The organism is Maribacter luteus, assembly GCF_009674825.1.
GTDB lineage: Bacteria > Bacteroidota > Bacteroidia > Flavobacteriales > Flavobacteriaceae > Maribacter_A > Maribacter_A luteus.
The window spans coordinates 57,672-115,342 of the sequence record NZ_WKJH01000002.1 but is presented as its reverse complement, the minus strand read 5'-3'; the positions used below and the strand labels follow the sequence as shown (position 1 = coordinate 115,342).

The window sequence follows — 57,671 nt, the reverse complement described above, 5'->3', positions numbered from 1 at the left end:
GGAACTGCCCCGACAAAGGCCTTGAACATATCAGGGTTTTCGTTAACTGCCATTCCCGCGGTAATGCCCCCGGCACTGGAACACCACACCCCCAATCTGTCTTTGTCGACATAACCTTGGTCCTTTAAATATTGGGAGCACCACAAGAGATCCTTCCAAGAATTGGATTTTTTTTCCTTGATTCCGTCTTTATACCATTTCAGTCCTTTTTCCGCCCCGCCCCTTACATGGGCAACAGCGAAAACGTTTCCCTTGGAAACGAAATCCAAAAGGGGCATTTCGTAAAAAGGTTCCACTGAGAAACCATAAGCCCCATAGGCATAAACGACCCCCTTACCTTTGCTGTCCTGTTTTTTCCCCCTGTTTCTGACTATGGTCATCGGGACCATAGTACCGTCATGGGATTCTACCTCTATGATCTCCGTAATGATATCGTTAAAGGATTCAGGGGTTTGCCTGGTTAGGTTATCAAGGGGCTTTATCTCCAATGAATCGTTGATACTTAAAAAGGAAAGGTCGTATTTCCAATCGTTCTTAATTATTGTTATTTCATTTGACGTGGTGGATGTATGGTAAAATTGAATATCGGAAATAGGGTAATCCAGTTCTATTATTTCAGATTTCCCTTGGTTATCTACATAATATAAAGTCTCATCCGACCCGTTTTTCGAAGTAATGGCATAAACATTTTTTTCGGAAACCGCATAATCGGTAATGGTCATCTCTTCTTTTTCCGGTTTGAATAGAACCACGTCCTTGGTGGGGTCGCCCATTGATTCCAATGTTGATCTCACCAATGTTTTTTTTCCTCCCTTATATCTAAGGAAATACATATTGTCACCCCTTTGTTTTGGCCAATATAATATGCTGTCTTTTTGGCCATATATATATTCCCAGGTATAATCCGATTCTATATTGGAAATATCCGCGCTATATCCCGTAAAATGTTCGCTTGCGGTAATGACGAACGCCTGTAGTTTGTTCGATCCGACGGATATGTCCGGGCGTAAAAAATCCTCGGGATCATAATCTTTGACCTGACCCCCGTCGAATATGACCTTTATGGCCCCGGTACGGATATCGGCCATGGCTATATAGGAATTCCGTGTATCTTCAGTGTGCGGCCATCCGGTATATACGATATGGTCCGTCGAGGCCCATACGGCCCAAGAGGCCTGCTGCATGTTCATGTCCTTGTCCGTTTGGAATAATGTATCGCCGCTTTCGGTGGAGATCACCTTTAAAAAATCCCCCTTTTCATCACTGATGAAAAGTATGAATTTTGAACCGTCGGGGTGGGGGGAATAAAAATGGACGGTATTGTCCATTGAGGTGGAAAAAACCGGTATTTCACCCTTACCTGAAGAATCACTTTTAAATAGCACCTGTGTGCTATCGTTGTCCAACCAATAAAAATTATGCTCTTTGTATGCTTCGTACCAGTAACGATTGTAATCATCCCCTACATATAGATCGCTAAAATAATTGAAGGCGCTCTCTCTATCCACAGATTTATAATAATCGGCCGTAAGACTGTCTTGTTTCAGGAACCAATTTTGGTTAACCTCTTTTTTGATGTCTTCTAAATTGGAGTAGTCGTTATTATATTTGATACCGAATTCTTCAACATCTGTTCTACTGTTATCTATCTTAGGATAGTTTATTGTTTTAGAAATTTCTTGTTTACAGGACAATAATAAACAGAAAGAAAATAAGGAAAATAAAAATCTATTCATAAGTTAATTTTCAAATTTTATATTCTTCTCGTGTGGGGCTAAAAACATCCATTAGTTTACAAGGTGTCAATGCCTTGCCGCTATGGGGTACATTCGGGGCAATGATTACCAAATCTCCTGGAATATACACATCGGTAACTCCATCTAAAGTAAATTCAAAGGTACCCTCGATAACATGCATGATCTGTTCGTTCATATGGGAATGCTCGGGTACTTCCGCATCTTTTTCCACTTCCCAAAAGGCGATGGACATGTTTTCGGAGTGCACCAATTTACCATGGTAACCGGGCATTATTTCTTTGGAAGGGATATTGGATAGGTTCATATTGATTTTTCTTTTCTACTTTAAAGGCTAAATCTAAAAGTATTAGTAGATTAATTCATATTCACTTGCCTTTCGATTTTGCGCTAGAGTCTTCATTAAGTTTACGTATTGCTGTAAACAGTTAATTCAATTTTTTAATTGATTTGTCAATAAATGCAATAGTTCCTTGTGAATTAATATATGTGCCTATTACTTGATATTTATATGATTTCTGGCTGTCAGTAAATAATAGTGTTAAATTAGAAGTATCTCCATTTTTTTTAGCGATATAACTAGCGTCTATTCTTTTTCCGGTTAGTAAAAGACTGTCTTTAGGAAATACCCATTGGTTGTTTAAATTATTATTTTCAATATAGCCTTCGAAGGTTATAGGTTTTCCATTATTGATGATGCTAAGTCCGTGAATATGGAAATCAATTTCAAGTTTTGGTGCTTCTAGTTCATCTTTTGTCAAGATATTTACCAACCGTTTAGCTCTAAATTCATTTATATTTGATATTAATGTATCTAAATTGTTCTTTGATATTTTTGACCGAACTAATTTATTTTGAGCAAACGTACTATAGAAAACATTGTCTAATGTACTAGTCGTAAATGTGTCTAATTTTTTTGGTAATTTACTTAAATAGTACACTTCATCTACTATTGAGTCAACTCGTCTAAAGGACTTTGAAGGACTTTTGTTCTGGTTGATAATAAGATAAAAAGGAGGATTCAATTTATTCAATTTTTCCTTAAGAACTAATATTTTTTCTTGTTTGGATTTTTTGCTTTTATAATCTCTGTAATAGAATTTACCATAGGTAATTAATAAATAGGTGGAAATCGAAAGAAAGATTAAAATTGGAAAGGAAAAAGTATAAATTGGGTAATTGGTTTTTTTAATTCTACTTTCTATTTTGTATTTAACAGAGTTGATATCATATAGTTTTCCGTCCTTTTTTCTTAATGTCCATATCTTTCCAATTGGAAAAATCGGAATGTACATAAAATGAAAATACTCAATTCGTTTTTCAACTTGAAGAACTTTTATATCCGATTTTTTACTATTCCATAAATCAAGACCAGTAAATGGTATGTTGAATTCATCTGTATTCTCAAGTAGAAAGTCAAACAGTTCAATTTCATATTTTTTCTTAAAAACGCTTCTAAATCCAATTCTTAGTCTAGACAATTTTCTGTGAGGTTTATTTGTATTTATTCACTAACGAAGATATAAAGAATACCGAAAGAAATAAAAAAGCCCCAAGCCATATATGACTTGGGGCAAAATCCGGGGTGAATGTTATCTTATTGTTTTATTCCAGGACTCGGCAATTGGGATGCGTTATTCCCATTTGACCACTATGAGTTCACACCTTCTGTTCCATTCATGATCTTCTTCAGAACAGCTTTCCTCGGTTTCACATTTTACGATAGGTTGTGATTCCCCATATCCTTTTGCGATGACACGTTCTTTCGCAATTCCGTTTTTGACCATGAATTCCTTGGCAGAGTCGGCCCGTTTCTGCGAAAGATCACGATTGTATTCCGCATTGCCTCGAATATCGGTATGTGTGCCTATTTCTATGACCATGCCAGGGTTTTGTTTCATTATGGTAATGACTTTCGCCAATCGCTCCCGCGATTCGCGCCGTAAATACCAAAGGCTATAATCGAAATGGATTTCTTCTGTTTTGATGACAATCCGTTCTTTATCCTTAACAATGGCATCTTCTTTGGCAATTATGGCATCAATCTTTTTGAGGCGCTCACGCTCCTTTTGTGCTTGTTCGGCCTTTTGTTTAATGGTATTTTCTTTCTCTTTTTGAAGGCGTGCCAATTCGGCGACTTTCTCTTGTTCTTCCAGTCTTTTTTTCTCTGTCAATGCCTCTTTTTCCGCCGCCTCTTTTTGGGCTTCCCGTTTTTGAATGGAATAGAGCGCTAATGAGCCGTCTTTTGTCGCATCCCTTTCGGTATCGGTGATAATAGTCTTTGAATTGTCTTCATAACCTTCCTTAAAAGCTTTTAATTGATATTCAGAGGTACACGATACTTCGAATTTGAAAGAAGCATTAGTAGTGGTAGTTATCTTTTCAATTAGATTTCCATCAGCATCCTTAAGTTCTATGGTTGCATTGGCTAATGGAATTTTTGTTGTTTTGTCGGTAATGATTCCGGCAATGAACTGTTTGCAATCTTCGATGATGAGCGGTTTGGTTTCCGAGAAGGAATAAATGTCATCACTACCTTTTCCACCGGGGCGATTAGATGAGAAATATCCGGTATTCGAATTAGGATCCAGTGACAATGAAAAATCATCATAACCGCTATTCACCGGTAATCCTAGGTTATCGGGTTTCTTAAAGTTTCCATTTTTGGATTTAGATAAGAAAACATCCAACAATCCAAAACCTGGGTGGCCGTTAGAGGCAAAATATAGATTGCCGTTTTCATCAATAAATGGGAATTGCTCTTTTTTATCGGTATTGATTTTCTTACCTAGATTTTGCGGGGTTCCGAAGAAACCATCCTTTTGAATACTTACGACATAAAGATCAAAAGACCCGAAACCTCCTTTACGATCCGATGCGAAATAGAGTTTTGTTCCGTCAGGACTCAAAGCAGGGTGTTCCGTGGAGAAATCATCACCGTTAAAAGGTAAAGGGGTAACATTTTTCCAAGCCCCCTCAATAAATTCCGCACGATAGATCTTAAGGTTGCTTATCTTATCGTCCTCGGTTTTTTGCTTGCTGTTTCTGGTAAAATAGATTGTTTTACGGTCTTTGGTAATCGCATAGGTACCCTCGTGCAATTTTGAATTGATGGTACTGCTCAATGAAACGCTAAGACTATCCCCCATGGTTAGTTTGTCTATGGGATGACTGTAAATATCAAGGTATTTTTCGTTGTTCCAGCGATATAATTTCGGTAGACCTATTGCGTGTTTTCGGGATGCACTATACACCAAGTTGGCATCTATGCGTGCCGCACCGAATTCCGATGTAGACGTATTTATGTTGAGATTTTCTATGTTGAATCGTTCCCCGATGGCACGTACGTTTTCAATATAGTTGAAGTCTTCCTGCGAAGTAAGAACCTTGTCAGGCTTACCTTTTACCGTATAAAAATCGATGAGCGTATTGTTTGCTTTTTCGTATTCACCTATTGCCTTGAGGGATTGGTTCAGTTTAAAATAATAGCTTTCATCAATACTCTCACCATAATTGGAAGTTAGATAGCCGTACCATCGGGCCGCTGCCTTCATGTTGAACGTATGGTAATAACAATCCGCCAGGTTTTTTATGAGTTTTGAGCTTTTGTTTCTCGGGAGCAATTGCTCATAAAGTGGAATGGCATCGCTATAATAAGCGCGTTCAAAATAAGTGTTTGCCCGTTTAAGTTCTTGTTGGCCATAGGTTTGCACCGTAAGACCCAGAATAAACAATATGAAGAGTGTTTTTTTCATGTTTAGTAGAATCTTGGTGATTTGTCGTATCCTTTGCCTAGGCCAAGTAAATCGAGGTTAAAAAGAACAAATATTTCGTGGGAACCGGAACTGTACGTACTCAGGTTCGATAGTGTGTAATCATAAGCATAGCCTATTCGTAATCCCGGTGTGGCCGCAATATTGAACATGGCACTTACCGAATCTTCCAAACGATAGGATAATCCGCCTTCAAAACGGTCCAAGAAAAGAGCGTTGAGTGAAACATCGAAAGTCAATGGAGAACCTTGTACCATTTTAGCGAGTACCGAAGTTTTTATTTTCACGTCCGTATTCAATTCATAAACATAACCAGAGGTCATAAAAACATGGATGTTCTCTGAACCAATACGATTAATGCCGTTTTTGTTCTCTAGATGTTTTGTGGTTAGCAGGTTGGGGGCGGAGATTCCTGCATAAAAATGCTCACGATGGTAAAAAGCACCGATACCAATATTCGGGAAAGTGCTGTTCATGTTTTCATTGAAAGCGGGGTCATCCTGAAATTCAGGAAGCATAAAACCGTTGAAATTGGTCTCAAAAGTGGTAATACCACCTTTAAGGCCCAATGAGAGATTACTTTTTTCATCCAATTTCAATATATAAGCAAAATCAGCATAGATGTTGTTTTCCTTTAGGGCACCATCACCGATATCGTCAGTAATGAAAGAAAGGCCCATTTCAATTTTATCGTTCATAGGGGCATGTGCGAAAAATGTAAGTGTTTTGGGACTGCCCACGGCATTTTTCCATTGTGATCGGTATAGTGCACCTAAATTGAGCATACCCACTTCATTGGTGGTATAGGCTGGGTTTACAACGCTCATGTTGTACATGTACTGTGTGTATTGAGGGTCTTGTTGCCCATAGCCCATGGCACACACTAATATCAGGAAAATAAAATAATGGTGTATTTTTTTCATGGTTTAGCGGTTGAGGTACAATCTGCCCTGAACTGGGGTGTGACCTTCTTTGTTATAGTCAATAATGTAGAAATACACGCCGTTCGGGGCGGTGTTGTTTCCGTTTTTCCCGTTCCAAGCGGGTTTGTTCCTATCTCCTTTGAACAAGGATGTGCCATAGCGGTTTAGTATTTCCAAGGTGAATTCGGGAAAGATGACTTCGATGTTTGGTACGAAAAAAGTATCATTGCGGCCATCTCCGTTTGGTGAAAATCCGTCAGGGATGAAAAAACCGTAATCCTCGGGTTCACAGTTCGTAAGGTCAATGGTAATGGCCATTCGTTCAGGGTTCATACAACCCGTATCCGGATTGTAGCTTTCCGCATAATACGTAGTACCTGTAGTCAATAAAGTGCTATCGTCCAAAGGAGTGCCATTTTCGGGTGTATTATACCAAAGCACGGTATAAGAAGAATCGCTCTCGGCTTCACGTAAATCTGTAATCGTAGGATCGTCCAATCCGCAAAGCGGCAATGTGGAAAATTCCAAAGTGGCCGCTTCAAGTTCATATACAGTGGGTATGATCTCTATTCTCTCCGAACTTTGGCAAAGCCCGTTAATTTCTGTTGCGGCATAGTAACTTTTTCCATTGGTAAGGGCGGTGTCATTGCTCAGTGCTGTTCCGCCGTTGGCGGATTCGTACCATACAATTTCCCCGCTGCTGGATACGCTGGTAATCAAATCGGTCACTGTCGGATTTTCAGAACCACAAAAAGTAGGGTTTCCAACCAGTAAGGTGGGCGATTCCGGGTCAGAAAGGTTAACGGTAACTTGAATTCTGTCAGAACCTTCACAGTTGTTGTTCGGGTCTATGTTCGATATAAAATAATCTTCACCATCGACAAGTTCGGTATCCAACGGAAGAATATCCATATCGGTAGCAGTGTCATAAAATAACATTTCACCATTGGCGCTTACTATGATATCCTGTAGGGTTGGTAATCCTGGTGAATATTCGGCCAAACAAAATGTTTGTACAGCTTCGGCTTCAGGTAAGGCCGGCACACCTTCAACGGCAAATTTTTCACTTATCTCAAAATCAAATTCCGTTCTACATGGAGTGGTATCGTTCTGCGTGCTCTTTACGGTTACCGTATAATTGCCCTGTTCAAGGGTGGTAACATCAATTTCATAGTCCGCGGTACCACCATTAAAATTTATCGAGTTATTAATAAGTACGGTATTTGTCTCTTGGGAGATTACTTCGTAGGTCACTTCATATGCACCGTCATCCAGAGTAGGGGCACTGACCATTACATCTATACTGGTAGCATTGCAAGAATTATCGACCAGAAGATTCAAATCAATTGCTTCGGGTATGGCCGTGATCATTGCCGAATCGGTTATTTCACAATCCAATGGAAAACCGTTTTCCACCTCAAAATTAAAAGTGTGTTCCCCAGTTTCCAGAATTTGGGTAGCAGGAACGGTGAAGTTCGCACGACCAGAACTAAAAGCGATGGCATTCGCTTGGTGCACGGTTTCAGTGCCACTTGGTGCGGTTATCGTATAATTGACATCATAGGTGCCATTGGCCAAATTGTATGACGGGTCAAAGATATCGCTCAAGATAACTGAAACGGAATTTGCTTCACAAGCATCGGTTACATCTACCATGGGGTCCGTTTCAATGAACTGTATGGGCGATACCTGAATGTCCGGACAAACATCCTCTCCTAAAGATATAATGGAAAGGGTAGTGGTCTCGTTCGTCTGTACAAGAATGGCATCAATTTGAAATGAGCCGGTTTTGTCATTGTTCAGTATCAAGGCAGTGGTTTCCGAATTTGTTCCACTTGCGGAACTTAATCCGTAAGTGACGGAATAGGTGCCATTGCCGATCAAGGTATCGTCATAATCGGTGATATCTATTCGATATTTAGTGTCGCCCGAACAGAAATTGGATGCGTTCATTGTTGCGATCAATGTAGGCAGTATCGTTATTTCTACTTGGGTTCTATGAATGTCGCATACCGCATGTGAAGGGTAAACGGTGTAAGTGAAAGTGAAAGTGCCATAAGTATGGCGATCCCTAATCGCTTGTATGTCTATATTTTGGTCGGTAAGGTCGGATAATTGATCCGTATTTGGTCCTTCGGACCAAGTCCCGTTTATATCTTCGTCTTCAAGCAGGCCATTTAAATTAAAATCCGTATAACCTGATAGGTCATCTGTTGTACAGACCGTTAGATTTGAACCGATACCTGAATTGGCAGGTCTTTGTACTTCTAAAATTAATCGTGCCTGACGGCTAGGACAAGGACCAACAGCGGGTACGGTATGCGTAAATTCGTATATACCAGGACCAGCCGATGCCGCATCGAAAAAGTTGAGTGATAAATAAGGGGCCGCTTCTGGTGTCACGGCATCCCACGTACCATTGAAATCTTGGAATTTACCTTCTGTTTCATCACCAATATAACCGTGTAGATTTACTCTGGGGTCGTCACCACATGCATCTGCTGAACCATCGATATTGTCTTCCCCGGGGTATCCGCCCAAATTGATCGTAATGGTTGCGGATTCCACGCTTCCACTACAATCATTCGTATAAGTGAACTCATGTTGGCCAGAATTTTTAACATCCCAAAGATTTAGGATACCGGTGTTTCGGTCTAACGCATAAAAATTAGCGGGATCGTTCGTAGACCATGTGCCTCCGGTAGTGGGACTACCTCCTAATTGGGTAAAAAGGTCAAATGTTTTGTTGGTCTCATCGGCATCTTTTGTGCATATGGTCACCGTGTTGTCGGTACCTGCGCATTGTGCCATGGTTTTTGTTGAGAAGAGCAATATGCAAAGCACGAAAGCTAATTGCAATATGGTCCTCATAAAATTTAAATTGGTCATTCTATGTTGTTAATGGTAAAATGGATTTTACCCAAGAACAAATGTATATCGGTGATTAAGTGTGGTCTAATAAATGTTGTAAACGAATGCATATGAAGGGTGAATCTTACAAAAACAGTAGCTAGATTTTTTAAAATTTGTGTATTTCATCGAAAAAAGGTCGGTTTTGGGGGTAATTTGAATAGATGTACAGGAGTAGGTTTTGAGGTTTTTTTTCGGGACGGCAATGCCTATCTTTGCCTCATAATTAGATTTTCATGCAAATACATTTTATCGCCATAGGAGGTAGTGCCATGCACAATCTTGCCTTAGCGCTTCACCATAAAGGATATATCATTTCAGGAAGTGATGATATCATTTTTGAACCTTCAAAAACCAGGTTGGCCGAAAAAAATCTACTCCCGAAGGAGTTTGGTTGGTTTCCTGATAAAATACATACGGGATTGGATGCCGTTATTCTTGGGATGCATGCCAAACCGGATAACCCTGAGTTATTAAAGGCACAGGAATTAGGTGTTACCATTTATTCCTATCCTGAATTCCTATATGAGCAATCAAAGAACAAAACCCGTGTGGTCATTGGGGGCAGTCATGGGAAGACGACCATTACCTCGATGATCTTACATGTATTGAATTATCATGGTATCGAAGTCGATTATATGGTCGGTGCCCAATTGGATGGGTTTGACCGTATGGTACATTTGACCGAGGAGAACGATTTCATTGTTTTGGAAGGGGATGAGTACCTTTCCTCACCAATAGACAGAAGGCCTAAATTCCATCTTTACAAACCTAATATCGTTTTGTTGAGTGGTATTGCTTGGGACCATATTAACGTGTTTCCTACTTTTGAGAACTACGTGGAACAATTTCAGATTTTCGTTGATAGTATCGTTAAGGGAGGAAGTGTTACATATAATGAGGAGGATCCTGAAGTGAAAAAGGTAGTCGAAGCCTCAGAAAATACAATCAGAAAGTTACCTTACCGTACTCCGGAGTATTCCGTAGAAGATGGGCAAACACTGCTTGAAACACCGGAAGGTCCTATGCCTATAGAGGTATTCGGGAAGCATAACCTGAGTAATTTGGCCGGTGCTAAGTGGATCTGTCAGAACATGGGGGTCGATGAGGATGATTTTTATGAGGCCATCGGTACGTTTTCAGGGGCATCTAAACGTTTGGAAAAAATTGCCGAATCAAATACAGCGGTTGTGTATAAGGATTTTGCACACTCACCTAGTAAGGTGATGGCCACTACCAATGCGGTAAAGGAGCAGTATCCGGATAGAAAGGTAATCGCTTGTCTGGAACTGCATACCTATAGTAGCTTCAATGCCGGTTTTCTAAAGGAATATAAAGGAGCGTTGGATGCTGCCGATGAAGCGGTTGTTTTCTTTTTACCGGAATCGGTAAAGATCAAAAAACTGAAAGAAGTTACTCCGGAACAAATTTCAGAAGCTTTTGATCGGGATGATTTAAAAATCTTCACCGAATCCGAGGCCTTTAAAGATTTCGTGTTTGGTCAGGATTATGATAATTCCGTTTTATTATTGATGAGTTCGGGTAATTATGGTGGGCTGGATCTCTCATCGGTAAAAGCATTGGTTCAAGGTCATTAAATATCTTTTTACAGGTATTTTCGTATCGAAATTATTTGTTGACTATCTTTAACAAATGCAAGACAAGCCAACTTCCTTTTCCATAAAGCACTGGTCAGATGATGATAAGCCAAGGGAAAAATTGGTTCAAAAGGGTAAATCCGTTTTATCCGATGCTGAACTGATCGCTATTTTGATCGGGTCGGGTAGTAGGGATGAAAGTGCAGTTGAGCTTTCAAAACGAATATTGGCTTCTGTGAACAATAACCTTAATGAATTGGGGAAACTCTCCATTAAACAGTTGATGCAATTCAAGGGAATTGGGGAAGCTAAAGCCGTTACCATTGCCGCCGCTTTGGAAATAGGCCGAAGACGAAGAGGGGAAGATGCCCAGAAAATCACAAAAATATCCAGTAGTAAGGATGCTTTTGAACTTTTACAACCCCATTTGGGCGAATTGCCCCATGAGGAATTTTGGATCGTGTACCTGAACAATTCCAATAAAGTAATTCACATGGCACAATTGAGCAAAGGGGGTATTACGGGAACATTGGTAGATGTTCGCTTGGTCATGAAACAGGCATTGGAGTTAGGGGCTGTCGGACTTATTTTGGCACATAACCACCCATCTGGGGGGTTAAAACCGAGTAATGCCGATAAACAATTGACACAAAAACTTAAGAATGCCGCCTTGGCCTTGGATATAAAAATATTGGACCATTTGATCATTACCCAAAAGGATTACTTTAGTTTTGCCGATCAATCTATTTTATAAATACTTAGGACATAAATGTTACTGATCTATACGCATAAAATTACACCACGGTTTAGTTACGTTATGCGCCAGGTATTTACCAGGATACTTGGGATAAAGGTATCCTATACCACAAAGGTCGAAGACTTTATCAAGCATTCAGGGGCTAAGATCACCTATACCAAACAACCTTTGCAAAACGAGTTCTTTGTGAGGAGCAACGATCTTCTTTTTGAACAAGGTATCAATGATATCCAAATCAATGTTTCCGATTGGGAAGGTGTTCCCTGTTTTTTTTCTACGGGTGAGAACAGTGCCCTGCCTTTCGACATATTTTCTGCCAGTTTCTATTTGCTGTCAAGGTATGAGGAGTACTTGCCCCATGTAAAGGATATGCATGGTAGGTTTTCCCCAAAGGATAGTTTAGCGTACCAAAATAATTTCCTTACCCTTCCTGTTGTAGATATTTGGGCGAATAAATTATTGGATAGGTTACTCGAGCGTTTTCCTGATATGGAAGTCAAAAAACCAACCTATAAATACACTTCGATCATCGATGTTACCACTTCCCATTGCTATGCGCACCGTGGATTTACCCGCAGTCTTGCAGGTTTTTTACTCGATTTGGCCAATTTTAGGCTAAAACGTTTATATGAAAGGGTCGTGGTCTGGTTCAATCCTAAGAAAGATCCTTATGATAATTTTGATTTCCTTATTCAAAAAAGAAAGGAATACGATCTTAACTGTAAGTTCTTTTTTCAGTTCGCTTCATATTCCACCTATGACAAGAACGTTTCCCCCAATAATAACAATTTTCGCTTTTTGATAAAATCAATAGCCGATTATTGTAAGGTTTCGTTGGCTGCAAGCTATAGTTCGTTCAATGATGTTGAATTATTGAGGAAAGAGAAAAAGGACCTTTCGAACGTAATCAATAGGCAGGTTGATTATGTGAGGATGCGATATAATAGGGTAGATGTGCCACAGACCTATAGAAATTTGGTCGATGCTGAGTTCACTGACGATTTTACCATGGGATATACCCATGAAATAGGCTTTAGGGCCGGTACTTCATTTCCTTTTTATCTGTATGATATCAATATGGAATTACAACAGCCTATTAGGGTACATTCTTTTGCATTTCAGGATTACGCCCTTCAGGATGAAGCGTCTTTACATAGTATTTTAGAGAAGGTAAAGGCATTGTACCAAGAAGTGAAAAAAGTAAATGGAGCATTGATTACGGTATTTTCTAACGAGATTTTAGGTGATGAACACCATATAGATTGGAAAGAAACCTATGAGGAAATAATAAAGAACTACCATGTATAACGAAAAGGTTTCAGATGTTTTTTTTGACTTGGATCATACCCTGTGGGACTTTGAAAAGAATTCGGCACTTACTTTTGAGCGAATCTTGAAAGCCAATCAGGTCGATGTTGACCTTAATGACTTTCTTGAGATATATATCCCCATAAACCTTGCTTATTGGAAACTCTATAGGGATGAAAAAGTCACCAAATCAGAATTGCGATACCAACGATTGAAAAAAGTATTCGATAAATTGAAATATGGGGTGTCAGATGATACGATCGATCAACTGGCAATAGATTATATAGAAAACCTCTCGACTTTCAACCATCTTTTTCCCAATGCGATCGAGGTGCTCGAGTATTTGAAGCCAAAATACAAATTGCATATTATTACGAACGGGTTTCATGAAGTACAGGAAAGGAAGCTGAAGAACGCCCATATCCGTGATTTTTTCGATCAGGTAGTGAACTCGGAAATGGCCGGAGTTAAAAAACCGAATCCATTGATTTTTGAACTGGCATTGGAAAAGGCAAAAACCACCTCAGAAAAGGCCGTGATGATCGGTGATAGTTTAGAGGCCGATATCCTTGGGGCCAAGGCGGTAGGGCTCCAAACCTTACACTTTAACGCACATAACGAGCCAGACCACGAAATTTGTCAAATGATTCATGATTTGGGTGAAATAAAAAGTTATTTGTAGAGTTATACATAGTATAACATTATATGCTTTTTGTCGATAAAAGGTTATGAACAATGAAAAAGTCAGGTAGGTATTTATATGTTGTTCTTGCTGCAATGCTACTTTTTTCCTGTGTTGAGGAACAAGATTTCAATCAATATGATGATCTTAGTGTAACCCCGACCTATGAGGCCAGTGTGCTTTATTTAGAGGTTCCGGAAAGTGCGATAAATCTTCTGCCTTCAGGTTATTCGTATTCACAAGATTTTAATTTCGATGCTTTCAGCGAGGATATTTTCGCAGATAGGGTATTGGAAGGTGTTCTAACGTATTATGTTGAGAACACTACCAGCAAACCTTTGGAAATAGAAATAGAATTTTTAGATGAAGCAGGTACGGTCTTGGACACCGAGCAGTTTGTTTTAGGTCCTGAGCCCACGGCTGTTTTACAAAGGGAAATAGCCTATGGCCCTTCTGGCCGTAGCTTAAATATAATCCGAAATACTTCGAGTATTTCTGTGACCGCTACCAATAATGGGGATAATGTAAGCACTTCTTCGCAAGACGATCCCATGGTAACCTTAAAGAGTAGCGGTAAATTCACTGTTCGCATTAAAGGATGATAATAAAGAGATTTTTAGTCATAACCCTGTTTTTGGCCGGTATAAGTATGCATGCCCAAAACAAACAGTTGTTATATGATTTTAACGAGGTTCCCCAGGCTTTGATGATCAATCCCGGAATGGAAACCGATTTTTCTTGGTATGCAGGTATCCCGGCCTTATCCGGTATTTCTTTTCAAGCTGGATCCAGTGGAATTTCTGTCAATGATATTTTTGCCGATGATGGACTCGATATCAATGATAAGGTTCGTGACCGGGCCATTTACGGTATGTCCGTTCGGGATGAGTTGAGCGGTACCTATCAATTGGAAATATTCAGTGGCGGGTTTCGCGGTAAAGACCCCAGTGTATTTTATTCTTTCGGGTTATATAATGAAGGGGATGCCATAGGGTATTGGTTTCGTGATTATGCCATTTTAGGTTATGACGGTAACGCGGACCGACTTAATGAACGTTTTGATCTGAGTCATTTGAAAACAAGGGGTGAAATGCTCAATGTATTTCATTTTGGTGTCAATAAACAGATGAGCAAGGATTTGATCCTTGGGGCTAGGGGGAAATTATATTCCAGTATTTTTGATTTCAACTCAGTACATAATGATGGGTATTTTGTAACCACCGAAGGTGAAAACAATATTTATGCCAGTACTTTGAATGCCGATATGGAATTACGTACATCTGGGGTAAATGCCATCGACCATGCATTGGATGATGACAATGTTGCCGCAACGATTATAGAAAGAGGTTTGTTCGGGGGTAATCTCGGCTTAGGTGTCGATTTGGGTTTTACCTATTATTTAAATGCCCAAACGGTCGTTACCGGTAGTTTGTTGGATCTTGGATTTATATACCATGCCAATGATGTTGAGAATTTTACTTTGCAAGGTGAGGCGACTATTGAAGGTATGGAGATCATATTGCCCGATGCCCTGGTTGATCCAAATCAGGATTTTTGGCAAAATTTAGTAGATGATGTAGAGGAATTCATTCCTTTTGAAAAAGAGTATAGCTCTTATGTTACTTTTAGGCCAACAAAACTATATGGCTCCATTAGGTATAATTTTGGGGAACCCATGCAAGGGGCCGCATCATGCGATTGTGATTACCGAACAGGTGGTAAAAGTCGTAACATTATCAAATACAGGAATAGCATCGGAGGTCAGCTTTATATGATCAATAGGCCAAGGGGTCCCCAAAGTGCGATTACAGCTTTTTATCAAAGAAGATTCGGCAACTTTATGACCATAAAAGCGACTTATACCGCCGATAAATTCACATTTACCAATGTTGGGCTAGGGGCAAGCATCCAAGCTGGTCCTGTTAATTTCTATCTAATGGCAGATAATTTACTCGCTTATAGTAATATAGCAGATAGTAATTATACATCTTTTCAATTCGGATTAAATATCATATCTTGGGGTAAGAAATGATAGAACGGATTTCATGAAAAAACTTATCGTATTGCTTGTTGTTTTTGGTATATCCTATGGGTATTCCCAAGAAAATTTAAACGCCTATAAATATGTCATCGTACCCAAAAAGTTCGATGCTTTTAAAAAGGAGAACCAATATAAAACCAGTACCTTGGTTAAGTATCTCTTCACCCAGAATGGCTTCGATGCTGTTTATGATGATGCCATGCCTCCTGATCTGGAGCGTAATCGCTGTTTGGGATTGCAGGTTTTTATAAATGATGAGTCCTCGATGTTCACCACAAAAACATCGATTACTTTGAAAGACTGTGCTTCGAAAGAGGTGCTTACGACCATTATGGGAACTAGCAAGGAGAAACAATATGAGAGTTCCTATAGGGAAGCATTGACAGAAGCTTTTTCAACTATTAAAGACTCTAATTATAAGTATTCCCCGTCGGGAACGGAGATGGTTTCCGCAATGGTTGTTCCTGCTGAGGTAGGGGATAAACCGGTTGTGCCGAAGAACAAGCCGAATGTTACGGTTGTTCAGCAGGTTGCCACCCCCGAAAATCAATCGTACAAAAGCAAGGAGCCTGTAACGTCGACTATTAAAAAATCAGAGCCTGTTGAATCGGTGGTTATGGCTGAAAAGGAAGATTATTCCGGTATACTTTACGCTCAGGAAATAGAAAACGGTTATCAGCTTGTAGATAGCACCCCTAAAATACGTTTAAAAATATATCGGACTTCCATGCCCGATGTTTTTTCAGTTGCCAATGAAAATGGGGCCAATGGTATGGTGTTCAAAAAAGATGGTAAATGGTATTTGGAGTATAATACAAACGGTAAGATGACAACTGAGGAATTGAATATAAAATTCTAAAGGTCATATTTGCCTTTCCATCGTTTTTTCAAAAACTCATCGATGGCGTTTTCACGTGGGTTTTTACCGGGTTTGTAGAAACTGGTTCCGGTTAGTTCTTCTGGTAAAAACTCCTCATCCACGAAATTGTTTTCATATTCATGGGCATATTTGTAGTCTTTGCCATACCCTAAATCTTTCATTAATTTTGTCGGGGCATTACGTAAGGCAAGCGGAACCGATAGATTGCCTGTCTGTTTAACGGTCTGTTGAGCCGTATTGATAGCCATATAGCTGGCATTGCTTTTTGCCGAAGTGGCAAGATAAATGGCACATTGGCTTAAGATAATCCGAGCTTCCGGATAGCCGATTGTCGTAACCGCCTGAAAAGTATTGTTGGCAATGACCAATGCCGTAGGGTTTGCCAATCCTATATCCTCCGATGCGGAAATCAACATTCTACGGGCTATGAACTTTAGGTCTTCCCCGCCTTCGATCATTCGTGCCAACCAATATACCGCACCATTGGGGTCACTACCGCGTATCGATTTGATAAAGGCCGAGATAATGTCATAATGCTGTTCCCCGGTTTTGTCATAAAGAACGGTGTTGCTTTGTACTTTGCCCAAAACCAACTCGTTCGTGATTGTAATACTGTCGGATTGTTCCGAATTTACGACCAATTCAAAGATGTTCAATAGTTTACGCCCATCACCACCCGATAAACGTAGTAAAGCCTCTGTTTCTTGAAGTATTATTTTTTTTGATTTTAATACAGCATCCTGCTGCATGGCCCTTGATAGAAGCGCTTCAAGATCTTCTTTGCCAAAGGCATTCAAGACATAGACTTGGCAACGTGACAATAAAGCCGGAATTACTTCAAAGCTGGGATTTTCGGTAGTGGCCCCGATCAAAGTCACCCATCCTTTTTCAACAGCGCCTAATAAGGAATCTTGCTGCGATTTACTGAACCTATGTATTTCATCAATAAATAAAATGGGGTTTTTAGAAGTAAAGAGTCCACCACTTTGTTTGGCCTTGTCAATGACTTCACGAATATCCTTTACCCCGCTGTTTATGGCACTAAGGGTATAAAAGGGTCTTTTGCTCTCTTGGGCTATGATATTGGCCAGTGTGGTCTTTCCTGTTCCTGGTGGTCCCCAAAGAATCAACGACGGAATAATCCCTTTTTTTATCTGATGGGTCAATGAACCCTGCTCCCCAACCAAATGGTTTTGACTAATATACTCATCTAAGGTTTTAGGGCGTACCCTTTCTGCCAATGGTTCATTCATGGGGTAAATTTAAAACAAAGTTACGATTGATCCGTTTCTTACCATATAGTATTGTAAACAATTGAAGGTGACAATAGGGAATAAATGACAATTTATCATGTTTATCGATTACGGTAGGTTTTTTGTTTATAATAGAATTATTTTAGGATAATGTCTGAAAACAACTATTTTAAGTTCACCAATTCGGTAGTGGTTGCCCCTTTGATAGGGGTAATATTGATATGGGCCGTTTTTTGGTTGGAGCTGCAGTTGCATACCAATTTTAACCATTTTGGGGTATACCCCAGATCATTGAAAGGATTGAGAGGGGTTTTATTCAGCCCGTTTATCCATGGTTCTGTTGAACATTTGTATAACAACACCATACCATTGGCCATATTAACCGCCTCCCTGTTTTATTTTTACAAAGATATCGCCATAAAAGTATTGGTATATGGCTTGTTGTTCTCCGGGCTGTTTACTTGGGCTGTAGGAAGGCCTTCTTACCATATTGGGGTAAGTGGAATTATCTATGTATTGGCCAGTTTTATATTTTTCAAGGGTATTTTTTCAAAATATTATCGGTTGGTTGCATTGTCATTGGTAGTGGTTTTTATTTACGGAAGCCTTCTTTGGTATGTTTTTCCCATCAAGGATGGTATTTCCTGGGAAGGACATTTGGGAGGTTTTCTAGCTGGACTTCTACTTGCCTTTTTCGTAAAAGCGAATACCCCATCATCCAAAAAGTTCGATTGGGAACATGAAGATTATAATGAGGATGCCGACGAATTCTTAAGGCATTTTGATGAAGACGGTAATTTTATTGAAAGAAAACCGGAAGAAATCCATCAAGAAGATGAACCCGTTCGGATAACCTATCACTACAAGACGAAAGATGGAGGGAATGCGGCAAAGGATTGATCAATCCATTCTTTGGCGAACAACCTCGTAAAGAAAAACTCCACATGCGACCGAAACGTTCAAAGATTCTATCTCACCCAATAACGGTAGTTTTGCTGTATGATCCGCCGCTTTAATGACTGAAGGTGAAACACCTTTATCTTCAGATCCCATAACAATGGCAGAAGGTTTCTTAAAGGAAACATCATATATGGTGTCATTGGTTTTTTCTGTTGCTACCGTAACTGATATTCCGGAAGCTTGGAGGTAATAGACCGCGTCTTTAATATGGTCCACTTTCGCAATAGGCACTTTAAAGGCAGCACCGGCAGAAGTTTTGATGGTGTCCGCGGTTACGGGTGCCGCACCTTTCTTTTGGATGATTATGCCATCAACACCTGTACATTCAGCCGTTCTGATAATGGCCCCGAAATTTCGCACATCGGAAAGTTGGTCGAGCAACAGGAACAAAGGGGCCTCTTTGTTTTCTATTACCTTTTCGACAAGGGTTTCAAGCTCGTAAAAGGTAATCGGTGAAATATTCGCGATAACCCCTTGGTGGTTGTTCTTGGTGAGTTTATATAGCTTCTCTGGTGGAACGTACGATGCATTTATCCCGTTCTTACGGATTAGGCCTTCCAATTCTTTTGATAAATCACCTTTAAGCCCTTTTTGTATAAAGATCTTATCAATGGCCTCACCTGCATTGATCGCTTCGATGATGGCCCTAATGCCGTAAATTTGAGTGGGTTTTTGCATGTGGCAAAGGTAAATAAAAAAACCACCTCGATTGAGGTGGTTTTGTTTAATATTAATAGGGAAGAATGTTAGTTTATGTCCCAGAATAATTTGGTGTCGTATTCATTACCTCCAATAGCTGAACTTGCTTGGTCATAATTTTCACCGTTAACTAGTGGTTCGTCTAAAGGATATACCAATCTTACTGGTACGGGTAATGGTGTTCCGGCAGCTTGATTCAATACTGGATAATCCAAAGCTCTCCATGAAGACCAAGCTTCGAAACCTCTATTGTAAAGTGCCAAATATTTTTGAGTGCCAATAGATTCTTTCCAGTTGGCGGCATCATATGCTACATCTCCATTTAAGAGATATGCATCGGCCTCATCGGAAAGGTCCCAGAAATCAAAAGAGGCCCTAATTGCATTTTCGTAATGAACAGTAGCATCAGAAGAGGTTGAGTAGCCTCTAGCTGCTGCTTCGGCCAAAAGGAACTCTACCTCGCTATAATCCATGATTACTCCTGGAAGTTCTGGGTCTAAGAATAGCGTACCTATATGGGAGACAGTTCCATAATCTAAAACCAATCCATACTCGCCACCAACGTATTCTCCATCTAAATCAGTGAAATATACGGTTCTACGCGGATCATCTAAATCATTCATAATATCAACAATGGTGTTTGCTGGTGCGTAATCATCACGTCCACTTTCAACCAAGTCTTCCCATAATGGATTGGTGTTTGGTGAAGCAGATTCATACGTAATGGTGGCGTTGTCATCATTAGAGGTCATTACTCCATCGGTTATGGCTGCTTCGGCCATGGATTTGGATATTGCAGGGTCCACATCCGCTAGCCTAATCGCCATTCTAAGTTTAAGGCTATTGGCGAATTTAATCCATTTGGCGATATCACCACTATAAATAAGGTCCCCTCCATAAATACCGTTTGCAGAATCAAATTTTCCTAAGGCTTCATCTATTTGAGAAAGCAAACTCGAATAAATAGTAGCGGCATCGTCATAAATAGGTGTGACATTTTCTGAATCCAAAGCTTCAGAGAAAGGTATATTGCCAAAAGTGTCAACTAAGACTTGATAGGAATATACTTTTAAGGTCATGGCCATAGCAATTTGATTTTGTCTTGCGGCTTCATCTTGATCACCTGCTTGTACACCTTCTTCTTCGAGGGTTAAAATCGAAGAGTTTAAATTTCCTAAGGCCCTGGCGTAAAGACGGTTCCAATGGTTTCCCATAACATCCCTATCACTGAATTGATAGTTGGCTTCTTGCGTATACTGTACTTCTGTCCATTGCTGCGAAAGAAGCCTAAATGGATTTAGGTTCGTATTGGTGTTTACCATTTGATCGAACAACTCTTTTGTGCCATAGGTAAAGGTGTACTCACCAGGCACCTCAGCAGGGTTTTTTTGGTCGACATTCACATCGGTAATATCATCTGTACAGGAAAATGCTCCTGTAAAAATCATTAATAAGATAAATATTTTTTTCATGTTATTTTTTTTAAAAATCAATTTTTAGATTGAAACCATATTCCTTAACCGAAGGATATGCTCCGGATTGATATGCTTGTACATTTCCTGAGCTTAAAGCGTCTTCTGGATCGGCCATAGGTAGGTTTTTATGGATAATCCATAAATTACGACCAATAAGACTACATGATACATCAAGTTTTTTAAATAACTTTTCAGGGAATTTATAGGTTAGTGTCGCTTCTCTTAATTTAACATAGGAGGCATCGTAAACATACTCCTCGTTAGGGAAGTAACCTTGGTAATAGCCATAAATAAAACTAGTTGCACCGTCACCGGTATCCAATCTAATGTCATTTGCGGTTCCATCAGGTTTAACACCTGGTAAAATAACCCCTCCTCCATTTTCCAATGAAGCTCTTTGTGGGTTTCCAAGGTCATTCAAACCTGCGGTATTAGGGTATAATCCCGATCCTTGACCATACCATTGATCTAATGAAAATACGTCTCCACCTTGTTTTATGTCGATTAAGAAAGAAAAAGAAACGTTCTTGTAGGTAAATTGGTTGGTGATTCCTCCCATCCAATCGGCATTGGCATCACCGATAACTTGATTATCCACGAGTTGGTATCCTCCAGTTTCCGTATCGATTAATTTGTTACCATCTTCGTCCCTGTCGTAAGCAGAACCTCTTATAGTACCGTATGGTTGCCCTACTGTCGCATTAATGGATACACCTCCCTGAAGACTTGCAATAACCAAGTTGGAGTTGTCCTCAAATAAACTGTTTACGGTATTATCATTTGTTGACCAGTTCAAGATCATATCCCATTTAAAATTCTCGGTTTGAATAGGAACTAGATTAGCTGAGATTTCAAAACCTTCGTTGGTGATTTTACCGGTGTTGAAATATTTATAATAACCACCAGAGGCAGTAGAAATGGAAACAGGTACGATTAAGTCGTCACTTTCCGTGTTATAGTAAGAAAAGTCAAAACCAACCCTATTCTGTAAAAATCGCATTTCTAAACCTGCTTCGTAAGAGCGCGTCCTTTCTGGTTTTAAATCTGCATTGTTATAAGTGGTAGGGTTTCTGAATAAAGAAGAAGAGTTAAACGGAGCTTCTGCGATATATACATTTTGAAGGCTTAATGTTGGTGCGCTGGACCCTACTTCTGCATAGTTTAAACGTAATTTTCCGAGGCTCATCCAATCTTTGTCAACTAATTTAGAGAATAAAAAACTAGTTGATACAGAAGGGTAGAAATATGAATTGTCCCCATCAGGTAAAGTTGAAGATACATCGTTCCTTGCGCTAACATCTAAATATAACATGTCTTTATAACCTAACGAGGCATTCGCGAAAATCCCATAGACTTTTTCAGTGGTTTGCGTTTCGTCAGGAGATTCGATTAGGTTCACAGAATTTGATAGGGCATAGACATTAGGGATTACGAGCCCACCATTTGTTATTGCCCTTATGCTATTGATTTTAGTCTGTCTGTAGTTGGCACCCAATAATCCTGTTATATTAAAATTATCTCCTAAATGCTTATTAGCTGTTGCTAGGAAATCGTAGTTGAATTCAGAAAAATTGTAGTTAAATCTTTCGTATGCAGGTATGTCATGACTGCCTACGGCGACGAATTCTTCTTGGATTGAAGCATAGGTGTCTACAGAAGCTCTAGCGGTTAGGTTTAGCCAATCATAAGCATCGTAACTTAATGCACCACTTCCAATGAATCGATTTCTTGTGTCTTTGGAGGCATTCTCATATCTTGTCCAATATGGGTTATCCCAATAAGCGGGAGTTAAATCCATTTCGCCAGTAACTGCATCATAACCATTAAGGTTCCAGGTGATATTATCACCAGTTGAGAAATAGGCATTTTTAAGATCTTTTAAATCTACGTTGGTAGCCCACCATTGTCTAAAGTTACCCATGAGGTTATTGTCATTATAACCTGTACCATAACGACCAGTACCATCTGTTTTAATGAAGTTACCCCTAAAGGAAGCTTTTAACTTGTCTGATAAATCGAAATCCGAATTCAAGAACATAGAGTTCCTTCTGATTAAACTATTGGGTAATATGCCTTCTTGTTGTAAATTTCCGAAGCCTCCTCTGAAGCTGTATCCTTCACCACCACCGGACACCGCAATGTTGTTTTCATACGTAGCGGAATTTTGGAAAAAATAAGAAGGGTCATGGTCTGCATATTTATACTCGGATAAAGTTTGGTAAGTACTTAATTGAGGGTAATAGGCATCCCATTGGTAAATTTGTTGACCATTGAATACTTCACCTATACTGGCATCATGCCCTGTGTAGGTTGTGTCGTCAGATATGCCGTCACCATCAACATCAACTTGACGGAAGTTGTTTTCACGACCCAGGTATTTGGTAAAATAATTACCATAATAACCCTGGCCGTATTCTTTTTGATATTCAGCGAAAGTTGATTTGTCGTATTTACCAATTGTTATGGAAGAATTGATTGATACACCTATCTTGTCACCTCTTTTGCCTTTTTTTGTAGTAATGACAATGGCCCCTGTACTTGCTCTTGAACCGTAAAGTGCAGTTGCGGCAGCACCTTTAAGAACTGTGACCGATTCAATATCTGAAGGGTTGATGTCTGCAGCAGCATTACCAAAATCATATCCACCTGCACCGGTCCTTTGATCGGATGTGTTAGTGTTCTCGTTGGAAATAGGTACCCCATCAACTACAAATAGAGCTTGGTTGCTACCTGTTAATGAAGTTGAACCTCGAATGATAATATTCGAAGATCCTCCCATGTTGTTACTTTTCCTAATACTCAATCCGGAAACCTTACCGGAAAGGTTGTTGATGAAGTTTGCATCAGAAGAAGACTGAACTTCTGAATTGTCCAATTCTTGAGTGGCATATCCGAGTGATTTTTTCTCTCTTGAAATACCTAAAGCCGTAACTACGACTTCATCTAAAGCTTGGGCATCTTCTTGCATTTGAACACTAATTGTGTTTGCGCTACCGACAGTTTGGTTTTGGTCCTTATAGCCAATGTATGAGAAAACCAATGTTTGTCCTACGTTGGCCTTAATGACGTAATTACCATCAAAGTCGGTTTGCGTACCATGTGTGGTACTTTTAACTAAAATGTTGACTCCAGGTAAAGGTAGGCCGTCTTGGTCTGTAACATTACCGGAAATCGTTTTTTCTTGTGCAAACGAAATGTGCACAACTAACGCCAATAATAGCGTGAAGATTCCACTTAAATTTGTTTTCATTTCTCTATAATTATTTGATTTAGCAAAGGCAAAATTCACAAATCAACGTTAATATTCCTATAAATGTTAGTTAAACATTAAGTAATTGTTATGATAATTATAGCATTATTAGTTTAAAGTGTTTAAGAATGCGAAATAATTAAAAAATATCAATTTGAATGAAAAAACTATAAAAAAATACGCTATATGTTATGAATATACATAAATAATTGATTAACAAGGCATTATAGTTGAGAATATAATAATTTATAAAATAATTATAAAACAATAAATTAACACAAAAATTAAACAAAAAAAAATAATAAGTATGAATCGGGTTGTTATGTATGATCATATTCCATTAATAATGAAAATATACAGAAATGTCGGGTGTTCGTTCGGGTGATTTGTAAATTATGTTCTTGGTATTTTGTTCCTGCTTAACATTGATTTGATCCAAGTTATAGATGATCTTCCGTTGAAATTTAAATGGCCTTTTTTGGAGAAATTATTTAATAGGTAGTTGGGGTTTTTGTTTTTGTAAATCGTTGCTTAAAAATTTTCTTTTGATTACAATTTTGAATTGGGCATCATGTTTAAATTGGTTGGTTTTTGTTGTAAGTGAATAATGGCTGATGTATTGGTTATAGCATTTGGAAAAAGTAATACAAGGGACTTGTTAATTATTTCAATTTTTGTTTAATAGAGATTACTTGTGTGTCTATCAATTTTTTTTGATGTTAAATCTTCAAAGAAGAACAAGGTTATTCCAGAATTTAGTTAAACAAAAAAATCTTATCGGTAAGTTTGTAGTTAGGGTGTAAGGATGATTTTAATCATCATATACAAATATGGGTAATGTTCAAAAAGTGTATACTATAATTTAATTATCTTATTTATTGAGATAATAATCTTTTGTGGATTTAGTACATCGTTCATTGATGGCTTGGGATCAAAATAGTGAGCTTGTATCAGCTTTATGGTTTATCTATTATCAATTTAATTTATTAATCGGAAAATTTCATGATCTGGATTGTATTTTAACATAACTCTGGATATTTTATCCTATTTTTAAAATTCACTTTTAATTATTATAAAATATGTATAAAAAATACTTGCTGTCCATTGTTTTGGTTCTATGGATGTATGTAATCAATTTTAGCATTTTCGCGCAGCCAAATGGAGGAGGTGGTTCACAAGCAGTTGCTAAACAACAGGGTTTTAACCGAGGATTGGAAAGCCTTTATAGGACTTTAGAAGACAAGAATAAGAGGAATACCGGATTGTTGGACCTTAATAATGATATAGAGGGTTCTCCATTTTTTGATGAAAACTTTATCAAAGGTTCGGTCTATTTCAAGAATGATTATATGGGTGAATCATATTTACGCTACAATGCATATTCTGAAGAAATACAAATTAAGAAAACACAATTAGAAGAAGAGGAGTTCGGTGCCTTGTTAAAAGATCCGGACTTGTATTGTATTATTGATAGCAAAAAATTAAAGTTTCTGGAATATAAAGATGCAGATGGAAATCTTAAGAGGGGATATTTTACTACTTTGGTTAGTAGTGGGAAGTATTTTCTTTTTGTTAAAAGGGTTAAATTGTTTAAAAAAGGAAAATCGGCGCCTACATCATTAACTGCGGCCATATCACCTAAATTTATTGATAAAATTGATTATTATTTTATGAAGGAAGATTCAGGAAAACTTTACAAAGTAGTGCATAATAAAAATAAATTTGTTTCATTATTTGGCAAAGATTATAAAAATAGAATCAAATCCTTTATGCGTAAGAATAAAATTGATTTAAAAAAAGAAAGCGATTTGTTAACTCTTTTTTATTATATAAATACCTTGACTTAAAATGGGTATAAAAAAGTGTCTTTTTTTGATTAGACAAGGTTTCTAACTGGTTAGTTTAGTCTGATAGGTTTATTAGATTTAGTAATTTGACTCCAGGGTGGTCTATGGGGTATGTGTATCCTCTCCAGAACAGTTTATTTCCTTCGAACTTCCAAACTACTTCCCCTTCGTTGGTTACTTCCCAATAACCATATCTTCCTTCTGTGATGAGAGTATTTCCATTAGGTAATCTTACTGCGCCGCTTACGAGAGGTGAGTATAGTTCTGAATCTGTAAACTCCCACAGTATTGAGGGTTCGTTATTTGTGTCTGGTTTTAAGGTAAATTCGTCAGGCATATCTAGTTCGTATATTCTTGATTGCTCGGAACCATCATTCCCATTCATGTAAATCAGTATATTTCCTGCTCCAATTTCATTGTTTTTCAGAATATTTGGAAAATGATTATTGAAAAACAATCGATTTCCTTTGTTATTTTTATAGGCAGTTGGGTTGCCAAAGCGATAAATTAGGGAGCCACCTTTATTGTAGTTTCCACCGGTTTCTAACGCGGCCTCTGTCTTAGTCGTACTATGGTCTAATACCCAAACTTCACTATAAAAGTTCACGCTAAGAAAAATCAGGTCCCTGTTAGGGTCGTAATCTAAGCCATTTGCATGCATTAGGTCTCCTCTTTCATCATCGTAATAATTTATGTCTATTTTCTGTGGATTGTCTGATATTGACCCATAGTTGCTTTTTGTTGAATCAATATCTTGAATAAGATGGTCCCAGGCATGCCATTCCCATTCAATTTGGTCGGTTTCCGGATTAATCTCAATAATGCTTTCCGGTAAAAGTATTTCATTATCTGGGCTGCCGTCATAACCAGCTAGTAAAGCCTCTTGTTTGGTTTTTTTTTGCCATGCTAGAAAAAGTATATTGCCATCGGGTAACATTTCAACATCATGGTGAGAAATACTTTCCTGAGAAGAATATAGATAATCCCAAGCAACAGATCTGTCAGGGTTTATTAATTGAATTCGACCAGCATACCCTCCTATATCATAAAAAACATTCTCGGCGTTTAGTGAGACTAAAAGACGTCCATCATCCATTAGTTCTGCGTCATTTCCGATTCCGGCGGGAAGATTCCATTCGTAAACAACCTTAGCTTCTTTGGTCATTAGATAAACCCTATTGTCACTCGCGTCATTTACAAGTACGTAACCGTTATCAATTTTATTGTTTTTGTAAACCCATACATTACCTGTGGGGCCTTCGTAAATTGGTTGGCTAACACTAGGTAGAGAAGGTAATTCTATGATAGGCTCCTCGATTGTTTCTTTAGGTATTGTCGTTTGCTCTTCTTTGGCACATGAAGAGGCAGATAGAAATATACTGGTAAGTGTGAAAAAAGTAATATTCTTTATTTTGGATATTATAAATATTTGAAAATCTGTTGAATAATTCACCATATAAACGTTAAGTTCTTGTAATAAAGGTAATCATCCTTGATGAGAAATAATGTTCTGGTATAAAAAAACCACCTATTCGAGTTTTCGATAGGTGGTTTTGAGTTTAAAGATCAAATATTTTAAAATACCTGAAATTTATTGTTTTTGAGCCTCAAAGCCATAAGAACCAAAGCTTCCTAGGTCAACGGTATACTGTAATACAGCAGCTATAGTTCCTGAGCAGGAGAAAAAGAAGCTTGGTGTGCCCGTGGTATTTATATTACCTCCAGAATAACCATAATAACTGGCGGCCATTGGAGTTCTACTGATACTTCCAATTCCAGTGTTAGGATTAACTTCCATGATCATCGAAAAACCGGGTTCAATTAAATCACTGATGATTACTGAATTGGCATCTGGTCCTGCTGTAACTTCAAAGGTATCCACTGCGAGTCCAAATTCATCTACTGTGGTTGAATAAGTCCCGATTGCATCTGCCTGATTAAACGGACACGACAAATAGGTGTTAAATGAAAAAGCGTTAAATTGGCCTGGACCAGATGCATCGCCATTTAGGTTTTCAAAAGCGGCTACTTGTCCATTAGTTCCGATTGCAGTTCCGATAAAGTCGAATCTATCTCCGGCAACCAAATCACTTGAACTTAGTCCAAAAGCGGTGGCAAGATCAGATGAAAGTATGTTGAATTCTGCTGGAAATGAACTAGCTGACGAAAGCAAAACCGTATCCGAAACAACACCTCCAGAGGTTCTCGTTACCTCTAAATCATAGCTCGCTACATTATTAGATGGTGAATTAACTGTAAAAGAAAATGCAGAAGCTGGATCTGTAAAGTCTATTACAATGGTTTCTTTGGCAACGGTAAGGAAAATACCATCGTTGGCACTATCCTCATGAATAACCCATGGATCCTTGTCCTTGTCCTCACAAGAGGTAAAGAGTAATGCCCCTGAGCAAATTACTGTTAATATAAAAAATATTTTTTTCATAATGTTTTTGTTTAATGATATGAATTAGTCAATAAAATCACCAGGGTTATTGTCCCAAAATACTTGAACAGAGATTGGTTTTTGGCTTACACTTGAATTTTGGTCAACCAAATTTGCAGGATATGGGAAAGTCCTCATGAAAATACCAGGATTTGGTAAAACGGTCGGTTGCATATCAGGAAATCCTGTTCTTCTATAAGTGTTATAAGCTTCTACGCCATTCCCAAAGAGTGCTGTGAAATATTGCTCAACAATCACTTCTAGTTTGCCTTCATTGTCAGCACCATCAAATTCAGCCAATACTTCGTCTACAAAAGTATCAATGTTATCCTGTGTAGGCATGAATATAGGGGAAGCAGATGCTAGGCTTTCTCCAAAATTCATCACTTTGTCGATTGACTCACGAATACCGGTTTCCAAATAAACCCTTGCATCACCTGTGGTTCCTAAAGTAAGTGCGGATTCTGCTAACATAAAGTCTACATAGGAAGACATCATGATAGGGGATATACCGGCTCCTTGAAGACCAAAAGTCCTATTCAATGCGGGATCTCCAGAGTTATCGTCAAAGGGCCCTCCTACAGGGTATACTCCATGTAAGGTAACAAAAGCATCATCAGGTGGGATACCATCATCATCTCCGTGATCACGTCCCCAATATCCATCTGCAACGGTGCAAAAGACATCAGATGTGTCAAAATGGGAAGGAGCTGATTCATTTACGCATTCCTTGGTTTGATTGTCTGCTTCTGAAAAATCAAGTTCTTGACGATAGAAATAATATCTAATTCGTGGATCCGGAACAGATTTATCTAAGTATAAGAAATTCATAAACCAATTACTTTGGTAATCTGTTTTGCCAGCATCAAAATTATCGGTAAATATAGGGTGGCGGCTATCAGGATTGGCATCAACAGAGGAATATTGAAAAAAGAAATCATCCTCAGAGCTTTCAATTAAATTACCCTCAGCAATAAGTGCATTGATTTTACTTGAAACGCTACTATCAACAAGTCTAGTCTGAATATATAATTTTAATTTCAATGTATTGGCCAATTTTATCCATTTGGATTCATCACCGTCATAAAATATATCATTGGCGGGGCTTGCTAATTCCGTTTTGTTTAGATTAACAATAGCTGTATTAAGCAATTCTTCTACCGCTGCGTAAATTTCTGCACCTGAATCTACGGCAGGGTTCAAATTTTCAGCACCTTGTAAAGCTGTAAAGTATGGTACGTCTCCAAAGAAATCAACTAGGGTCATAGTTACATAAGCTTCTAGTATCTGTGCATAGGCAATATGGGTCCATAACTCTTGTTCTTCAGCTAGCGGAATCATTGTGTGAACGTCGATTAGTACATCTGAATATGCATCTTCCCAAACTTCGTTCATACTTTCAGGGACATAGGCGTTTACATATTGATTTCCCGCGGTCATAGCAAGCAATCGGCTTACTTTTGCTCCCATTTCACTTACTCCATTGAAATTGTCAGTATTGTCAGATTCGAAGAAATATACTGTTCCTAACTGAATATTATTTAGGAAAAGATCGATATCTGCTTGTTCAGGAGTTAGAGCATTAGGGTCATTCAGTATTTCCAATTGGGTGGACTCACATCCACTGAAGGCAATTAGAGCTCCAAATAAGACCGCGGTCTTTTTGAAATACGTTTGTATAAATTTAAATGTTATTTTCATCTTTATTTTTTTTTATTTTATTAGAACGTGACTTTGACACTAAACCCATATCTTTTTAAGCTAGGACCTGTGATGAAGTCTATCCCCAATCCGTTACCAACACCTGTACTCAGTTGGTTGGTGTCGAAGTTTATATTATCGGGGAAGTTAACCGCTTTATACCACATGTTAAAACCAGATGCGGTAAAAGTGATGCTTCCAAAAGGAGTTTTATCTAAAAATCTAGAGGGTAAACTATAACCGATAGATACTTCGTTTAATCGAATTGTAGAGCCGTCAAAAACCCAAAATTCATTTGCCGCGGAAATACCATAGACATCAAAGCCCATGTTAGTGGCTGTAATTTGAATATCATTTACGGAGCCATCTGACTTTACTCCTGGAAGCACGTACAATGCCTCGCGATCAAGAGGGTTGTCAAGATCTACTACACCACGTCCTGTCAATGCCCCAACTGAGGTCGAGAAAATATCTCCACCGTGTCGGTACTGCCAGTCCATCATAAGAGACCATCCTTTATACTTGAAGGTACTGTTTAGGGAGGTGGTCCAATCTGGATTTGGGTCACCTATTTCTACCAAAGTTTCATCAGTTAGGTAAACTCCGTCATTTCCAACAACCCGATCACCATTGTCATTACGTTGTACTGTACTTCCTAAAAAGGTGCCATATGGTCTGCCTTCTACAGCATAATTTGCTGCATAGCCAATAACTGCGTTGGTAAGCAATATTTGGTCAACACCATCAGGTAATTTTGTTACTGTTGATTCATCGGCATAGAAGTTACCGCCAACGTTCCAACTAAAGCCATTGTCGAAGGATTTTACCAAGTCTATGTCATAATCCACTTCAAGTCCTTTAACTTCTAATTCACCTGCATTTATTCTTGTTACATTAAATCCGGTGGCATCATCCAAACCTTGGTCCGTGATTAAATCTGTTGTAGTTTTTTTGAAAACACTCACGTTAAGGTTCATTCTGTTGAATAATCGAGAGTCAACACCTAATTCAAATTCTTCAACTTTTTCAGGCTTTAAGTTTGGATTTCCTAAACGTCCAGAAACGGAATTTCCAGAGATAACCCCGGCCTCACCCAGATTAAAAGCTCTAGAGGTCAAATCTAAGGTGTTACGAGTACTGTATGCTGGAGGGAAACCTGCGGATGAACCGAATCCTAAACGTAATTTAAGGTAGTTGAGCCCTTTGTCAGAAGTTAATCCGTCAAAGGCAGATGTCGGTACAAATGAAAGGCTTGCTCCTGGATAGAATAAAGAAAAATTGTCAGTTTCTAAAGTAGAGGTCCAATCATTACGTGCTGCAACATTAAGGTATAGGAAGTCTTGATACCCCAATACTGCCTCACCATAAATCCCCAACGTGTTTCTTTCACTTTGGAATCCAATATTGCTATTGGAGAAACTGTTCACGGTTGTATGGTTCACAAAGTTGTAATGCTCTAAAACTCCGAAAGCCAACTGTTGGGTGCTTTCAACTCCTTCTCTATTGAATAATTCACGTCTGGATGTTGCTCCTAGGTTAAGGCCTAGGTTAAACTTTTCATTCAAATCCTTATTTGCGGTTAACAAAATAGTATGGTCCCAAATAGTGTTATTGACATCTGAGGTTCTGAAGATCCCTGTTATTTCGCCATCTACACCTCCACGGTTCTGACCATAAGAGTTTGTCTCTGTATAGGTGTCTAGACCTAATCTATAGGTTGCTGTTAGCCAGTCATTGAGTTGATATATGGCACTCATACTACCGAACACCCTTTTGACTTCTTGCTCTGTTTTAGCGTTTTCAACTGTCCATCTTGGGTTTTGAATGTCATTTCCTGAACGGTAATAGATACTTCTTCCATCAGCTGCCTGATATGGTAGCCCAAATAGATTAACACTTCTCGGGGTGTACATTAAGTCACCAAAGGCAGATGCTCCGTCGAAACCTGTTCCAGATCCAAAACTAGGGGCTACTGGTGGTGATTTGTAACCGGTTAAGGCATAGTTCAAGGTGCTTTGGAATTTAAATTTATTTGAAAGCTGGGCACTTCCGCCAATTCCAAAGTTGTTTCTAATCAACTTGTTTCCTGGTGTAATTCCGTTATCTTCCATATGGGTGTAGTTCAGGTTATATGATGTGTTTTCTGAACTGCCGCTTACCCCAATAGAGGTTGTTGTTGTCGTTCCTGTTCTAAAGAATTCGTCAACACTGTCATAGGGTTGGTAGCGATATGGTTCTTGAGCAAGTTCTTCAAAACCGGCAACAAGTGTCTGATCGGCTATTCCAAGTAAGGGGCCATTAACTAAGGTTGTGCCATCAGTGTCTATACCCCTGAAATTTGGGTTTTCCCTTAAATCTGCATCAAATCCTGGTCCCCAGTTACTGAAAAAGAATCCGTAGTCCTGATGGAATCCCCCGCCATAATTATCTTGGTAGTCTGGAAGTACTGCGGAACTGAAAAAAGTCGATTGGGTAACACTCACTTCAAACTTTTTATTAGCTTGTTTTGATGATCCACCTTTAGTTGTAATTAAGATTACACCGTTTCGACCTGCTTCACCATATAAAACAGTTGCACTCAATCCCTTAAGAACGTTAACATTTTCTATGGAGTTAGGGTCCAAATCTAAAAATCGACTGGATTCTGTTGCTCCGTCTAAAAAGTTCGTCTGACTGTTGGTGCCACCGTCAAAAGGAACTCCGTCAACAACAAAAAGAGGTTGGTTACTTCCGCTAATAGAGGTGTAGCCACGAATAATTATGTTGGTTCCAGATCCCGAAACACCGTTAGTAGCAGTAATGTTCACCCCAGCCGCTTTACCGGAAAGTATACGGCCTAAATCAGGTTGTGCATTTTGTTCTATATCTTCACCATCAACTTTACTAACGGAATAACCCAATGAACGCTCTTCTCTTTGAAGACCTTGTGCAGTTACCACAACTTCTTCAAGGGCTTGTGCATCATCTTCCATTTGAACATTTATGGTATTACTGGCATCAATTACTTTTCTAACGTCTTTTTGACCTACATAAGTAAATAGAAGTGTTTGTCCTTCTGACGCATTGATAGAATAAAGTCCATCAAAATCGGACTGTGTTCCTGTTGTTGTGCCAAGTACAACAACATTGACCCCCGGAAGCGGCAGACCATCTTGGTCTGTAATCGTACCGGAAATCGTTTTTTCCTGTGCAAACGAAATGTGCACAACAAACGCCAAGAGTAGCGTTAAGATTCCACTTAAATTTGTTTTCATTTTTATAATATTTGAATTAGTTGGTGGCTAAAATCTTAATATAAAGTTAATAATGCAAGTTTATTTTAATAATATTTTAGGTTTCGTTGTAAATAATGCAACTAATATAGTTCGAATTGTTATAAAATAAGGATAGTTCAAAAAAATTCAACCAAACTGATGAAATGATAAAAAATATTGTGAAGTACGAAATAAAGTGAAGTGAATGGGTTTGAGTTTTACATTAAATGTAGTGCGTGGTTAAGGATATTTTCGGAAGTATATGAATCTTTGAAAAATGAATCTAGTTTGGATTTGATTGAAGTAATTTGGACTGGTTTGGGGATAGGGTGGAATTCTTTGAGCGTGCCGCTCGAGTTCTGGCTGGTAAAAGTCTTTTGGCCAATTAAATAATATCTATGGGTTTGTGATGAGGGTGATTGAAAACTTATAGGTTAGCTATTAAATTTTAATCATATCATTATAAAACCAAAAAGTCATAAAAAAAAGAGGTCGTCCAAGATGTTAATGGATGACCTCTTTAATTAAAAAATTAAAATAGATTAGTTTTCAGCATCAACCTCTGCAATAGGTATTTGGTATATCATTTTTGCATCTAAAGCGGGAATAACTAAATCTGCCCCGGGCATTACTAGGTTTTCCCTGCCATCTTGCCTGTTCAGTCCAGTACCCAATCTTGCCATATCAAAAGAAGCTACGCCATCTCCCCATAATTCAATACGTCTATACATTAAAATTTCATCAATTAAATCTTGACCTGTTTTAGTGGATAACGTATAGTTTTCATCTCTTACAGAATTTAGGTCAAAAAGAACTTGCTGAGCATCGGTATCTTTATTTTGTCTCGCTAAGGCTTCTGCTTTAGTTAGGTAAAATTCTGTATTTCTTAAATAAATATAATCACCAATAAAAACTCCAGGACCTGGTTCTGCAATAAATTTTAAGCTAGTATACTTTGGGGTTATGTTATAGTGCCCCCAAGTACCTGGTACTATAATTACACCAGGGTCATACTCTTGGTCTGCAAACCATCCTTTTCTAACATCAGTATCCGGTATCATGTTATAAAGGTTAGAGTTGACGGTTTTAAAGTGATTCCAACCACTATACCCATCGTTTATTTGACTTGTGTGAGAAAAGAAAGATGCGTATACTTCACTTGTTGCTTCCGTAACTTCGGCACCCCAGATGACTTCAGATAATGAAAGTTCGTCAAAACCGTGCATTACATCACTTTCTATACTGCCTACAGACATTGCTATATCTGCATATTTTTCTGCTTCAGTCCAGTTTTCATATGTTAAATAATAACGTGCTAGATAGGCAGCAACTACACTAGCGTCAACTTCTTGTTTTGATGCTCTTGCGTGGTTTTCTAAGCCGTTATAGGCTAGAGATAAATCTTCTAAAATAAGTTGCTTTACTTCGCCTACAGTAGATTTAGGCTGGCCAACAAAATCACCAAAATCAATAGGAATAGCTTCTGTAGAATCATCTGCTCTTGTGTGTTGGTAAATTCTTAATAGGTAGAAATATGCTATTGCCCTATAGGCATGCGATTTATATTTGAAAATTAAAGTTTCTTCAGGGGAATCTTCCGGAATTGTATTAATAATACCGTTAGCATTGTTTATTACCTTGTAGAAGAACTCCCAGATGAATTCATTGTCGTTAGAAGTGAGAATAATATTATCATAATTATTATAAGCACCAAACCAGGTGTTTGTACTCATGTCCATATCATTACTCCTTAAATCCATTCCTAAGTCAACGGCTTTAATTCCAAATTCATCAGTTGAACTTTCTCCATCTCTTAGGTACGATAATATTGCGCCGTCAAGTGCTTGCAAACCAACGGTACCACCAGCGGCGTTGTTTTCTTCAGCATGTGAGGAAGTGTAGTATCTTTCCTCTTCAAAATCTCTATCAAAATCTGCACACGAAATAAAAAGTGTTATGGTGATGAAGAGAGCAAAGTATTTGCTAAAATTCATTTTTGTAAGTTTATTTTTTTTCATCTTTTTCATTTTTTTTAATTAAGATTTATGTTGACACCAAAAGCAATAGTTCTGTTGGCTCCATACTCAGCCGAAGAAGATCCTACTGAGTTAAGACGTGGGTCATAACCTTGTCTATCTCTGTATAACAAAAATGCGTTGTTGATTGTTCCATATAGTCTTATATTCTCTATGTGATATTTTTTTAGGGCTTCTGTTTGAAGTGTATAACCCAAGTTTATGTTATTCAAACTTAAGTAACTAAGATCTACAAGCCACATGTCGGATAATCTATATTGATCAGGACTTAGTGGGTCAACTCTTGGTAAGCTAGCGGTTGGGTTGTCCACGGTCCAGGTTTTGTTATAGTCGGCAAAGTTTGTTACGTTTTGTGTAGCACCTAACAAGCTATAATACTCATTGTCTATACCGTATCCGCCTATTTGGTAAGCAAATTGTAATCCAAGGGAAAAGTTGCCTAATGCTATGTTAGCGCCAAAACCACCTGTAATGTCCGGTATAGCGGTTTTATCTAAAAATGCTCTTCCATTGCTTGCGGCATCTGCATAATCTTCAGTTATTATTCTTTCATTGGTAGTCTCGTCAGTAGTGTAATACTGAGCGTTACCATTATCTGGGTTTACACCAGCCGATTGTACCATGAAATAATCGTAAATACTTTTTCCTACCACTCTACGGAAGTTGCCAGATTGGATAGAATCCCTTGGTAATTCAGTGATTTCATTTTTAAGTGTAGAAACGTTAGCATTGAAAGAAACATTGAATTTTTCTTTTTTAACAGCGTTCCATGCAACCTCAGCTTCAAAACCGCTATTGACCATAGAGCCAAAGTTTTCTGGTCTAGAAGCCTGTCCTGTAGATAATTGTAATGGGTTGTTGAATAATAAGTCTTCTGATTTTTTTCTATAGTATCCTAATGATAAATTGAGGCTATTGAATAAACTCATTTCATAGGCAATGTCAAGACTCCCTGCTTTTTCCCAAGTAATGTCTTTACTTCCTAGGCTATAAAGAGTTTGGGTAAGCTGTCCATTGTTTTCATCAATTGCATATTGATTTTCATAGGCAACCAAGTTTCTTGTAGCGGTACCTTCGTAAAATATTCTATCGTTTCCAGTTGTCCCGTAGTTTAAGGCTAATTTAGCATAATTGATAGTTGAAGAATCACTTAAGAAATCCTCATTGCTAATCATCCAAGAAGCGCCAGCAGACCAAAATGTACCCCAACGTGCATCTGGATGGAAAACTGATGAGGCATCATGTCTTGCTGTTAGGTTTACGTAGTAAGTATTATCTAAACCATAAATAAATCTTGAGAAGTAACCTTCAGTAATGTAATTTGTATTGTAGTTGCTGGCTGAAGCATATACGGACGTGTTATCTAAAACAGGACTAAAGTCTCCAATTATATTTCTTTTAGATAGTGAAAGTGTAGTGAATTTTTCTTCGTAAGTTTCATGGCCCAAAAGCACATCAAAACTATGTGCTCCAAATTCTTTGTTCCAAGTCAATAATTGCTGATTGGTAAAAGCAGAAAAATCATCTCTGTTATTTGTTAATAAACCATTATTGGCAGCTGCAAAAGCCCCTGCTCCTGGTTTGGTGAAATCTATACCTTTATCAACTTCGGTTAAGTAGTTCATTACATATTGAAATTTAAAACCGAAAGGTAAGTCTACTTGAGCTCTTAAGGCTGCATTAAAGTTATCTCTATCGTTTGTGTCTATTGAGTTTTCAATTACAGCAAGAGGGTGCTCTCCTGGAGCATAGTTTCTTGGGCCTCTAGTTGTGCCGTCAGCAAAGATTTGTGGCTGACCAAAATCATAAGCATAACCATTAGGGTTATTTGGGTTTAATATGTGATTCCAGTTTTCATCATATTGATAAACAGGATAAATTGGTGCAATTCTTCTATTCCAGAAAAATGCATTTGCAAAGTTTGTAGTTGGTACACCTGCTGCATCAACAGTACTTGGTACAGCTTGACTTTTGGATTTTGCATAAGCAACGTCACCTGTTAAAGTGAAAATATCAGCTATATTAGTTGCGTTTACTTTTAATCTAGCGGTGTGTCTTTTAAAATTGCTTCTTACGGTGTAGCCGTTATTTTCTTCAGTTCCCAAAGAGAAATAATAGTCAATATTTTCTGATCCTCCGGATATATTCAAATTGGTAGAGCTAAAAGAAGCATTGTTTCTAAATAACGCATCCTCCCATTTATCATCAACCAATAAATTAGCAGAAGAGTTGAGTTTACCAGTTGTGGGGTCAATTAAAACATTATCAGCAACATCATATAAATTATAACCTAATCTATCAATTAAATTATCTGAAGCAAATTGTCTTGCTTGTTCTATAGTTATTGGGGTGCCTGCTACATTTTGACTATAAAACTCCGAGTTGGTTAATACACTGTGATATGCTTCATAAAACTCTTGAGGTGTTTCGGTAATGTTATATTCTTTAGTAGCCCTTTGGGTCAAACCATATCTAGTATCTATACTGATTTTTGGTTTTCTATTCTTTTTACCGCTTTTTGTAGTAATTAATAAAACACCATTGGATGCTTTATTACCGTATAATGATGTCGAAGATGCATCTTTTAAAACCGTTGTAGATTCAATGTCTTGCGGATTTATACTACTTAGGCTTCCAGAATACGGAACCCCATCAAGTACAATAAGAGGAGAGCTATCAGCATTAATGGATCCAAAACCTCTAATTCTAATCAATGGGTCTGATCCTGGTTGTCCATTTGCTTGAATAACTCTTAGTCCTGATACTAAACCTTCTAAACTTTTAACGGGGTTAGAGAATGTAGCATTTTCAATTTGATCTGATTTGATGACGCTAACTGAACCTGTAATAGATTCTCTTTTTTGTGTACCATAAGCTACAACTATAACCTCGTCCAGTGCTTGTGCATCATCTTCCATTTGAATGTTTAGTGAATTGCCCGAACCGATTACTTTTCTTATGTCTTTCTGACCTACATAAGTAAAGAGAAGCGTTTGTCCTTCTGCTGCACTGATAGAATATAGTCCGTCAAAATCAGACTGTGTTCCAGTTGTGGTACCAAGTACAACAATATTGACCCCTGGCAACGGCAGACCATCTTGGTCTGTAATCGTACCGGAAATCATTTTCTCCTGCGCGAACGAAATGTTCATTACAAACGCTAATAGCAGCGTTAAGATTCCACTTAAATTTGTTTTCATTTTTATGATATTTGAATTAGTTGGCGGCTAAAATCTTAATATAAAGTTAATAACGCAAGTTTATTTAAATGATATTTTGGGTTTCTTGTAAATAATACAACTAATACAATGATTATTGTTATAAAATAGAGATAGTTCAAAATATTCCAAACAAACTGATGAAATGATAAAAAACATTGAAAAACACAACAAAAAGTACGCTAAAGTGCAATAAAATATGCATTTAATGTAGCGTGTGATTTTGCGTTAATAGTAAGGAAGGCAAGGTTGTTCTGAAAACGGGCCAAGGCCAATTGAAGAACGTGGTCAAAAAAAACTTCAAAATTAATCCATATGTATTTGAATTATAATGAAATATTACTACATTTGCCAGCCCTTAAACGAAGGGTAAAATATTTATACATTATATATAGTATGCCAACAATTTCACAATTAGTACGAAAAGGAAGGGCCTCGATTACCAAGAAGAGTAAATCGGCTGCTTTGGATTCGTGTCCTCAAAGGAGAGGTGTATGTACTAGGGTATATACAACTACTCCCAAGAAGCCAAACTCTGCAATGCGTAAAGTTGCAAGGGTAAGGTTGACCAATGGAAAGGAAGTGAACGCTTACATTCCAGGTGAAGGACACAACTTGCAAGAGCACTCGATAGTATTGGTAAGAGGCGGAAGAGTAAAAGATTTGCCAGGTGTTAGATATCATATTGTCCGAGGTGCCTTGGATACTGCTGGTGTTGCTGGAAGAACCCAGCGTAGGTCTAAGTATGGGGCAAAAAGACCTAAGAAGTAATCTAAACTTTTTTAAAAGACAGTAATGAGAAAAAGACAGGCAAAGAAAAGACCGATATTACCAGATCCTAGGTTTAACGATCAATTGGTGACTCGTTTCGTCAATATGATGATGTGGGACGGTAAGAAGTCAGTGGCATTCAGTGTATTTTATGATGCGATAGATATTGTAGAATCTAAAAATACGGATGAGGAGAAAACGGCATTGGAGTTGTGGAAAGACGCGCTTTCCAATGTTATGCCTCATGTAGAGGTAAGAAGTAGGAGAGTTGGTGGGGCTACCTTCCAGATTCCTATGCAAATCAGACCGGACAGGAAAATTTCCACAGCAATGAAGTGGCTTATCAGTTTTGCGCGTAAGCGTAATGAGAAAGGTATGGCCCAAAAATTGGCTGCTGAGATTTTGGCGGCTTCAAAAGAAGAAGGCGCTGCTGTTAAGAAAAGGGTTGATACGCACAAGATGGCCGAAGCAAACAAAGCATTCTCTCACTTTAGATTTTAATCAGAAATGGCAAGAGATTTAAAATATACAAGGAATATAGGTATTGCAGCGCATATTGATGCTGGAAAAACTACGACTACCGAACGTATTTTGTTTTATACGGGGGTTAGTCATAAGATAGGAGAGGTGCACGATGGTGCTGCCACTATGGATTGGATGGAGCAGGAACAGGAACGTGGTATTACCATAACTTCTGCTGCGACAACATGTGAATGGAACTTCCCAATGAAGAATGGTAAGGTTACTGATGAGACAAAACCTTATCATTTTAATATTATTGATACTCCGGGACACGTTGATTTTACTGTGGAGGTGAATCGTTCGTTGCGTGTTCTTGATGGGTTGGTCTTCTTGTTCAGTGCTGTTGATGGTGTTGAGCCTCAGTCAGAGACGAACTGGAGGTTGGCTGACAACTATAAGGTTCCAAGGATTGGTTTCGTTAATAAGATGGACCGTCAAGGGTCTAACTTTTTAATGGTTAGCAAGCAGGTTAAAGAAATGTTAGGTTCCAATGCTGTGCCTATTGTTTTGCCTATTGGTGAAGAAGCTGATTTTAGGGGTATCGTTGATTTGGCCAAAAATAGGGCCATAGTTTGGCACGATGAGAATTTTGGTTCTACCTTTGATGTTGTGGATATTCCAGAGGAGATGAAGGAAGAGGTACATGAATACCGTGCTGCCTTGATTGAAGCCGTAGCTGAGTATGATGAAAACTTAATGGAAAAATTCTTCGAGGATGAAGATTCCATTACTGAAGATGAAGTGCATGCTGCATTAAGGGCTGCCGTTATGGATAGGGCAATTATTCCTATGATTTGCGGTTCTTCATTTAAAAATAAAGGGGTTCAGTTTTTATTGGATGCCGTTTGTAGGTATTTGCCTTCTCCTTTGGATAAGGATGATATCGTTGGTATTAATCCCGAAACGGAGAAGCCAGAAACCCGTAAGCCAGATGTAAAGGAGCCATTTGCTGCTTTGGCGTTCAAAATTGCGACCGATCCTTTTGTGGGTAGGTTGGCATTCTTTAGAACTTATTCTGGTAGATTGGATGCTGGTTCGTATATTTTGAACAATAGGTCTGGTAAAAAAGAACGAATTTCTCGTATTTACCAAATGCATTCCAATAAACAAAATGCGATCGATTATATCGAAGCAGGGGATATAGGTGCGGCTGTAGGTTTTAAAGATATTAAAACCGGGGATACCATGTCGGCTGAAAAACATCCTATCGTACTTGAAAGTATGGATTTTCCTGATCCTGTAATTGGTATAGCTGTTGAGCCTAAGACGAAGGTTGATGTTGATAAATTGGGTATGGCTTTGGCTAAATTGGCTGAAGAGGATCCAACTTTCCAAGTAAAGACCGACGAATCTTCAGGTCAAACAATTATATCCGGAATGGGAGAGCTTCATTTAGATATTATCGTTGATCGTTTAAGACGTGAATTCAAAGTAGAGGTAAATCAAGGTGAACCTCAGGTAGAATATAAAGAAGCACTTACCAAGACTGCATCACATAGGGAAACTTATAAAAAGCAATCCGGTGGTAGAGGTAAATTCGGTGATATTGTATTTGAAATGGGACCTGCTGATGAGGATTTCGAAGGAGATGGTCTTCAGTTTGTTGATGAAATCAAAGGTGGTCGTATTCCAAAAGAATTTATACCGTCCGTAGAGAAAGGTTTTATCGCGGCAATGAAAAATGGCCCTCTTGCAGGGTATGAAATGGATACCATGAAGGTTGTGCTTAAAGACGGTTCTTTCCACCCAGTGGATTCGGATGCATTGTCTTTTGAGTTGGCTGCAAAAATGGGTTATAAAGCGGCAGGTAAAGCTGCTGGTGCCGTAATCATGGAGCCTATTATGAAGCTTGAGGTATTGACTCCTGAAGAAAACATGGGTGATATCGTTGGGGATTTAAACCGAAGAAGGGGTACTATTTCAGATATGAGTGATAGGGCCGGTTCTAAAGTTGTAAAGGGTACTGTGCCTCTTTCAGAGATGTTCGGTTATGTTACTTCTTTGAGAACACTTTCATCCGGTAGAGCAACATCTACTATGGAGTTCTCGCACTATGCGGAAACACCCTCTAATATTGCAGATGAAGTAATTAAAGCAGCTAAAGGCGTAACCGCTTAATTTTAAGAAGATGAGTCAAAAAATCAGAATAAAACTAAAGTCATACGATCATAATCTAGTAGATAAGTCTGCAGAAAAAATCGTTAAAACGGTAAAGACTACGGGTGCTGTTGTTACAGGGCCAATACCTTTGCCAACACATAAAAAGATTTTTACCGTGTTGCGTTCGCCACACGTGAACAAAAAGTCAAGGGAACAATTCCAACTAAGCTCTTATAAGCGTTTGTTGGATATTTATAGTTCTTCATCCAAAACTATCGATGCCTTAATGAAGTTAGAGCTTCCTAGTGGTGTTGAAGTTGAGATCAAGGTATAAGGATTACAGATTCCTCTTTTTTTTAAGAGGAAGGGTGTTGGGCAAACATTTCAGGTAAATTGTTAGTTTCAAGACTTAAAATTTGCAAAACGGACTCTGAATGAAGTTCAGGGTAACATGTCCCAAGCTGCGTGCGAGGGAAAAACGGAATCAAAGATAAATTCAGGGCTGAATTATTTTTGGCCCTGTTTTTTTGAAAAGAATTAATAGTAATTAATAAATAGTAATAATATGTCTGGGTTAATAGGTAAAAAAGTAGGTATGACCAGCATCTTCGACGAGAACGGGAAGAATATTCCTTGTACTGTCATTGAAGCAGGGCCATGCGTAATTACCCAAGTCAGAACCGAAGAGGTCGACGGGTATAATGCCCTTCAGCTTGGTTTCGATGACAAGGCAGAAAAACGTGCAATCAAGGCCGAACTGGGCCATTTTAAGAAAGCAGGTACTTCTCCCAAGAAAAAAGTCGCTGAATTCCAAGGTTTTGAAGGTGAATACAAACTAGGGGACACCGTAGGTGTTGATGTGTTTGTAGAAGGTGAATTTGTTGATGTTATAGGAACATCAAAAGGAAAAGGTTTTCAAGGTGTTGTTAAAAGACACGGTTTTGGAGGTGTTGGACAGGCTACGCACGGTCAACATAACAGACTAAGGGCTCCTGGTTCCATCGGTGCCGCTTCTTATCCTGCAAGAGTATTCAAGGGTATGAAAATGGCCGGTAGAATGGGTGGTGAAAAAGTGACAGTTCAGAACCTGAAAGTTTTAAAAGTAGTTCCAGAGAAAAATCTTTTAGTAGTTAAAGGTTGTGTTCCTGGTCATAAGAATGCTTATGTAACCATTAAAAGGTGGCAGTAATGAAAGTAGCAGTTTTAGATATTAAAGGAAAAGAAACAGGTAGAAAGGTAGACCTTTCCGATACTGTTTTCGCCATAGAACCGAACAATCACGCAATTTACCTTGATGTTAAGCAGTATTTGGCGCATCAAAGACAAGGTACCCACAAGGCTAAAGAACGTGGTGAGATTGCCGGTAGTACAAGGAAGATTAAAAAACAAAAAGGTACTGGTACCGCTAGGGCCGGTAGTATCAAATCTCCCATATTCAGAGGTGGTGGTCGTATATTTGGCCCAAGACCTAAGGATTATACTCAAAAATTGAATAAAAATTTAAAACGTTTGGCCAGGAAATCCGCTTTGAGTCTTAAGACAAAAGAGAATTCTGTAATGGTTGTTGAGGATTTTGATTTTGATACCCCGAAAACAAAGGATTTTGTGCAAATTTTAAAGTCTTTAGGCTTGGAAAACAAAAAATCTTTAATTGTGTTGGGTGATTCAAATAATGGTGTATATTTGTCTTCGCGTAATTTGGAGCGCTCTGAAGTTGTAACTAACACAGAATTAAGTACTTACAAAATATTGAATGCAAATAATATCGTATTGTTGGAAGGTTCTTTGGAAGGAATTGAAACGAACTTAAATAAATAGGAAGCCATGAGTGTGTTGATAAAGCCAATTATAACGGAAAAAATGACTGCGGATAGCGAGTTGCATAATCGTTATGGTTTCGTTGTGGATCCTAAGGCGAACAAAATTCAAATCAAAGATGCTGTTGAAGCAACTTATGGTGTCTCTGTCAAAAAGGTAAGAACCATGAATTATGGTCCTACCAGAAAGACGAGATATACTAAGACCGGAATTCAGCATGGAAAGACAAACGCAGTTAAGAAAGCGATTGTTGATGTTGTAGAAGGTGATATAATTGATTTTTACAGTAATCTATAAAGACAAAAAATGTCAGTTAGAAAATTAAAACCAATCACTCCAGGACAGCGTTTTAGAGTAGTAAATGGATTTGACTCCATTACTACTGATAAGCCGGAGAAGAGCTTACTCGCTCCGTTAAAAAAGTCCGGAGGTAGAAACAGTCAAGGAAAAATGACCATGCGCCATAGAGGTGGGGGTCATAAAAGAAGGTATCGAGTTGTTGATTTCAAAAGGGATAAGCAGGATGTTGCTTCTACTGTGAAATCAATTCAATATGATCCAAACAGAACGGCATTTTTAGCTTTGTTGGAATATACGGATGGGGAGAAACGATATGTTATTGCCCAAAATGGTTTGCAAGTTGGTCAAACTGTATCTTCCGGTGATAATGTGGCTCCGGAAATCGGAAACGCATTGCCGTTAAAGAATATTCCTTTAGGTACTATTATCTCTTGTATAGAGTTGCGTCCAGGGCAAGGGGCTGTAATGGCCAGAAGTGCTGGTACTTTTGCTCAGTTAATGGCTAAGGAGGGTAAATTTGTTACCGTTAAAATGCCATCTGGGGAAACAAGGTTGATTTTGTCCGAGTGTATGGCGACTATAGGTGCTATCTCGAATTCCGATCATCAGTTATTGGTGTCTGGAAAAGCTGGTAGAAGTAGATGGTTGGGTAGAAGGCCAAGAACAAGGCCGGTAGCTATGAACCCTGTTGATCACCCAATGGGTGGTGGTGAAGGTAGGGCTTCAGGAGGTCACCCACGATCTAAAAACGGAATTCCTGCTAAAGGCTTTAGGACTCGTTCTAAGACTAAGAGTACGAATAGATATATATTAGAACGTAGAAAGAAATAAAAAGAAAAAGAAATGGCACGTTCATTAAAAAAAGGACCTTACGTTCATTATAGTTTGGAAAATAAAATCCAACAAAGTGTATCCTCGGGTAAGAAAAGCGTTATCAAGACTTGGTCTAGGGCTTCAATGATTACACCGGATTTCGTAGGGTTGACAATAGCAGTACATAACGGTAGACAATTTGTTCCAGTATATGTTACTGAAAACATGGTAGGTCACAAATTAGGCGAATTTTCTCCGACAAGATCTTTTAGGGGTCATGCAGGGGCAAAGAATAAAGGTAAAAAGTAAGCTATGGGAGTTCGAAAAAGACAAATGGCCGAAAGAATCAAGGCTGAAAAAAAACAAATGGCTTTCGCCAAATTGAACAACTGTCCTACATCACCTAGAAAGATGAGATTGGTAGCTGATTTAATTAGAGGGGTTGAAGTAGAGAAGGCATTGGCTATCTTGAAATTCAACTCAAAGGAAGCTTCTCGAAAATTAGAGAAATTGCTTTTATCGGCTTTGGCTAACTGGCAAGCTAAGAATGAGGATGCTAGTTTGGAAGATGCTGACCTTATCGTCAAAGAAGTAAGGGTCGATAGTGGTACTATGTTGAAAAGATTGCGACCAGCCCCACAAGGTAGAGCGCATAGAATAAGAAAACGTTCAAACCATGTGACATTGGTTTTGGGGTCTAATAATAATACAGCAAGCTAGAATGGGACAGAAAACAAATCCAATAGGAAATCGTCTTGGAATTATCAGAGGATGGGAATCTAACTGGTACGGTGGAAATGATTATGGTGATAAGCTGGCTGAAGACGACAAAATACGTAAGTACATACATGCACGTCTTTCAAAGGCAAGTGTGTCTAGGGTAATAATTGAAAGAACCTTAAAGTTGATTACTATTACGGTTACCACTGCTAGGCCTGGTATCATTATCGGGAAAGGTGGTCAGGAAGTTGATAAACTTAAAGAGGAATTAAAGAAGATAACCAATAAAGAGGTTCAGATCAATATCTACGAGATCAAAAGACCTGAAGTGGATGCGAATTTGGTTGCTGCAAGTATTGCAAGGCAGATCGAGAGTAGAATTTCATTCAGAAGGGCTATTAAAATGTCGATTGCTGCAGCTATGAGAATGAATGCTGAAGGAATTAAAGTGCAGATTTCAGGACGTTTGAACGGTGCTGAAATGGCAAGGTCTGAGTCTTATAAAGATGGTCGTATTCCATTATCCACTTTTAGAGCAGATATAGATTATGCTTTACATGAAGCCCATACTACCTATGGAAGATTAGGTATCAAAGTTTGGATCATGAAAGGTGAGGTTTATGGTAAGAGGGAACTTTCCCCGTTGGTCGGAATGCAAAAAGGCCAAAGTGGAAAAGGTGGAAAACAGGACGGTCAAAGAAAGCAACGTCGTAGAAAGTAATTTTTTAAAGAACTAAAGAAATGTTACAACCGAAAAGAACCAAGTTTCGTAAAATGCAGAAAGGCCGGATGAAGGGTAACTCCGGAAGGGGTCATCAGCTTTCGAATGGTATGTTTGGCATTAAATCCTTGGATTCATCGTTTTTGACTTCCCGTCAAATCGAAGCTGCGCGTATCGCTGCAACAAGGTATATGAAAAGGGAAGGTCAATTGTGGATAAAGATATTCCCAGATAAGCCTATTACCAAGAAGCCCTTGGAAGTACGTATGGGTAAAGGTAAAGGTGCTCCTGAATATTTCGTAGCTGTGGTTAAGCCAGGAAGGGTTATGTTCGAAGTTGGTGGAGTAAGCCAAGAAATTGCGAAGGAAGCCTTGCGTTTAGCGGCTCAGAAATTACCTGTAAAAACGAAATTTGTTGTTGCAAGGGATTATACGGATCAGAATTAATCGTAAGGAATCATGAAAAATTTAGAAGTACAAAAATTATCGGTCGAAGAACTTACGGAGAAGCTAGCTGAGTATAAGAAGCAGCATGCCGATTTAAAAATGGCACATTTTGTAACTCCTTTGGAGAATCCACTTCAGATCAGGAAAGTAAGAAGAACGGTTGCAAAATTAGCTACTGAATTAACTAAAAGGGAAAACCAATAATTGGTTCTGCTTTATGGAAAAAAGAAACTTAAGAAAAGAGAGAGTAGGGGTTGTTACTAGTGACAAAATGGAAAAATCCATTGTTGTGTCCGAAGTAAAAAGAGTTAAGCACCCTATGTACGGTAAGTTCGTGTTGAAAACAAAGAAATATGTTGCCCACGACGAGAAAAACGATTGCAATATTGGTGATACCGTAAAGATTATGGAGACCCGTCCCATGAGTAAGACCAAATGTTGGAGGTTAGTAGAAATCCTAGAAAGAGCTAAATAATATGTTACAGCAAGAATCAAGACTAAAGGTAGCAGACAATACTGGAGCAAAAGAGGTTTTGACCATTAGAGTTCTGGGTGGTACAAAAAGAAGATATGCTTCAATTGGTGACAAGATCGTTGTTGCCGTTAAAGAGGCTACGCCGAATGGTGGTATCAAAAAAGGGGCAGTTTCTACCGCGGTTGTGGTAAGAACGAAAAAAGAAGTTAGAAGACCGGATGGTTCATATATTCGTTTTGATGACAATGCTTGCGTATTATTGAACCCAACCGGTGAAATGAGGGGTACACGTGTATTTGGACCTGTTGCAAGGGAATTGCGTGATAAGCAATTCATGAAAATTGTATCATTGGCCCCAGAGGTACTTTAATATTTAAGACTACGATGAAAAAGTTAAAGATAAGAACAGGAGATACCGTAAGGATCATTGCCGGAGACCATAAAGGTACCGAAGGTAAAGTTACTAAGGTGTTTATCGAAAAAAATAAGGCTATCGTTGAAGGTGCCAACATGGTTTCCAAGCATGAGAAGCCAAGTGCGAACAACCCTCAAGGTGGTATTGTGAAGAAGGAAGCTCCTATCCATATTTCCAATCTATCGTTGATCGATTCAAAATCGAACGATACTACTAGGGTAGGATTGGAAGTTCGCGATGGTAAGAAGGTTAGGTTTTCTAAAAAATCCAATGAAGTAATTTAGTTATGGCTTACGTTGCAAGATTAAAAAAAGAGTATAGTGAGCGTATCGTAGATGCGCTTAAAGAGGAATTTGGTTACAAAAATGTAATGCAAGTGCCTAAATTAGAGAAAATCGTGGTAAGTAGAGGTGTAGGTGCTGCCGTGGCCGATAAAAAGTTGATTGATCACGCTGTTGATGAATTGACTATGATTACCGGTCAGAAAGCGGTCTCCACGATGTCTAAGAAGGATGTAGCTGCATTTAAATTACGAAAAGGAATGCCTATTGGGGCTAAAGTAACCTTACGTGGTGAGAAGATGTATGAATTCTTAGATCGATTGGTTACCTCGGCTTTGCCAAGGGTAAGGGATTTTCAAGGAATACGTGCAACGGGTTTTGACGGTCGTGGAAATTATAGTTTGGGAGTTACCGAACAAATTATCTTCCCGGAAATAAATATTGACAAGATCAACAGGATAAATGGTATGGATATTACCTTTGTCACTTCTGCGCCAACCGACAAAGAAGCAAAATCATTATTAACAGAATTAGGATTACCTTTTAAAAAGAATTAGTATGGCTAAAGAATCAATGAAGGCCCGTGAAAGAAAAAGGGCGAGAACAGTTGCTAAATACGCTGAAAAGCGTAAAGCTTTGAAAGAAGCTGGTGACTATGAAGCACTTCAAAAATTGCCAAAAAACGCTTCTCCTGTTCGTATGCACAATCGTTGTAAACTGACCGGAAGACCTAAAGGGTATATGCGGACATTTGGTATTTCAAGGGTAACTTTCAGGGAAATGGCCAATCAAGGTCTTATACCCGGAGTTAAAAAGGCCAGCTGGTAATAAGAAATTAATAAACTGGTTTCAGGTTTAGCAATAATGCTAAAAACCGTCACCGAATAATATAAAAATGGTAACAGATACTATAGCAGATTATTTAACACGAGTAAGAAATGCCAGTTCGGCAGGCCATAGAGTGGTTGAGATTCCTGCTTCTAACGTTAAGAAAGAGATAACTAAGATATTGTTCGATCAAGGATATATCTTGAGTTATAAATTTGAAGAAGATCAAGTACAGGGTTCTATTAAAATAGCTTTGAAATATGACAAGGCCACTAAAGAACCTGTGATTAAAAGAATACAGCGCATCAGTAAGCCAGGTTTGCGTAAATATGCGAATTCCAGCGATATGCCAAGGGTACTTAATGGTTTGGGAATTGCGATTGTTTCAACTTCTCATGGAGTAATGACCAGTAAGCAGGCCAAGAAAGAGAACGTAGGTGGCGAGGTTTTATGCTATGTGTATTAATACTATATAAAGAGTAAAAAAAATGTCAAGAATAGGTAATAATCCGATAGCAATTCCAGAAGGAGTAACTATAGATGTTAAAGAGAATGTTGTTACTGTAAAAGGTAAGTTGGGTGAATTGACCCAAGATTTTTCTGGTGTTGCTATAAAGATTGAAGACGGACAAGCTTGGGTTACAAGACCATCTGATTCAAAAGAGCATAAAGCTAAGCATGGTCTTTATAGATCGCTTGTTTTGAACATGGTAGAAGGTGTTTCTAAAGGTTGGACCAAAGAATTGGAATTGGTAGGGGTTGGTTATAGAGCAAGCCATCAAGGACAAAAGTTAGATTTAGCTTTAGGTTTTTCACATAATATCGTTATGGATATTGCTCCTGAAGTTAAAATTGAGACTACTTCTGAAAAAGGGAAGAACCCGATCATAAAACTTACCTCTTTTGACAAACAGTTGGTAGGGCAGGTAGCGGCCAAGATTCGTTCTTTCCGTAAACCAGAACCTTACAAAGGTAAAGGAATCAAGTTCGTAGGTGAACTATTAAGAAGAAAAGCAGGTAAATCAGCTTAATAATTAGTGTCATGGGATTATCAAAGACTCAGAGAAAATTTAGAATTAGAAGGAGAATCAGAAAGGTCTCTTTCGGAACCGCTGAAAGGCCGAGATTAGCTGTATTTAGAAGTAATACGGGTATCTACGTCCAAGTAATCGATGATAATAAAGGAACTACTTTATGTGCTGCTTCATCTAGAGATAAGGATTTGGCATCTGCTAAAGGTAGCAAATCTGAAATAGCCAAATTGGTCGGTAAGACAATTGCTGAAAAATGTGTAAACGCCGGAATAGATAAAGTTGCTTTCGATAGAGGTGGCAATCTATATCACGGTAGGGTTAAATCACTCGCTGACGGAGCAAGGGAAGCAGGACTAAAATTTTAATAAATAGTATGTACCAGAAATACAAAAACGTAGAAACTGTTAAGCCAGGAGGTTTAGAGCTAAAAGATAGGTTGGTTGGTGTACAAAGGGTAACCAAAGTAACCAAAGGTGGTAGGGCATTCGGCTTTTCTGCTATCGTAGTGGTAGGTGATGAAGCCGGCGTGGTTGGTCATGGTTTGGGTAAATCCAAAGAGGTTGCCACGGCTATTGCCAAAGCTATCGAGGACGCTAAAAAGAACCTTATAAGAATTCCTTTGGATAAACATACACTTCCCCATGAGCAAAAAGGGAAATTTGGTGGGGCAAGAGTTTATATTCAGCCTGCATCCCATGGTACAGGAGTAATTGCAGGTGGTGCCGTAAGAGCGGTATTGGAGGCAGTTGGTGTACATGATGTGTTATCTAAGTCCCAAGGTTCTTCCAATCCACACAACGTAGTTAAAGCTACTTTCGATGCTCTTTTACAATTAAGGGGAGCCAGTACGGTAGCCAAACAAAGAGGGGTATCATTGGAAAAAGTATTTAAAGGATAAATTCGGGTAATAGGTAAATAGTTGAAACCATAAGGTTTTTAATTGGGTCATTATGACCAAAGATCTAGATACCAAATACTAAAAAGAAAATGGCAAAGATTAAAGTAAAACAGTTAAAGAGTAGTATAAAGCGTCCTCAGAACCAAAAAAGGACTTTGGAAGCTTTGGGACTACATAAGATTGGCCAGATTGTAGAACATGATGCCACGCCAAATATACTTGGCATGATAGATAAAGTTAAACACTTAGTTTCCACAGAGGAAGCTTAATATACATACCTGTGTAATGAATTTAAGTAATTTAACACCAGCTGAAGGTGCTGTCAATAGAGATGGCAAAAGGGTAGGAAGAGGTCAAGGTTCCGGTAAAGGAGGAACTGCAACCAGAGGTCACAAAGGTGCCAAGTCCAGGTCCGGTTATTCTAAGAAAATGGGTTTTGAAGGTGGTCAAATGCCTTTGCAAAGACGTGTTCCTAAGTTCGGGTTTACCAACATCAACAGAAAAGAATATAAAGGGATCAATCTTGATAAACTACAGGAATTGGTAGACAACAAGGTCATCAAGGATGAAGTTACTTTTGATAACCTTGTAGAGAACGGTTTGGTAAGGAAAAACGATTTGGTAAAGATTTTAGGAGGAGGAGAGTTAAAGGCTTCTTTGAAAATATCAGTACATAAATTTACAGCTACTGCAAAAGCAGCTATTGAAGCAGCTGGCGGAGAAGCAATAAATTTATAAGCAGATAATACACTACTATGAAGAAATTTTTCGAGACACTATCCAATATTTGGAAGATTGAAGAGCTAAGGAATCGAATAATGATCACCTTAGGTCTTCTTTTGGTATACCGCTTTGGTTGTCAAATAGTTCTTCCAGGTATTGATACCGCGCAATTGGCAGAATTGAGTTCAAGTACGGACAGTGGTATATTAGGTATTCTAAACGCATTTACAGGAGGGGCTTTTGCCAATGCTTCCGTTTTTGCATTGGGTATCATGCCATATATCTCGGCTTCAATTGTGGTGCAACTGATGGGTATCGCTATACCGTATTTGCAGAAATTGCAAAAAGAGGGTGAGAGTGGTAGAAAAACCATCAATCAGATTACAAGATGGTTGACCATAGGTATCTGTATAGTACAAGCACCTGCTTATTTGTATAGCCTTGGTGCATTGGGTGTTCCTGATAGTGCTTTCGTTCTTGGAAAAGGATTGGATTTTATAGTTCCTTCTGTAATTATATTGGTAACGGGATGTGTGTTTGCCATGTGGTTGGGTGAAAAAATTACCGATAAAGGTATTGGTAATGGTATTTCCTTATTGATCATGGTTGGTATTATAGCTAGATTACCACAATCTTTCGTTCAGGAGTTTATTTCTAGAACGGCCAACAATAATGGAGGTTTGATGTTCATCTTAATTGAGGTTATTCTTTGGTTCTTGGTGATTTTGGCCAGTATATTATTGGTCATGGCCACAAGGCAGATACCTGTGCAATATGCAAGAAGAACAGCGTCTGGAGGGTATGAAAAGAACATTATGGGGTCTCGGCAATATATTCCTTTAAAGTTGAATGCATCGGGTGTAATGCCTATAATCTTTGCTCAAGCAATCATGTTCGCACCAGGTTTGTTAGGTAGAACGTTTAATGATACTGCTGTTGGGCAATGGATGGAAGTTCAGTTTCAGGATATATTCGGTTTGGCTTACAACATTTTATTTGCACTATTGATTATAATTTTCACCTACTTCTATACGGCTATTACTGTTCCTACGAATAAAATGGCCGATGACCTAAAAAGGAGCGGAGGATTTATTCCCGGAATTAGGCCAGGAAAAGAAACTGGTGATTTTTTAGATAAGATCATGTCATTGATCACTTTACCTGGATCTGTATTCTTGGCACTTTTGGCGGTATTACCTGCCATAGTGGTTAAGCTTATGGATGTTCAATCCGGTTGGGCCATGTTTTATGGTGGAACTTCGTTATTGATTATGGTAGGTGTGGCCATTGATACCGTGCAACAGGTTAATGCGTATTTATTGAATAGGCATTATGATGGTCTTATGAAATCCGGTAAAAACAGGAAAGTAGCATAAGTTATGGCTAAACAAGCAGCAATAGAACAAGATGGGTCTATTATAGAGGCCCTTTCCAATGCAATGTTTCGAGTGGAATTGGAAAATGGCCATGTGGTCACAGCACATATTTCAGGAAAAATGAGAATGCATTATATAAAATTGCTTCCCGGTGACAAGGTTAAATTGGAAATGAGTCCATATGACCTTACCAAAGCGAGAATTACATATAGATATTAAGAAAGTAAGATGAAAGTTAGAGCTTCAGTAAAAAAAAGAAGTGCCGATTGCAAAATAGTACGCAGGAAAGGCAGGTTGTACGTAATCAACAAAAAGAATCCTAGATTTAAACAAAGACAAGGATAATTATGGCAAGAATTGCAGGTATAGATATACCAAAACAGAAAAGAGGGGTTATAGCCCTTACCTATATTTTTGGTATTGGAAAAAGTAGAGCTAAAGAGATTTTAGAAAAGGCACAAGTTAGTGAAGATACTAAAGTGTCTGACTGGAATGATGATGAAATCGGTCGTATTCGTGAGGCGGTAGCCTTATTTACCATAGAAGGTGAATTGCGATCAGAGACCCAATTGAACATTAAGCGATTAATGGATATTGGTTGTTATAGGGGTATTCGCCATAGAGCTGGTCTGCCATTGAGAGGGCAAAGGACCAAAAACAACTCTAGAACCCGTAAAGGAAAAAGAAAAACAGTCGCCAACAAGAAAAAGGCAACTAAATAATAAGTAGCAGATTATGGCAAAGTCAAATGCAAAAGCGGCTAAGAAACGTAAGGTTATAGTTGATGCGGTCGGGGAAGCTCACGTTACGGCATCTTTCAATAATATCATTATTTCATTGACCAATAAAAAGGGAGATGTTATTTCTTGGTCATCAGCCGGTAAACAAGGTTTTAGAGGGTCTAAAAAGAACACTCCTTATGCTGCACAGGTTGCTGCGGAGGATTGTGCGAAGGTAGCCCATGAAGCAGGTCTTAGAAAAGTAAAGGTATATGTTAAGGGACCAGGTAATGGTAGGGAATCTGCAATTCGTTCTATTCATAATGCTGGTATCGAGGTTACTGAAATCATCGATGTTACCCCAATGCCACACAATGGCTGTAGACCACCAAAAAGAAGAAGAGTTTAATAAAAAGTAATTCATAGGAAGTGTAGTTACGATTATCGAAGGATAAAGCCTTAATTCATAATCACATTTCCAAATTTAAAGAAGATGGCAAGATACACAGGACCAAAAAGTAAAATCGCCCGTAAATTCGGTGAAGCGATTTTTGGAGACGACAAGTCTTTTGAAAAGAAAAATTATCCTCCAGGACAACACGGACAAAATAGGCGTAGAGGAAAAAAATCTGAATACGCAGTTCAGTTGATGGAGAAACAAAAAGCAAAATATACCTATGGTATTTTAGAACGTCAATTTAGAAATTTGTTCTCCAGTGCGAATAGAAGTAAAGGAGTAACGGGTGAGGTTCTTTTGCAATTATGCGAATCTAGACTTGACAATGTTGTTTACAGAATGGGTATATCCACTTCTAGAAGAGGAGCAAGGCAATTGGTTTCACATAGGCATATTACTGTTAACGGTGAGTTGGTAGATATACCTTCTTATTCTTTAAAGGCAGGTGATGTTGTTGGTGTAAGGGAAAAATCAAAGTCTTTGCAAACTATCCAAGATTCTTTGGCAGCGAGCAATCATGTGTATGAATGGATTACCTGGAATTCTGAAAAGAAAGAAGGAACTTTTGTTTCGATTCCGGAAAGAATTCAGATTCCTGAGAATATCAAGGAACAATTAATAGTCGAGTTATACTCAAAATAAAACAACACTGATCCAATTATGGCATTATTTAATTTTCAGAAACCCGATAAAGTAATAATGATCGATTCTTCAGATTTCGAAGGGAAATTTGAATTTCGACCATTGGAACCTGGCTACGGATTAACCATTGGGAATGCATTAAGAAGAGTATTGCTTTCATCTTTGGAAGGCCACGCGATTACTTCGGTTAGAATTGACAAAGTTGAACATGAGTTCTCGGTTATACCTGGTGTTGTAGAAGATGTTACCGAGATTATCCTGAACTTAAAGCAAGTTCGTTTCAAAAAACAGATCGAGGATTCTGAAGCAGAGGTGGTTTCTATATCCGTAAGTGGTAAAGATCAAATGACCGCAGGTGATTTTCAAAAATTCATATCCGGTTATCAAGTTCTTAACCCTGATTTGGTTATCTGTAACATGGATTCCAAAGTCGCTATCAATATGGAAATAGTTATTGATAAAGGAAGGGGATATGTTCCTGCAGAGGAAAATAAAAAATCAAATGCCGCTTTAGGGACTATTGCTGTTGATTCGATTTTTACACCAATAAAAAATGTAAAATACAGTATTGAGAACTTTAGGGTAGAACAAAAAACCGATTATGAGAAATTGGTTTTTGAAATCGTTACCGATGGTTCGATCCACCCAAAAGATGCATTGACTGAAGGTGCTAAGGTTTTGATTCATCATTTCATGTTATTCTCAGATGAGCGTATTACATTAGAGGCTGATGAAATTGCCCAAACTGAAACTTATGATGAGGAATCCTTACATATGCGTCAGTTGTTGAAAACCAAACTAGTGGATATGGATCTTTCAGTCCGTGCCTTGAATTGTTTAAAAGCGGCGGAAGTCGATACTTTGGGTGATTTAGTTTCCTTCAATAAAAACGATTTGATGAAGTTCAGGAATTTCGGAAAGAAATCCTTGACTGAATTAGAGGAGTTGGTTATCAATAAGGGTCTTAGCTTCGGTATGGATCTATCAAAATATAAATTAGACAAAGATTAAATAATCATATTTTGCTCTCTTGATGTTGATTGTCGGGATTTGGTAGCAAGATGATAAAAAAGAAGTAATGAGACACGGAAAGAAAGTTAATCATTTAGGAAGAAAGGCAGCGCATAGAAAAGCGATGTTGGCTAATATGGCCTGTTCCTTGATCGAGCATAAGAGAATTAATACTACTGTAGCCAAAGCTAAGGCTTTAAAACAGTTCGTTGAGCCTTTGATTACCAAATCAAAAGCTGAAAACAACCAAACTGCAGATAAGGGCACACATAATAGACGTATCGTTTTTAAATACTTAAGAAACAAATTGGCCGTTGCTGAATTGTTCAGTGAAGTATCTGAAAAAGTTGGTGATAGACCAGGTGGTTATACTAGGATCATCAAATTAGGAAATCGTTTAGGTGATAACGCTGATATGGCAATGATCGAATTGGTGGATTTCAATGAAATTTACAATGCGGATAAGCCTAAGAAGAAAACTACAAGAAGAAGTAGAAGAGGTGGAGGTACCAAGGCTGAAGTGCCGCCGGTTCCTGTTGCTGATAACAAATCTGACGATTCAGAAGAATAGAATGTTATTAACTAATAATATTTACAAAAGGATAAACTTTACAGTTTATCCTTTTTTTATGTTTATTTGTGAAATTAAATTATCGAGATAATAGTATGAAGTATCAAACCAAGAAAAGAGCATTGTTGTTATTGGCTGATGGAACTATCTTTCATGGAAAATCCGTTGGTGGAAAAGAAGGGACATCCTTCGGCGAAGTATGTTTTAACACCGGAATGACCGGGTATCAAGAGATTTTTACCGATCCATCCTACTTTGGACAACTTATGGTAACTACCAATGCCCATATCGGTAATTATGGTACTAATGCCGAAGAGGTTGAATCTGATTCGGTAAAGATCGCCGGATTGATCTGTAAAAATTTCAGCTATGATTATTCCCGTCCAGACGCGGATATGGGGCTATTGCAATTTTTGGAAAACAACAATACCCTTGCCATTTCTGATGTAGATACTAGGGCTTTGGTGAGTTACATCCGTGATAATGGTGCTATGAACGCGGTAATATCAACAGAAGTTGATCAAGTAGAAAGACTTAAGGAAGTGCTTCTGGAAATGCCTAGTATGAAAGGCTTGGAACTTGCTTCAAAGGTTTCGACCAAAGAAGCTTACTTTGTTGGTGATGAAAATGCAACTTACAAAGTTTCTGCCTTGGACATAGGTATTAAAAAGAATATTCTTCGAAACCTAGCAAAGAGGGACTGTTATATTAAAGTATTTCCGTACGACACAAGTTTTAAGGAAATGAGCGAGTGGAACCCTGACGGTTATTTTATCTCAAATGGTCCTGGGGATCCAGAGCCATTAAAAAGTGCCATCAAAACGGCTAAGGATATCATAGAAAGTAATATGCCACTTTTTGGTATATGTTTAGGGCACCAGGTAATTGCGTTGGCCAATGGGGTTTCTACCTATAAAATGCACAATGGGCATCGAGGAATAAACCATCCGGTGATGAACCTGTTAAACGGGAAAGGGGAAATTACAAGCCAGAATCATGGTTTCGCCATTGATCGGGAAGAGACCGAAAACCATCCGGAACTGGAAATTACCCATGTACATCTCAATGATCATACGGTAGCCGGTTTGCGCATGAAAAATAAAGATGTTTTTTCTGTGCAATATCATCCTGAAGCAAGTCCAGGGCCGCATGATGCGGAATATCTGTTCGATCAATTCATTGAATTGATCCAGAATTCAACTATAGAAAAAACAGAAGTTTAAAGTATTGTTATTTTCATGTAAATATAGGCTATAAAGACACCCTAA

The 57,671-nt window shown here is 38.4% G+C and carries 58 protein-coding genes (1 of these 58 only partly in view); 42 read left to right on the top strand and 16 right to left on the bottom strand.

The annotated features are described in order from the left end of the window. From GJ691_RS03725 to GJ691_RS03700, 6 genes are all read right to left on the bottom strand, one after another. On the bottom strand, nt 1–1,736 hold the 5' portion of the coding sequence (locus GJ691_RS03725) for a prolyl oligopeptidase family serine peptidase (RefSeq protein WP_154363912.1). It extends 343 nt beyond the left edge of the window; only the first 1,736 of its 2,079 coding nucleotides appear in the window; its start codon is at nt 1,734–1,736; its stop codon lies off the left edge, out of view. Nucleotides 1,737–1,746: 10 nt separating this feature from the next. Continuing rightward, nucleotides 1,747–2,061, bottom strand: a complete 315-nt coding sequence (locus tag GJ691_RS03720) for a cupin domain-containing protein (RefSeq protein WP_154363910.1) — start codon at nt 2,059–2,061, stop codon at nt 1,747–1,749. Between the two features lie 121 nt (nt 2,062–2,182). Continuing rightward, nucleotides 2,183–3,235 (bottom strand): hypothetical protein, encoded by a 1,053-nt coding sequence (locus GJ691_RS03715; protein ID WP_154363908.1) that lies wholly within the window; start codon nt 3,233–3,235, stop codon nt 2,183–2,185. 153 nt (nt 3,236–3,388) lie between these two features. After that, complete coding sequence (locus GJ691_RS03710; protein ID WP_154363906.1) at nt 3,389–5,509, bottom strand: OmpA family protein; 2,121 nt, start codon at nt 5,507–5,509, stop codon at nt 3,389–3,391. 2 nt (nt 5,510–5,511) lie between these two features. Further along, complete coding sequence (locus tag GJ691_RS03705; RefSeq protein WP_154363904.1) at nt 5,512–6,450, bottom strand: PorP/SprF family type IX secretion system membrane protein; 939 nt, start codon at nt 6,448–6,450, stop codon at nt 5,512–5,514. Between the two features lie 3 nt (nt 6,451–6,453). Beyond that, a complete protein-coding gene (locus tag GJ691_RS03700; RefSeq protein WP_154363902.1) occupies nt 6,454–9,339 on the bottom strand; it encodes a T9SS type B sorting domain-containing protein in 2,886 nt (961 codons plus the stop codon). A gap of 257 nt (nt 9,340–9,596) precedes the next feature. Between GJ691_RS03700 and GJ691_RS03695 the strand changes: the two genes are divergently transcribed. From GJ691_RS03695 to GJ691_RS03665, 7 genes are read left to right on the top strand one after another with little or no spacing between them, the layout of a single operon-like run. After that, on the top strand, nt 9,597–10,958 hold the full coding sequence (locus GJ691_RS03695; protein WP_154363900.1) for a UDP-N-acetylmuramate--L-alanine ligase: 1,362 nt from the start codon (nt 9,597–9,599) through the stop codon (nt 10,956–10,958). A 55-nt stretch (nt 10,959–11,013) separates the two neighbouring features. After that, entirely contained in the window at nt 11,014–11,712 is a 699-nt protein-coding gene (gene radC / locus GJ691_RS03690) for a RadC family protein (RefSeq protein WP_154363898.1), read from the top strand. A gap of 15 nt (nt 11,713–11,727) precedes the next feature. Further along, a complete protein-coding gene (locus tag GJ691_RS03685; protein WP_179955019.1) occupies nt 11,728–13,023 on the top strand; it encodes a polysaccharide deacetylase family protein in 1,296 nt (431 codons plus the stop codon). Further along, the gene (locus GJ691_RS03680; protein WP_154363896.1) at nt 13,016–13,705 is read left to right on the top strand and encodes a YjjG family noncanonical pyrimidine nucleotidase; all 690 of its coding nucleotides are present in this window, start codon (nt 13,016–13,018) and stop codon (nt 13,703–13,705) included. Before GJ691_RS03685 ends, GJ691_RS03680 begins: the two co-directional genes overlap by 8 nt. Nucleotides 13,706–13,758: 53 nt before the next feature. Next, the gene (locus GJ691_RS03675; protein WP_154363894.1) at nt 13,759–14,307 is read left to right on the top strand and encodes a hypothetical protein; all 549 of its coding nucleotides are present in this window, start codon (nt 13,759–13,761) and stop codon (nt 14,305–14,307) included. Beyond that, a complete protein-coding gene (locus GJ691_RS03670; RefSeq protein ID WP_154363893.1) occupies nt 14,304–15,737 on the top strand; it encodes a DUF5723 family protein in 1,434 nt (477 codons plus the stop codon). Before GJ691_RS03675 ends, GJ691_RS03670 begins: the two co-directional genes overlap by 4 nt. Before the next feature lie 13 nt (nt 15,738–15,750). After that, nucleotides 15,751–16,605, top strand: a complete 855-nt coding sequence (locus tag GJ691_RS03665; protein WP_154363891.1) for a hypothetical protein — start codon at nt 15,751–15,753, stop codon at nt 16,603–16,605. Here GJ691_RS03665 and GJ691_RS03660 read toward each other — a convergent pair. Further along, complete coding sequence (locus tag GJ691_RS03660; RefSeq protein WP_154363890.1) at nt 16,602–17,879, bottom strand: replication-associated recombination protein A; 1,278 nt, start codon at nt 17,877–17,879, stop codon at nt 16,602–16,604. The genes GJ691_RS03665 and GJ691_RS03660 overlap by 4 nt on opposite strands. 150 nt (nt 17,880–18,029) lie before the next feature. On the opposite strand from GJ691_RS03660, the gene GJ691_RS03655 reads away from it, so the two are divergent. Next, nucleotides 18,030–18,779 carry a rhomboid family intramembrane serine protease gene (locus GJ691_RS03655; protein WP_154363888.1) on the top strand — a complete coding sequence of 250 codons (750 nt, stop codon included), beginning with the start codon at nt 18,030–18,032 and terminating at the stop codon, nt 18,777–18,779. Here GJ691_RS03655 and rlmB read toward each other — a convergent pair whose 3' ends face one another. The 3 genes from rlmB to GJ691_RS03640 all read right to left on the bottom strand — a co-directional run bounded on the left by rlmB (nt 18,780) and on the right by GJ691_RS03640 (nt 24,263). After that, nucleotides 18,780–19,517, bottom strand: a complete 738-nt coding sequence (gene rlmB / locus GJ691_RS03650) for a 23S rRNA (guanosine(2251)-2'-O)-methyltransferase RlmB (RefSeq protein WP_154363886.1) — start codon at nt 19,515–19,517, stop codon at nt 18,780–18,782. It lies immediately after the preceding gene. A gap of 68 nt (nt 19,518–19,585) precedes the next feature. Beyond that, nucleotides 19,586–21,010 (bottom strand): SusD/RagB family nutrient-binding outer membrane lipoprotein, encoded by a 1,425-nt coding sequence (locus GJ691_RS03645; RefSeq protein WP_154363884.1) that lies wholly within the window; start codon nt 21,008–21,010, stop codon nt 19,586–19,588. A gap of 10 nt (nt 21,011–21,020) precedes the next feature. Beyond that, on the bottom strand, nt 21,021–24,263 hold the full coding sequence (locus tag GJ691_RS03640) for a SusC/RagA family TonB-linked outer membrane protein (protein ID WP_154363882.1): 3,243 nt from the start codon (nt 24,261–24,263) through the stop codon (nt 21,021–21,023). A gap of 1,121 nt (nt 24,264–25,384) precedes the next feature. Between GJ691_RS03640 and GJ691_RS03635 the strand changes: the two genes are divergently transcribed. Beyond that, on the top strand, nt 25,385–26,110 hold the full coding sequence (locus GJ691_RS03635; protein WP_154363880.1) for a hypothetical protein: 726 nt from the start codon (nt 25,385–25,387) through the stop codon (nt 26,108–26,110). A gap of 55 nt (nt 26,111–26,165) precedes the next feature. On the opposite strand, the gene GJ691_RS03630 is transcribed toward GJ691_RS03635, so the two are convergent. From GJ691_RS03630 to GJ691_RS03605, 6 genes are all read right to left on the bottom strand, one after another. After that, nucleotides 26,166–27,566: an aryl-sulfate sulfotransferase gene (locus GJ691_RS03630; RefSeq protein WP_154363878.1), complete on the bottom strand. Its 1,401-nt coding sequence runs from the start codon at nt 27,564–27,566 to the stop codon at nt 26,166–26,168. Nucleotides 27,567–27,701: 135 nt separating this feature from the next. Continuing rightward, entirely contained in the window at nt 27,702–28,553 is an 852-nt protein-coding gene (locus tag GJ691_RS03625; protein WP_154363876.1) for a hypothetical protein, read from the bottom strand. A 24-nt stretch (nt 28,554–28,577) separates the two neighbouring features. Then, entirely contained in the window at nt 28,578–30,254 is a 1,677-nt protein-coding gene (locus tag GJ691_RS03620; protein ID WP_154363874.1) for a SusD/RagB family nutrient-binding outer membrane lipoprotein, read from the bottom strand. 20 nt (nt 30,255–30,274) lie between these two features. Further along, on the bottom strand, nt 30,275–33,508 hold the full coding sequence (locus GJ691_RS03615) for a SusC/RagA family TonB-linked outer membrane protein (RefSeq protein WP_154363872.1): 3,234 nt from the start codon (nt 33,506–33,508) through the stop codon (nt 30,275–30,277). Nucleotides 33,509–34,050: 542 nt separating this feature from the next. Further along, entirely contained in the window at nt 34,051–35,526 is a 1,476-nt protein-coding gene (locus GJ691_RS03610) for a RagB/SusD family nutrient uptake outer membrane protein (RefSeq protein ID WP_154363870.1), read from the bottom strand. 14 nt (nt 35,527–35,540) lie between these two features. Next, on the bottom strand, nt 35,541–38,744 hold the full coding sequence (locus GJ691_RS03605; RefSeq protein WP_154363868.1) for a SusC/RagA family TonB-linked outer membrane protein: 3,204 nt from the start codon (nt 38,742–38,744) through the stop codon (nt 35,541–35,543). A gap of 414 nt (nt 38,745–39,158) precedes the next feature. Here GJ691_RS03605 and rpsL point away from each other — a divergent pair, with 414 nt between their 5' ends. From rpsL to carA, 33 genes are all read left to right on the top strand, one after another. After that, entirely contained in the window at nt 39,159–39,533 is a 375-nt protein-coding gene (gene rpsL / locus GJ691_RS03600) for a 30S ribosomal protein S12 (RefSeq protein ID WP_154363865.1), read from the top strand. A 24-nt stretch (nt 39,534–39,557) separates the two neighbouring features. Then, nucleotides 39,558–40,034 carry a 30S ribosomal protein S7 gene (gene rpsG / locus GJ691_RS03595; protein ID WP_154363862.1) on the top strand — a complete coding sequence of 159 codons (477 nt, stop codon included), beginning with the start codon at nt 39,558–39,560 and terminating at the stop codon, nt 40,032–40,034. Nucleotides 40,035–40,040: 6 nt separating this feature from the next. Beyond that, the gene (gene fusA, locus GJ691_RS03590; RefSeq protein ID WP_154363859.1) at nt 40,041–42,173 is read left to right on the top strand and encodes an elongation factor G; all 2,133 of its coding nucleotides are present in this window, start codon (nt 40,041–40,043) and stop codon (nt 42,171–42,173) included. Between the two features lie 10 nt (nt 42,174–42,183). After that, entirely contained in the window at nt 42,184–42,489 is a 306-nt protein-coding gene (rpsJ, locus tag GJ691_RS03585; RefSeq protein WP_007094989.1) for a 30S ribosomal protein S10, read from the top strand. 231 nt (nt 42,490–42,720) lie between these two features. Beyond that, nucleotides 42,721–43,344, top strand: a complete 624-nt coding sequence (gene rplC / locus GJ691_RS03580) for a 50S ribosomal protein L3 (protein WP_154363857.1) — start codon at nt 42,721–42,723, stop codon at nt 43,342–43,344. Next, nucleotides 43,344–43,973, top strand: a complete 630-nt coding sequence (rplD, locus tag GJ691_RS03575) for a 50S ribosomal protein L4 (protein WP_154363855.1) — start codon at nt 43,344–43,346, stop codon at nt 43,971–43,973. Before rplC ends, rplD begins: the two co-directional genes overlap by 1 nt. Nucleotides 43,974–43,979: 6 nt before the next feature. Next, nucleotides 43,980–44,270, top strand: coding sequence for a 50S ribosomal protein L23 (gene rplW, locus GJ691_RS03570; protein WP_154363853.1), 291 nt, complete (start codon nt 43,980–43,982; stop codon nt 44,268–44,270). A 9-nt stretch (nt 44,271–44,279) separates the two neighbouring features. After that, nucleotides 44,280–45,104 carry a 50S ribosomal protein L2 gene (gene rplB, locus GJ691_RS03565; protein WP_154363850.1) on the top strand — a complete coding sequence of 275 codons (825 nt, stop codon included), beginning with the start codon at nt 44,280–44,282 and terminating at the stop codon, nt 45,102–45,104. Between the two features lie 12 nt (nt 45,105–45,116). Beyond that, a complete protein-coding gene (rpsS, locus tag GJ691_RS03560; protein ID WP_154363848.1) occupies nt 45,117–45,395 on the top strand; it encodes a 30S ribosomal protein S19 in 279 nt (92 codons plus the stop codon). 3 nt (nt 45,396–45,398) lie between these two features. After that, nucleotides 45,399–45,806 carry a 50S ribosomal protein L22 gene (rplV, locus tag GJ691_RS03555; protein WP_154363847.1) on the top strand — a complete coding sequence of 136 codons (408 nt, stop codon included), beginning with the start codon at nt 45,399–45,401 and terminating at the stop codon, nt 45,804–45,806. 1 nt (nt 45,807) lies between these two features. Beyond that, the gene (rpsC, locus tag GJ691_RS03550) at nt 45,808–46,527 is read left to right on the top strand and encodes a 30S ribosomal protein S3 (RefSeq protein ID WP_154363845.1); all 720 of its coding nucleotides are present in this window, start codon (nt 45,808–45,810) and stop codon (nt 46,525–46,527) included. Between the two features lie 20 nt (nt 46,528–46,547). Continuing rightward, nucleotides 46,548–46,973, top strand: coding sequence for a 50S ribosomal protein L16 (rplP, locus tag GJ691_RS03545; protein WP_154363842.1), 426 nt, complete (start codon nt 46,548–46,550; stop codon nt 46,971–46,973). Between the two features lie 12 nt (nt 46,974–46,985). Continuing rightward, nucleotides 46,986–47,177: a 50S ribosomal protein L29 gene (rpmC, locus tag GJ691_RS03540; protein WP_154363839.1), complete on the top strand. Its 192-nt coding sequence runs from the start codon at nt 46,986–46,988 to the stop codon at nt 47,175–47,177. A gap of 13 nt (nt 47,178–47,190) precedes the next feature. Continuing rightward, on the top strand, nt 47,191–47,448 hold the full coding sequence (gene rpsQ, locus GJ691_RS03535; RefSeq protein WP_154363837.1) for a 30S ribosomal protein S17: 258 nt from the start codon (nt 47,191–47,193) through the stop codon (nt 47,446–47,448). A 1-nt stretch (nt 47,449) separates the two neighbouring features. Next, entirely contained in the window at nt 47,450–47,818 is a 369-nt protein-coding gene (gene rplN / locus GJ691_RS03530; protein ID WP_089894076.1) for a 50S ribosomal protein L14, read from the top strand. A 14-nt stretch (nt 47,819–47,832) separates the two neighbouring features. Beyond that, complete coding sequence (gene rplX, locus GJ691_RS03525; RefSeq protein WP_154363835.1) at nt 47,833–48,147, top strand: 50S ribosomal protein L24; 315 nt, start codon at nt 47,833–47,835, stop codon at nt 48,145–48,147. A 2-nt stretch (nt 48,148–48,149) separates the two neighbouring features. Further along, nucleotides 48,150–48,701, top strand: a complete 552-nt coding sequence (gene rplE / locus GJ691_RS03520; protein ID WP_154363833.1) for a 50S ribosomal protein L5 — start codon at nt 48,150–48,152, stop codon at nt 48,699–48,701. Between the two features lies 1 nt (nt 48,702). Next, nucleotides 48,703–48,972 (top strand): 30S ribosomal protein S14, encoded by a 270-nt coding sequence (gene rpsN / locus GJ691_RS03515; RefSeq protein WP_109649553.1) that lies wholly within the window; start codon nt 48,703–48,705, stop codon nt 48,970–48,972. Nucleotides 48,973–49,039: 67 nt separating this feature from the next. Further along, nucleotides 49,040–49,438 (top strand): 30S ribosomal protein S8, encoded by a 399-nt coding sequence (gene rpsH, locus GJ691_RS03510; RefSeq protein ID WP_154363831.1) that lies wholly within the window; start codon nt 49,040–49,042, stop codon nt 49,436–49,438. 22 nt (nt 49,439–49,460) lie between these two features. Next, on the top strand, nt 49,461–50,003 hold the full coding sequence (gene rplF, locus GJ691_RS03505; protein WP_154363829.1) for a 50S ribosomal protein L6: 543 nt from the start codon (nt 49,461–49,463) through the stop codon (nt 50,001–50,003). 11 nt (nt 50,004–50,014) lie between these two features. Next, nucleotides 50,015–50,371, top strand: coding sequence for a 50S ribosomal protein L18 (gene rplR / locus GJ691_RS03500; RefSeq protein WP_154363827.1), 357 nt, complete (start codon nt 50,015–50,017; stop codon nt 50,369–50,371). Between the two features lie 8 nt (nt 50,372–50,379). After that, nucleotides 50,380–50,904: a 30S ribosomal protein S5 gene (gene rpsE, locus GJ691_RS03495; RefSeq protein WP_154363825.1), complete on the top strand. Its 525-nt coding sequence runs from the start codon at nt 50,380–50,382 to the stop codon at nt 50,902–50,904. A gap of 89 nt (nt 50,905–50,993) precedes the next feature. Further along, a complete protein-coding gene (rpmD, locus tag GJ691_RS03490) occupies nt 50,994–51,173 on the top strand; it encodes a 50S ribosomal protein L30 (protein ID WP_154363823.1) in 180 nt (59 codons plus the stop codon). A gap of 16 nt (nt 51,174–51,189) precedes the next feature. Beyond that, entirely contained in the window at nt 51,190–51,642 is a 453-nt protein-coding gene (gene rplO / locus GJ691_RS03485; protein ID WP_154363822.1) for a 50S ribosomal protein L15, read from the top strand. 17 nt (nt 51,643–51,659) lie between these two features. Next, complete coding sequence (secY, locus tag GJ691_RS03480; protein ID WP_154363820.1) at nt 51,660–53,003, top strand: preprotein translocase subunit SecY; 1,344 nt, start codon at nt 51,660–51,662, stop codon at nt 53,001–53,003. 3 nt (nt 53,004–53,006) lie between these two features. Continuing rightward, nucleotides 53,007–53,222, top strand: a complete 216-nt coding sequence (gene infA, locus GJ691_RS03475; protein ID WP_013305172.1) for a translation initiation factor IF-1 — start codon at nt 53,007–53,009, stop codon at nt 53,220–53,222. Nucleotides 53,223–53,231: 9 nt separating this feature from the next. Further along, a complete protein-coding gene (ykgO, locus tag GJ691_RS03470; RefSeq protein ID WP_013305171.1) occupies nt 53,232–53,348 on the top strand; it encodes a type B 50S ribosomal protein L36 in 117 nt (38 codons plus the stop codon). A gap of 2 nt (nt 53,349–53,350) precedes the next feature. Further along, nucleotides 53,351–53,725, top strand: a complete 375-nt coding sequence (gene rpsM / locus GJ691_RS03465; protein WP_154363817.1) for a 30S ribosomal protein S13 — start codon at nt 53,351–53,353, stop codon at nt 53,723–53,725. Between the two features lie 13 nt (nt 53,726–53,738). After that, a complete protein-coding gene (gene rpsK / locus GJ691_RS03460) occupies nt 53,739–54,131 on the top strand; it encodes a 30S ribosomal protein S11 (RefSeq protein ID WP_154363815.1) in 393 nt (130 codons plus the stop codon). 84 nt (nt 54,132–54,215) lie between these two features. Beyond that, nucleotides 54,216–54,821, top strand: a complete 606-nt coding sequence (gene rpsD, locus GJ691_RS03455) for a 30S ribosomal protein S4 (protein ID WP_154363814.1) — start codon at nt 54,216–54,218, stop codon at nt 54,819–54,821. Nucleotides 54,822–54,839: 18 nt separating this feature from the next. Continuing rightward, complete coding sequence (locus GJ691_RS03450) at nt 54,840–55,832, top strand: DNA-directed RNA polymerase subunit alpha (RefSeq protein ID WP_154363811.1); 993 nt, start codon at nt 54,840–54,842, stop codon at nt 55,830–55,832. Nucleotides 55,833–55,899: 67 nt separating this feature from the next. After that, nucleotides 55,900–56,403: a 50S ribosomal protein L17 gene (gene rplQ / locus GJ691_RS03445; protein WP_154363809.1), complete on the top strand. Its 504-nt coding sequence runs from the start codon at nt 55,900–55,902 to the stop codon at nt 56,401–56,403. Between the two features lie 95 nt (nt 56,404–56,498). Further along, nucleotides 56,499–57,626 carry a glutamine-hydrolyzing carbamoyl-phosphate synthase small subunit gene (gene carA, locus GJ691_RS03440; protein WP_154363808.1) on the top strand — a complete coding sequence of 376 codons (1,128 nt, stop codon included), beginning with the start codon at nt 56,499–56,501 and terminating at the stop codon, nt 57,624–57,626. The last annotated feature ends 45 nt before the right edge of the window (nt 57,627–57,671 follow it).

Coding starts and splice junctions, on each gene's coding strand:
- rplP (WP_154363842.1), top strand. CDS start 46,548: ATGTTACAACCGAAAAGAACCAAGTTTCGTAAAATGCAGAAAGGCCGG.
- rplE (WP_154363833.1), top strand. CDS start 48,150: ATGGCTTACGTTGCAAGATTAAAAAAAGAGTATAGTGAGCGTATCGTA.
- GJ691_RS03655 (WP_154363888.1), top strand. CDS start 18,030: ATGTCTGAAAACAACTATTTTAAGTTCACCAATTCGGTAGTGGTTGCC.
- rpsK (WP_154363815.1), top strand. CDS start 53,739: ATGGCAAAGTCAAATGCAAAAGCGGCTAAGAAACGTAAGGTTATAGTT.
- GJ691_RS03680 (WP_154363896.1), top strand. CDS start 13,016: ATGTATAACGAAAAGGTTTCAGATGTTTTTTTTGACTTGGATCATACC.
- GJ691_RS03710 (WP_154363906.1), bottom strand. CDS start 5,509: ATGAAAAAAACACTCTTCATATTGTTTATTCTGGGTCTTACGGTGCAA.
- fusA (WP_154363859.1), top strand. CDS start 40,041: ATGGCAAGAGATTTAAAATATACAAGGAATATAGGTATTGCAGCGCAT.
- rplB (WP_154363850.1), top strand. CDS start 44,280: ATGTCAGTTAGAAAATTAAAACCAATCACTCCAGGACAGCGTTTTAGA.
- GJ691_RS03720 (WP_154363910.1), bottom strand. CDS start 2,061: ATGAACCTATCCAATATCCCTTCCAAAGAAATAATGCCCGGTTACCAT.
- secY (WP_154363820.1), top strand. CDS start 51,660: ATGAAGAAATTTTTCGAGACACTATCCAATATTTGGAAGATTGAAGAG.
- GJ691_RS03605 (WP_154363868.1), bottom strand. CDS start 38,744: ATGAAAACAAATTTAAGTGGAATCTTAACGCTGCTATTAGCGTTTGTA.
- rplR (WP_154363827.1), top strand. CDS start 50,015: ATGGGATTATCAAAGACTCAGAGAAAATTTAGAATTAGAAGGAGAATC.
- GJ691_RS03700 (WP_154363902.1), bottom strand. CDS start 9,339: ATGACCAATTTAAATTTTATGAGGACCATATTGCAATTAGCTTTCGTG.
- GJ691_RS03695 (WP_154363900.1), top strand. CDS start 9,597: ATGCAAATACATTTTATCGCCATAGGAGGTAGTGCCATGCACAATCTT.
- GJ691_RS03665 (WP_154363891.1), top strand. CDS start 15,751: ATGAAAAAACTTATCGTATTGCTTGTTGTTTTTGGTATATCCTATGGG.
- GJ691_RS03660 (WP_154363890.1), bottom strand. CDS start 17,879: ATGAATGAACCATTGGCAGAAAGGGTACGCCCTAAAACCTTAGATGAG.
- rpsN (WP_109649553.1), top strand. CDS start 48,703: ATGGCTAAAGAATCAATGAAGGCCCGTGAAAGAAAAAGGGCGAGAACA.
- GJ691_RS03675 (WP_154363894.1), top strand. CDS start 13,759: ATGAAAAAGTCAGGTAGGTATTTATATGTTGTTCTTGCTGCAATGCTA.
- rpsC (WP_154363845.1), top strand. CDS start 45,808: ATGGGACAGAAAACAAATCCAATAGGAAATCGTCTTGGAATTATCAGA.
- carA (WP_154363808.1), top strand. CDS start 56,499: ATGAAGTATCAAACCAAGAAAAGAGCATTGTTGTTATTGGCTGATGGA.
- rpsM (WP_154363817.1), top strand. CDS start 53,351: ATGGCAAGAATTGCAGGTATAGATATACCAAAACAGAAAAGAGGGGTT.
- rpmD (WP_154363823.1), top strand. CDS start 50,994: ATGGCAAAGATTAAAGTAAAACAGTTAAAGAGTAGTATAAAGCGTCCT.
- rpsH (WP_154363831.1), top strand. CDS start 49,040: ATGGTAACAGATACTATAGCAGATTATTTAACACGAGTAAGAAATGCC.
- rplW (WP_154363853.1), top strand. CDS start 43,980: ATGAGTGTGTTGATAAAGCCAATTATAACGGAAAAAATGACTGCGGAT.
- radC (WP_154363898.1), top strand. CDS start 11,014: ATGCAAGACAAGCCAACTTCCTTTTCCATAAAGCACTGGTCAGATGAT.
- GJ691_RS03630 (WP_154363878.1), bottom strand. CDS start 27,566: ATGGTGAATTATTCAACAGATTTTCAAATATTTATAATATCCAAAATA.
- rplD (WP_154363855.1), top strand. CDS start 43,344: ATGAAAGTAGCAGTTTTAGATATTAAAGGAAAAGAAACAGGTAGAAAG.
- GJ691_RS03610 (WP_154363870.1), bottom strand. CDS start 35,526: ATGAAAAAAAATAAACTTACAAAAATGAATTTTAGCAAATACTTTGCT.
- ykgO (WP_013305171.1), top strand. CDS start 53,232: ATGAAAGTTAGAGCTTCAGTAAAAAAAAGAAGTGCCGATTGCAAAATA.
- GJ691_RS03640 (WP_154363882.1), bottom strand. CDS start 24,263: ATGAAAACAAATTTAAGTGGAATCTTCACGCTATTATTGGCGTTAGTT.
- rplF (WP_154363829.1), top strand. CDS start 49,461: ATGTCAAGAATAGGTAATAATCCGATAGCAATTCCAGAAGGAGTAACT.
- rpsG (WP_154363862.1), top strand. CDS start 39,558: ATGAGAAAAAGACAGGCAAAGAAAAGACCGATATTACCAGATCCTAGG.
- infA (WP_013305172.1), top strand. CDS start 53,007: ATGGCTAAACAAGCAGCAATAGAACAAGATGGGTCTATTATAGAGGCC.
- rlmB (WP_154363886.1), bottom strand. CDS start 19,517: ATGCAAAAACCCACTCAAATTTACGGCATTAGGGCCATCATCGAAGCG.
- GJ691_RS03645 (WP_154363884.1), bottom strand. CDS start 21,010: ATGAAAAAAATATTTATCTTATTAATGATTTTTACAGGAGCATTTTCC.
- rplC (WP_154363857.1), top strand. CDS start 42,721: ATGTCTGGGTTAATAGGTAAAAAAGTAGGTATGACCAGCATCTTCGAC.
- GJ691_RS03620 (WP_154363874.1), bottom strand. CDS start 30,254: ATGAAAATAACATTTAAATTTATACAAACGTATTTCAAAAAGACCGCG.
- rplN (WP_089894076.1), top strand. CDS start 47,450: ATGTTACAGCAAGAATCAAGACTAAAGGTAGCAGACAATACTGGAGCA.
- rpsJ (WP_007094989.1), top strand. CDS start 42,184: ATGAGTCAAAAAATCAGAATAAAACTAAAGTCATACGATCATAATCTA.
- rpsD (WP_154363814.1), top strand. CDS start 54,216: ATGGCAAGATACACAGGACCAAAAAGTAAAATCGCCCGTAAATTCGGT.
- rplV (WP_154363847.1), top strand. CDS start 45,399: ATGGGAGTTCGAAAAAGACAAATGGCCGAAAGAATCAAGGCTGAAAAA.
- rplX (WP_154363835.1), top strand. CDS start 47,833: ATGAAAAAGTTAAAGATAAGAACAGGAGATACCGTAAGGATCATTGCC.
- GJ691_RS03705 (WP_154363904.1), bottom strand. CDS start 6,450: ATGAAAAAAATACACCATTATTTTATTTTCCTGATATTAGTGTGTGCC.
- GJ691_RS03450 (WP_154363811.1), top strand. CDS start 54,840: ATGGCATTATTTAATTTTCAGAAACCCGATAAAGTAATAATGATCGAT.
- rplQ (WP_154363809.1), top strand. CDS start 55,900: ATGAGACACGGAAAGAAAGTTAATCATTTAGGAAGAAAGGCAGCGCAT.
- rplO (WP_154363822.1), top strand. CDS start 51,190: ATGAATTTAAGTAATTTAACACCAGCTGAAGGTGCTGTCAATAGAGAT.
- GJ691_RS03685 (WP_179955019.1), top strand. CDS start 11,728: ATGTTACTGATCTATACGCATAAAATTACACCACGGTTTAGTTACGTT.
- rpsL (WP_154363865.1), top strand. CDS start 39,159: ATGCCAACAATTTCACAATTAGTACGAAAAGGAAGGGCCTCGATTACC.
- rpsE (WP_154363825.1), top strand. CDS start 50,380: ATGTACCAGAAATACAAAAACGTAGAAACTGTTAAGCCAGGAGGTTTA.
- rpsS (WP_154363848.1), top strand. CDS start 45,117: ATGGCACGTTCATTAAAAAAAGGACCTTACGTTCATTATAGTTTGGAA.
- GJ691_RS03670 (WP_154363893.1), top strand. CDS start 14,304: ATGATAATAAAGAGATTTTTAGTCATAACCCTGTTTTTGGCCGGTATA.
- GJ691_RS03635 (WP_154363880.1), top strand. CDS start 25,385: ATGTATGTAATCAATTTTAGCATTTTCGCGCAGCCAAATGGAGGAGGT.
- rpsQ (WP_154363837.1), top strand. CDS start 47,191: ATGGAAAAAAGAAACTTAAGAAAAGAGAGAGTAGGGGTTGTTACTAGT.
- GJ691_RS03625 (WP_154363876.1), bottom strand. CDS start 28,553: ATGAAAAAAATATTTTTTATATTAACAGTAATTTGCTCAGGGGCATTA.
- rpmC (WP_154363839.1), top strand. CDS start 46,986: ATGAAAAATTTAGAAGTACAAAAATTATCGGTCGAAGAACTTACGGAG.
- GJ691_RS03615 (WP_154363872.1), bottom strand. CDS start 33,508: ATGAAAACAAATTTAAGTGGAATCTTAACGCTACTCTTGGCGTTTGTT.